This window comes from Bradyrhizobium canariense, from assembly GCF_019402665.1.
Lineage (GTDB): Bacteria > Pseudomonadota > Alphaproteobacteria > Rhizobiales > Xanthobacteraceae > Bradyrhizobium > Bradyrhizobium canariense.
The window spans coordinates 1-57,671 of record NZ_VSST01000037.1; the positions used below are offsets into that span (position 1 = coordinate 1).

General features: G+C 59.3%; 39 protein-coding genes, 10 pseudogenes and 1 riboswitch (1 of these 50 running past the window's edge). Of the genes and pseudogenes, 16 read left to right on the forward strand and 33 right to left on the reverse strand.

Annotated elements, in window-relative coordinates; genetic code table 11:
* The 3 genes and pseudogenes from FXB41_RS19090 to istA all read right to left on the reverse strand — a co-directional run.
* Nucleotides 1–143: pseudogene (locus FXB41_RS19090) on the reverse strand (aspartate-semialdehyde dehydrogenase); the annotation flags it as partial.
* A 754-nt stretch (nucleotides 144–897) separates the two neighbouring features.
* Nucleotides 898–2,058 carry a TlpA disulfide reductase family protein gene (locus tag FXB41_RS19095; RefSeq protein ID WP_219682838.1) on the reverse strand — a complete coding sequence of 387 codons (1,161 nt, stop codon included), beginning with the start codon at nucleotides 2,056–2,058 and terminating at the stop codon, nucleotides 898–900.
* 691 nt (nucleotides 2,059–2,749) lie between these two features.
* Nucleotides 2,750–3,849 (reverse strand): annotated as a pseudogene (istA, locus tag FXB41_RS19100) (IS21 family transposase); the annotation flags it as partial.
* 375 nt (nucleotides 3,850–4,224) lie between these two features.
* Between istA and FXB41_RS19105 the strand changes: the two are divergent.
* A pseudogene (locus FXB41_RS19105) lies at nucleotides 4,225–5,227 on the forward strand (IS256 family transposase); the annotation flags it as partial.
* A 347-nt stretch (nucleotides 5,228–5,574) separates the two neighbouring features.
* Here FXB41_RS19105 and FXB41_RS19110 read toward each other — a convergent pair.
* Nucleotides 5,575–6,774, reverse strand: a pseudogene (locus FXB41_RS19110) (IS110 family RNA-guided transposase); the annotation flags it as partial.
* 241 nt (nucleotides 6,775–7,015) lie between these two features.
* On the opposite strand from FXB41_RS19110, the pseudogene FXB41_RS19115 reads away from it, so the two are divergent.
* Nucleotides 7,016–7,235: pseudogene (locus tag FXB41_RS19115) on the forward strand (transposase); the annotation flags it as partial.
* 1,043 nt (nucleotides 7,236–8,278) lie between these two features.
* Here the strand turns inward: FXB41_RS19115 and FXB41_RS19120 are convergent.
* The 11 genes and pseudogenes from FXB41_RS19120 to nifD form a co-directional block, all read right to left on the reverse strand.
* Nucleotides 8,279–9,031: a 4Fe4S-binding leucine-rich repeat protein gene (locus FXB41_RS19120; protein ID WP_219682839.1), complete on the reverse strand. Its 753-nt coding sequence runs from the start codon at nucleotides 9,029–9,031 to the stop codon at nucleotides 8,279–8,281.
* Nucleotides 9,024–9,293, reverse strand: a complete 270-nt coding sequence (locus FXB41_RS41760; RefSeq protein WP_219682840.1) for a type 2 periplasmic-binding domain-containing protein — start codon at nucleotides 9,291–9,293, stop codon at nucleotides 9,024–9,026. Before FXB41_RS41760 ends, FXB41_RS19120 begins: the two co-directional genes overlap by 8 nt.
* A gap of 151 nt (nucleotides 9,294–9,444) precedes the next feature.
* A pseudogene (locus FXB41_RS19130) lies at nucleotides 9,445–9,911 on the reverse strand (ABC transporter permease); the annotation flags it as partial.
* 164 nt (nucleotides 9,912–10,075) lie between these two features.
* Nucleotides 10,076–10,360: a ferredoxin III, nif-specific gene (gene fdxB / locus FXB41_RS19135; protein ID WP_219682841.1), complete on the reverse strand. Its 285-nt coding sequence runs from the start codon at nucleotides 10,358–10,360 to the stop codon at nucleotides 10,076–10,078.
* A gap of 13 nt (nucleotides 10,361–10,373) precedes the next feature.
* Nucleotides 10,374–10,574, reverse strand: a complete 201-nt coding sequence (locus FXB41_RS19140) for a CCE_0567 family metalloprotein (RefSeq protein ID WP_219682842.1) — start codon at nucleotides 10,572–10,574, stop codon at nucleotides 10,374–10,376.
* Nucleotides 10,575–10,581: 7 nt separating this feature from the next.
* A complete protein-coding gene (locus FXB41_RS19145) occupies nucleotides 10,582–11,049 on the reverse strand; it encodes a NifX-associated nitrogen fixation protein (RefSeq protein WP_219682843.1) in 468 nt (155 codons plus the stop codon).
* 10 nt (nucleotides 11,050–11,059) lie between these two features.
* A complete protein-coding gene (gene nifX, locus FXB41_RS19150) occupies nucleotides 11,060–11,455 on the reverse strand; it encodes a nitrogen fixation protein NifX (protein WP_219682979.1) in 396 nt (131 codons plus the stop codon).
* Between the two features lie 22 nt (nucleotides 11,456–11,477).
* A complete protein-coding gene (gene nifN, locus FXB41_RS19155; protein WP_219682844.1) occupies nucleotides 11,478–12,860 on the reverse strand; it encodes a nitrogenase iron-molybdenum cofactor biosynthesis protein NifN in 1,383 nt (460 codons plus the stop codon).
* 9 nt (nucleotides 12,861–12,869) lie between these two features.
* Entirely contained in the window at nucleotides 12,870–14,513 is a 1,644-nt protein-coding gene (gene nifE, locus FXB41_RS19160; RefSeq protein WP_219682980.1) for a nitrogenase iron-molybdenum cofactor biosynthesis protein NifE, read from the reverse strand.
* Between the two features lie 115 nt (nucleotides 14,514–14,628).
* Nucleotides 14,629–16,188 carry a nitrogenase molybdenum-iron protein subunit beta gene (gene nifK, locus FXB41_RS19165; RefSeq protein WP_219682981.1) on the reverse strand — a complete coding sequence of 520 codons (1,560 nt, stop codon included), beginning with the start codon at nucleotides 16,186–16,188 and terminating at the stop codon, nucleotides 14,629–14,631.
* Between the two features lie 81 nt (nucleotides 16,189–16,269).
* Complete coding sequence (gene nifD / locus FXB41_RS19170; RefSeq protein ID WP_007600010.1) at nucleotides 16,270–17,772, reverse strand: nitrogenase molybdenum-iron protein alpha chain; 1,503 nt, start codon at nucleotides 17,770–17,772, stop codon at nucleotides 16,270–16,272.
* Nucleotides 17,773–19,083: 1,311 nt separating this feature from the next.
* Between nifD and FXB41_RS19175 the strand changes: the two genes are divergently transcribed.
* Entirely contained in the window at nucleotides 19,084–19,395 is a 312-nt protein-coding gene (locus tag FXB41_RS19175; RefSeq protein ID WP_219682845.1) for a hypothetical protein, read from the forward strand.
* A 14-nt stretch (nucleotides 19,396–19,409) separates the two neighbouring features.
* Here the strand turns inward: FXB41_RS19175 and FXB41_RS19180 are convergent, their stop codons facing one another.
* From FXB41_RS19180 to FXB41_RS19195, 4 genes are all read right to left on the reverse strand, one after another.
* Nucleotides 19,410–19,763, reverse strand: coding sequence for a hypothetical protein (locus FXB41_RS19180; RefSeq protein WP_219682846.1), 354 nt, complete (start codon nucleotides 19,761–19,763; stop codon nucleotides 19,410–19,412).
* Between the two features lie 345 nt (nucleotides 19,764–20,108).
* Complete coding sequence (locus FXB41_RS19185; RefSeq protein ID WP_219682847.1) at nucleotides 20,109–20,246, reverse strand: hypothetical protein; 138 nt, start codon at nucleotides 20,244–20,246, stop codon at nucleotides 20,109–20,111.
* 97 nt (nucleotides 20,247–20,343) lie between these two features.
* Nucleotides 20,344–20,742, reverse strand: coding sequence for a helix-turn-helix domain-containing protein (locus FXB41_RS19190; protein WP_246648982.1), 399 nt, complete (start codon nucleotides 20,740–20,742; stop codon nucleotides 20,344–20,346).
* 202 nt (nucleotides 20,743–20,944) lie between these two features.
* Nucleotides 20,945–21,391, reverse strand: a complete 447-nt coding sequence (locus tag FXB41_RS19195) for a hypothetical protein (protein WP_157158625.1) — start codon at nucleotides 21,389–21,391, stop codon at nucleotides 20,945–20,947.
* Nucleotides 21,392–23,189: 1,798 nt separating this feature from the next.
* Here FXB41_RS19195 and FXB41_RS19200 point away from each other — a divergent pair.
* Nucleotides 23,190–24,257 (forward strand): cytochrome-c peroxidase, encoded by a 1,068-nt coding sequence (locus tag FXB41_RS19200; RefSeq protein ID WP_219682848.1) that lies wholly within the window; start codon nucleotides 23,190–23,192, stop codon nucleotides 24,255–24,257.
* A gap of 820 nt (nucleotides 24,258–25,077) precedes the next feature.
* Here FXB41_RS19200 and metE read toward each other — a convergent pair.
* From metE to FXB41_RS19215, 3 genes are all read right to left on the reverse strand, one after another.
* The gene (gene metE, locus FXB41_RS19205; RefSeq protein WP_219682849.1) at nucleotides 25,078–27,393 is read right to left on the reverse strand and encodes a 5-methyltetrahydropteroyltriglutamate--homocysteine S-methyltransferase; all 2,316 of its coding nucleotides are present in this window, start codon (nucleotides 27,391–27,393) and stop codon (nucleotides 25,078–25,080) included.
* A gap of 99 nt (nucleotides 27,394–27,492) precedes the next feature.
* A riboswitch (cobalamin riboswitch) is annotated at nucleotides 27,493–27,692 on the reverse strand.
* Between the two features lie 795 nt (nucleotides 27,693–28,487).
* Nucleotides 28,488–28,691 carry a 4Fe-4S binding protein gene (locus FXB41_RS19210; protein ID WP_007600001.1) on the reverse strand — a complete coding sequence of 68 codons (204 nt, stop codon included), beginning with the start codon at nucleotides 28,689–28,691 and terminating at the stop codon, nucleotides 28,488–28,490.
* 576 nt (nucleotides 28,692–29,267) lie between these two features.
* On the reverse strand, nucleotides 29,268–30,482 hold the full coding sequence (locus FXB41_RS19215) for an EAL domain-containing response regulator (protein WP_219682850.1): 1,215 nt from the start codon (nucleotides 30,480–30,482) through the stop codon (nucleotides 29,268–29,270).
* Nucleotides 30,483–31,108: 626 nt separating this feature from the next.
* Here FXB41_RS19215 and FXB41_RS19220 point away from each other — a divergent pair.
* Both FXB41_RS19220 and FXB41_RS41765 read left to right on the forward strand, forming a co-directional pair.
* A complete protein-coding gene (locus tag FXB41_RS19220; RefSeq protein ID WP_246648983.1) occupies nucleotides 31,109–31,567 on the forward strand; it encodes a GNAT family N-acetyltransferase in 459 nt (152 codons plus the stop codon).
* Nucleotides 31,568–32,155: 588 nt separating this feature from the next.
* Nucleotides 32,156–32,353 carry a hypothetical protein gene (locus FXB41_RS41765; RefSeq protein ID WP_311985861.1) on the forward strand — a complete coding sequence of 66 codons (198 nt, stop codon included), beginning with the start codon at nucleotides 32,156–32,158 and terminating at the stop codon, nucleotides 32,351–32,353.
* A 7-nt stretch (nucleotides 32,354–32,360) separates the two neighbouring features.
* On the opposite strand, the pseudogene FXB41_RS41980 reads toward FXB41_RS41765, so the two are convergent.
* The 7 genes and pseudogenes from FXB41_RS41980 to FXB41_RS19250 form a co-directional block, all read right to left on the reverse strand.
* A pseudogene (locus FXB41_RS41980) lies at nucleotides 32,361–32,420 on the reverse strand (hypothetical protein); the annotation flags it as partial.
* Between the two features lie 65 nt (nucleotides 32,421–32,485).
* Entirely contained in the window at nucleotides 32,486–32,824 is a 339-nt protein-coding gene (locus FXB41_RS41770; protein WP_311985862.1) for an SMP-30/gluconolactonase/LRE family protein, read from the reverse strand.
* Nucleotides 32,825–32,991: 167 nt separating this feature from the next.
* Nucleotides 32,992–33,819, reverse strand: a complete 828-nt coding sequence (locus FXB41_RS19230; protein WP_219682852.1) for a citryl-CoA lyase — start codon at nucleotides 33,817–33,819, stop codon at nucleotides 32,992–32,994.
* 55 nt (nucleotides 33,820–33,874) lie between these two features.
* On the reverse strand, nucleotides 33,875–35,140 hold the full coding sequence (locus FXB41_RS19235; protein WP_219682853.1) for a CaiB/BaiF CoA transferase family protein: 1,266 nt from the start codon (nucleotides 35,138–35,140) through the stop codon (nucleotides 33,875–33,877).
* 50 nt (nucleotides 35,141–35,190) lie between these two features.
* Nucleotides 35,191–36,213, reverse strand: a complete 1,023-nt coding sequence (locus FXB41_RS19240; RefSeq protein ID WP_219682854.1) for an ABC transporter substrate-binding protein — start codon at nucleotides 36,211–36,213, stop codon at nucleotides 35,191–35,193.
* Between the two features lie 33 nt (nucleotides 36,214–36,246).
* Nucleotides 36,247–37,020, reverse strand: a complete 774-nt coding sequence (locus FXB41_RS19245; protein ID WP_219682982.1) for an ABC transporter permease — start codon at nucleotides 37,018–37,020, stop codon at nucleotides 36,247–36,249.
* On the reverse strand, nucleotides 37,004–37,795 hold the full coding sequence (locus tag FXB41_RS19250; RefSeq protein ID WP_007599991.1) for an ABC transporter ATP-binding protein: 792 nt from the start codon (nucleotides 37,793–37,795) through the stop codon (nucleotides 37,004–37,006). The genes FXB41_RS19245 and FXB41_RS19250 overlap by 17 nt, the downstream gene beginning before the upstream one ends.
* Before the next feature lie 164 nt (nucleotides 37,796–37,959).
* Between FXB41_RS19250 and FXB41_RS19255 the strand changes: the two genes are divergently transcribed.
* The 3 genes and pseudogenes from FXB41_RS19255 to FXB41_RS19265 all read left to right on the forward strand — a co-directional run bounded on the left by FXB41_RS19255 (nucleotide 37,960) and on the right by FXB41_RS19265 (nucleotide 41,185).
* Nucleotides 37,960–38,649 carry an IclR family transcriptional regulator gene (locus tag FXB41_RS19255; RefSeq protein ID WP_219682855.1) on the forward strand — a complete coding sequence of 230 codons (690 nt, stop codon included), beginning with the start codon at nucleotides 37,960–37,962 and terminating at the stop codon, nucleotides 38,647–38,649.
* Between the two features lie 428 nt (nucleotides 38,650–39,077).
* Nucleotides 39,078–39,941 carry a site-specific integrase gene (locus FXB41_RS19260; RefSeq protein WP_219682856.1) on the forward strand — a complete coding sequence of 288 codons (864 nt, stop codon included), beginning with the start codon at nucleotides 39,078–39,080 and terminating at the stop codon, nucleotides 39,939–39,941.
* 22 nt (nucleotides 39,942–39,963) lie between these two features.
* Nucleotides 39,964–41,185 (forward strand): annotated as a pseudogene (locus tag FXB41_RS19265) (IS91 family transposase).
* Nucleotides 41,186–41,799: 614 nt separating this feature from the next.
* Here FXB41_RS19265 and FXB41_RS19270 read toward each other — a convergent pair.
* Nucleotides 41,800–42,105 carry a hypothetical protein gene (locus tag FXB41_RS19270; RefSeq protein ID WP_085351784.1) on the reverse strand — a complete coding sequence of 102 codons (306 nt, stop codon included), beginning with the start codon at nucleotides 42,103–42,105 and terminating at the stop codon, nucleotides 41,800–41,802.
* A gap of 414 nt (nucleotides 42,106–42,519) precedes the next feature.
* Between FXB41_RS19270 and FXB41_RS19275 the strand changes: the two genes are divergently transcribed.
* The 5 genes and pseudogenes from FXB41_RS19275 to FXB41_RS19295 all read left to right on the forward strand — a co-directional run bounded on the left by FXB41_RS19275 (nucleotide 42,520) and on the right by FXB41_RS19295 (nucleotide 49,928).
* Nucleotides 42,520–42,726, forward strand: coding sequence for a cold-shock protein (locus tag FXB41_RS19275; protein WP_219682983.1), 207 nt, complete (start codon nucleotides 42,520–42,522; stop codon nucleotides 42,724–42,726).
* 1,199 nt (nucleotides 42,727–43,925) lie between these two features.
* Nucleotides 43,926–44,233: pseudogene (locus FXB41_RS19280) on the forward strand (transposase); the annotation flags it as partial.
* Between the two features lie 879 nt (nucleotides 44,234–45,112).
* Nucleotides 45,113–46,318, forward strand: a complete 1,206-nt coding sequence (locus FXB41_RS19285; RefSeq protein ID WP_219682857.1) for an MFS transporter — start codon at nucleotides 45,113–45,115, stop codon at nucleotides 46,316–46,318.
* A gap of 1,054 nt (nucleotides 46,319–47,372) precedes the next feature.
* Entirely contained in the window at nucleotides 47,373–48,428 is a 1,056-nt protein-coding gene (locus FXB41_RS19290; RefSeq protein WP_219682858.1) for a LysR family transcriptional regulator, read from the forward strand.
* Between the two features lie 99 nt (nucleotides 48,429–48,527).
* Nucleotides 48,528–49,928, forward strand: a complete 1,401-nt coding sequence (locus tag FXB41_RS19295) for an aspartate ammonia-lyase (protein ID WP_219682859.1) — start codon at nucleotides 48,528–48,530, stop codon at nucleotides 49,926–49,928.
* Between the two features lie 839 nt (nucleotides 49,929–50,767).
* On the opposite strand, the gene FXB41_RS19300 is transcribed toward FXB41_RS19295, so the two are convergent.
* Nucleotides 50,768–51,037: a hypothetical protein gene (locus FXB41_RS19300; RefSeq protein WP_157233980.1), complete on the reverse strand. Its 270-nt coding sequence runs from the start codon at nucleotides 51,035–51,037 to the stop codon at nucleotides 50,768–50,770.
* Between FXB41_RS19300 and FXB41_RS19305 the strand changes: the two are divergent.
* Nucleotides 51,002–51,405: pseudogene (locus FXB41_RS19305) on the forward strand (IS630 family transposase); the annotation flags it as partial. The gene FXB41_RS19300 and the pseudogene FXB41_RS19305 overlap by 36 nt on opposite strands.
* A gap of 86 nt (nucleotides 51,406–51,491) precedes the next feature.
* Here the strand turns inward: FXB41_RS19305 and FXB41_RS19310 are convergent.
* A complete protein-coding gene (locus FXB41_RS19310; protein WP_219682860.1) occupies nucleotides 51,492–52,910 on the reverse strand; it encodes an MATE family efflux transporter in 1,419 nt (472 codons plus the stop codon).
* 707 nt (nucleotides 52,911–53,617) lie between these two features.
* On the opposite strand from FXB41_RS19310, the gene queD reads away from it, so the two are divergent.
* Nucleotides 53,618–53,980 (forward strand): 6-carboxytetrahydropterin synthase QueD, encoded by a 363-nt coding sequence (gene queD, locus FXB41_RS19315; protein WP_219682984.1) that lies wholly within the window; start codon nucleotides 53,618–53,620, stop codon nucleotides 53,978–53,980.
* A 1,368-nt stretch (nucleotides 53,981–55,348) separates the two neighbouring features.
* On the opposite strand, the gene FXB41_RS19320 is transcribed toward queD, so the two are convergent.
* A protein-coding gene (locus FXB41_RS19320; RefSeq protein WP_219682861.1) for an efflux RND transporter permease subunit crosses the window boundary here: on the reverse strand, nucleotides 55,349–57,671 show its 3' portion. It continues 782 nt past the right edge of the window; 2,323 of the gene's 3,105 nt are visible here — the last part of the coding sequence; its start codon lies off the right edge, out of view; the stop codon is at nucleotides 55,349–55,351.

The following is a 57,671-nucleotide window of genomic DNA, read 5'->3' on the forward strand; positions in this document are numbered from 1 at the left end:
CCGGCCGAGCGGGCGCTGGCCAGCGCCTTGAGCTTGCCGACGCGAAAGCCGCGCTTGTCCATGGTGGCGATGAATTCGGCGCCCACCGCACCGGTGACGCCGACAATCGCGACGACGGGATCGTTACTCACATTCTCCTCCATTCAAGTTGAGCATGATCTTGTCGGAAAACCGGATTCCACTTTTCCGGATCATGCTGTGAGCTGAAGACAACAAAAACGCCCCGGACCAACGAGGGCGGGGCTTCGGTAGAGTGGATTGCGTTCTAGTCGACGACTACACGCGCACGCCTCCCCGAGCCCCGAAGGCCGTGGTGGTTTTGGTCATGCGTTTGGTGGTCGCGAACATGGCGGCGACTTATGCGGGAGAGTTGTCCCAAAACTTGATGTTGAAGAGCCACGGATGGTTTGAAGCATTCGAGATCGGACATTCTCAAGTCGCCTTCAGCATTGTCTGAACCCGGCCACCTTCTTTAAGGGACAACAAGTTCTGTTCAGGTCTATCGTAGCCTAACTGGATCAACATCTGCGGCGGCGCAACCGCAAGAAGACTGTCAGATCGAACCTCGATCCTGCTTGCATTTAAGTTCTTCGGGGCTGTTTGTGCTGGCAAGGCGAACATAACTGCGTGAGTAATGCTCGATGTGAGTTGCCGATTGATAGTTTCGAGCCACCAAACCGAGCATGTAAAACGGCCAGCGACACCCCTGAATACAAGCAGTAACCAGACACCCAGCGAAGACGGGCCGCAGGGCGTCGCATCACTCGTTGTGGGCTAGGTTTTCCTTGTGACCTGCGTGTCGCAATCGCCCAAATGGTCCTAGACGTTCTGCCGGTCGCGAGCGCTTCGAAGGCGCTTAGATAGCCCCGATCGTGCACCTCCGATTAACGTCTCTCTTCATGTCTCCTCCTGCGGCTGCACTTTGGGAGCTCCAGGAGACTTTTCCTGCGAAATCGAACAAGACCCGCTGCAACAAACCTTCTCGCCCCTGTAGTTGGCCAAGGTCTGGAGCAACTGCGGCATATAATACTTTTTCGCACCTTCCCTCATATCGTCCGGCATTGCTTTCGGATGGTCTAGCCATGTCATTGCCCGCTCGATCAGCTCGATCGCGCGTTGGTTGTCACCACTCTCGTAGTAATACTGAGCGACCACCCTATAAGAAGAGAAGTTGAGGCCGCCGCTGGCTTGCGCTGAATTAAGGATATGTTCCGACACATCCCTGCCGATCGCGAAGCGTTCCGCACGCGGAAGGTGGGCCTTATCGTTCTCCGGATCAAAGAGTTGCGTCATCACGACAATCAGCCCACGCACAGCCTCTGACTGTTTCTCAATCGCATCTCGGACCAGTTGGCGTAAGACCTGGAACCCGGTCGCCGTGTCGCGCATTTTGTGAAGCAACAGATCCGCATGAATCTCGCGGAGATTGAGATTGTCCGGCATCGCGGCAATGCCCTCTTCGATCGCTGATAGCGCTGTCGGCCAATCATTTGCTTCCATCGCCGGTCGAATTGTCCGGCGCATTGACAATTCGCGCGCTAGGCGTTGGTCTTTCGCAATTCGTTTCGCATCAGCGGCTTTAGCTTGATAGCTGCCGCGCCAAGTGCCGTTGATAATTTTCGGCAAGACGTCGTCGATTTGGATCGGATGACCGATAAAGGCAATGTGGCCGTCGCGGTCGACGACGAACGATGTCGGAACCCCAAGAGAAGAGCTGGCATCCATCCAAAGCTTGTTCATTTCGCCTGTACTGTCGAACCCGATTCGATAGTTCAGATTTGAAAATTTTTCAGTCAACCATGCGTCCAACTTGGTGCGAGCCTCATCCGCCGTTGGTGCTTGTTCGCTAGCTGCGACTCCGACGACCTCAAGCCCCTCGTCTTGGTATTTTGCTTGCAGCTCTATCAGATGTGGCATCGCCCTCACACATGGGCCGCACCAACTTGCCCAAAATTCGACAATGTACACTTTCCCTGGCTGGAAGTTCGTGAGGGGCTCGCCACGCAGCCAGTTCTCGACTTTGAGCGAAGGAGCCGGGGACGCCATGCACAGCACCATGATTTTCTCCAAAGTTACTTGCTGCGCGACCTTGTCGCTTCACCTGAGTTAGCAATCACCGTGCCAGGCTGTCCGCGCCCACTGAGTACATGATAAAGCTTTGAAAAACATCCACACGACCAGTAGGGTCCCCTGTATGTAACCTGACATGCTTTGCGTCGGTGTCAGATTTCGGGCACACATCGCGCCCTTCGTGCCGCCAAAACATTGTCATGCGAATGCGCATCCGTGAGCCGCGCTGCGCCAATAGGCGGCGCGTGAGAAACCGGATGATGCCCGCTGACCGACAAATTGCAAGCGTGCGGACGTGGGGTCGCAAAGAACAACAGCGGTCAGCATCGGACACGGCACCAGCTTTCCGAACCGGGCTGCAAAGCTGCCTGTTCGGCGCGGTCCAGATGACCACGGAAGCCGATGACCTCGTGCGCGAGCTGCTCCGTCGGAATCGCAGGCGCGAAAGCCGGTGCGAGCCCTGCTTGAACATAGGAAGCCAAGTCTACCTCGCCAAAGCGGCGCAGTTACTCCCGTCGCCATGTTGATTTCCCCGCATTCCGGTTTCAACCAGTCGCGGGAGATGGTACTGACAGCCTCGGGGCCACCTCCGCACATCCGCTGCACGATTGTGTGGCCAGGACAACTTGCGAGCGACGTCCTTCGCATTGGTGTCGGCAATAGCGCTGGGGCAAAGGCGTGGCATCTTGCGATGGCGCGGCGCGATCCGTCGCTGCCTGCGGCCATCAAGGATCGGATGGGTGGCGATCAGGGTGCCGTCTTCGAAGATCTGCATCTCGTTGGCGAGCGTGTGCACCTCGACGATCCGCTTCCGGATGGCGTCGGGAACGCTATAGAGATTGCCGCCGACGCTCACCATCCCTTCATGGGAGACCCGCCGCTCCAATTTGAGCACCGAGCGGAATGATGCCAGCGGCAAGGCGCCTAGGTGTGGCTTCTCCGTCGCAAAGGCTTCGTTGACTACGCATTGGGTGGTGGCGTGCACGCGCGGATTAGCGACCGTATCGAGCCAATGCCGCAGCTAGGCGTTCAGATCGTCGAGATTGCGGAACGAGCGGGCGAGAAAGAAGTCCTCGCGGATATACCGGAACGGCCGCTCGACCTTGCCTTTGGTCTTGGCCCGGTAAGGGCGGCAGGCCCTGGGCTGGAAGCCGTAATGCCGGGCAAAATCGATGAGCGCGCGATTGTAGACAATGCTGCCACCTCCTTCGCCGATCACCGCCGTCTTCATGCGGTCGTAGAGGATCTCCTTGGGAACGCCGCGCCTCAAAGGCTGTCATGTGACAGCGCAGGACCGTCTGCATGTCCTGGTGGAGGACGAACCGGGCCCAGATCAACCGGCTATGGCCGAGCACGAAGGAGAACAACCACACGATCCGCGTCACCGAGGGCTCGTCGGTAAAGACGACCTGGAAGTGAGCAAAGTCGACCTGAGCCTGGTCTCCTGGCGGCGTCTCGAAGCGAACCTCGAATACCGGCAATGGCGTTGGCTGCAGTTCACGAAGCAAATCCGTGACGGCGGTATAACGCCGGCGTAACCGCGCTCGCGCAGCTCCCGCCACAGTCGCTGGCCGGTCAGGTCGGGGTAGGCCGTGACGCGCTCTCGCAATACGGCACGAACGGTTCAATCAGTCGCGAACGCGGCTTGCGAGGTCCGTACACTGGAGGCTCCAGGCCGCGGGCGATCGTTCGGCGAACCGTCTTCCGGTCGAGGCCCAATTCGCGGGCGATCACCGGTGATCCGGCCATCGACCCCGACGGAGCGGCATCGTCTCGCATAACGACGATGCTCATGCTGCCTTCGTGTTTAGGGAACACACTCGGCCTCCGCGAACATCCACCTTTCGAGGCTCATTCCCGCACCCCGCATGGCTCCTACATTTCAGACCCCGCGTTGCCGCGACGCCCGCAAGACTCGGTCCCGGCCTGCCTGCTTCGGTCTTGGCCGGATGGGACTTCCACCCACAAGCATTCATTAGCTTGGCATGATGTACTCCCCGGTGGTGGTGTAGCTCGGTAGAGCAAAGCCGCCCGGACGCGCGCCCCCAATAGCGCCGTAGCGGGCGGGCGGCTTTGCGGTGGTCACCGGCAGTTCTCCGGTAGGACCGGGTTGCGACACCCCAACCGAGGAACCAGTCCCGGACTTGATCCGGGATGACCGATGATATGATGAACCTGCGCACGCTCGTGGAGAAGACCCCTGATGCCGATCTGTTGCGTGAGATGATCGGCTTTGCGGCCCAGCGCCTGATGGAGCTGGAAGTCGAAAGCCAGACCGGGGCAGCTTACGGCGAGAAGAGCCCCGAGCCCCTGGCCCAGCGCAACGGTTACCGCGACCGGATTTGGGAAACCCGCGCCGGCGCGGTCGAACTGCGCATTCCCAAGCTGCGCAAGGGCTCCTACTTCCCGGGCTTCCTGGAGCCGCGCCGCGTGGCCGAGAAGGCGCTCACCGCCGTGGTGCAGGAGGCTTATGTGCAGGGCGTCTCGACCCGTTCGGTGGACGATTTGGTGCAGGCCATGGGCATGACCGGCATCTCCAAGAGCCAGGTGAGCCCGGCTCTGTGGCGAGATCGACGACAAAGTGAAGGCCTTCCGCGCCCGCCCGATCGAGGGCGACTGGCCGTATCTGTGGATCGACGCCACCTCTGTGAAGGTGCGGCAGAATGGCCGCATTGTGTCTGTCGCGGTGATTGTCGCAGTCGGCGTCAACGGCGACGGCCGGCGCGAGGTGCTCGGCATGGACATCGGGCCGTCCGAGGCCGCGACGTTCTGGACGGCGTTCCTGCGCAAGCTCGGCCGCCGCGGCCTGCGCGGCGTCAAGCTCGTCGTGTCCGATGCCCACGAGGGTATCAAGGCCAGCATGGCCAAGGTGCTCAACGCCAGCTGGCAGCGCTGCCGCGTCCACTTCATGCGCAACGCATTGGCGCATGCCGGCAACGGCGGGCGGCGCGTCGTCTCAGCCTTCATCGCCACTGCGTTTGCCCAGGACGATGCCGAGGCCGCAACTGCGCAATGGCGCAAGCTCGCCGATCAACTCCGCCCCAAGCGGCCAAAGCTTGCCGGCTTCCTCGACGAGGCTGAGACCGATGTGCTTGCCTACATGACGTTCCCGCCGCAGCATCGGACCAAGCTGCACTCCACGGATGAGATGGACAAGCGATTTTTTCCTGCCGAGCCGAGGATTGCGAAAATCCTGCAAGTCCATTCTTTTGTTCGGCCGCGCGGCGGGTCATTCTTCCGTCCCGGCCACCGATCTCGCAGCCGGCGCGCGCAGGGGCGGTCAAGGCTGGCCGCATTTGCGACCACCGCAAGGCTTGGCCTTGACCGGCCCGAGCACGGTGGCAGGCTGCGTGGAACGGGACTGGCCAGCTCGGCTGGAAGTTGCTGTCAGCCGCGATTATGTTTGTGGGGCGCGGGCGACCTCGTGGCGAAGCGTGACGTGTCGGCTGCAAGCGTCACCGGACTGCCTATTTTGTCTTGCCGAACTGAGGCGCCCGCGCCCCGGCCTTTGGCCGCCCGCGGTTTCCATTGCGACACGAATCGCTCGTAGCTTTGCTCCGCCTGGGCGGCAATCAACATCTCTTGGTCGCGCAGCGCCTTGATGTTGTAGGCATAGGCTGGTCCACGCCGGCTGCCTTTCTGTTGCGGATGTCCGGCCTGAAGTAGCATCGCGCGGGTCTTGTTGGCGACCAGCGCTGGGCGCGCCCACAGGTAATCTTCGCCCCTCGTCAACAAATGCCAGCAGAGCACAGCGAGTTTGCGAGCCACGGACACCGCGGCGATCTGATGGCCGCGCCGCGCGCGAATGCGCACGAAAAACGCATGCAGTGGACCGGCCGCCTTGGCCGCTGCCCAGGCCGCCTCGACCAGCATGGCGCGCGCGTGACTGCGGCCGATCTTGCTGATGCGGCCGTGGTGGGCCGCTCCCAGTCCCGACTGCCGCACCCGCGGGTTCAGCCCGAAATAGCTCACCAGCTTCTGCGGGCTGTCGAACCGGCTGATGTCGCCGATCGCCGCCATGATTCCGGCGGCGACCGCCAGATTGACGCCGGTGATCGTCATCAATCGGTTGACCGCGGAATCCTCGATTGCGTCCTGCGCGATCTCGCGGTCGAGCAGGGCCAGGTCTTCCGCCAGCCGGTCGAACTCACGGACGTGCCGATCGATGGCCGCGCGCTCATCGTCCGGCAGCTGTTGAGTAGCCAACTACGCCCGGCCGCGGGCGTTGAAAAGATCGGCATGCGGGCACTTCCGGATCAGGTGTGCGTGCAGGATCGAATGCACCTCGTTCTTGAGCCGCGTACGATGTCGAACGACCTGGTAGCGCCGCGCCACCAGTCTGCGCTTGCGTTCGGTCTCCGCGTCAGGCGTCCAGATCTGCGGCAGGTATCCCGCGGCCTGCAGACTGGCGAGCGTGCCGGCATCGATCTTATCGGTCTTGACGTGAGCCTGGGCGATCGCCTTCACTTGCAATGGATTGGCGATAATCACCCGCGCCGCGAATGGCGCCAGAACTCGCGACACCGCCATGCTGTTGGCGGTCGCTTCGAGCACCACCTCATCACTGGCCAGCAGGGTCTTGCCAAATCCCTCCAGCGCAGTTCGCGTCATATCAATACGGCCCCCATGGCGGAGCCTGCCGTTCTCCCAAAATACCACCTCCCCGAAGGTTCGGTGGACATCAACGCCAATCACCCGTCGCATTCGCACCTCCTGTCAGACACATGACGGGAGCTACGGGCGACACGACAACTACGGATTCGCGCTCTCGGCGCAACCGGGCGAGTCGCAGAGGCGGCCAGCTACTAACTCGAGCTCTCGGCTCATCGTATGCATCGGCCTGCCCGCACCTTCGTGCTCCCGGTGCCTCTGTCCCGATGGTCGCACCATACGCCACGGTGTAGAATACCGCAGCCGAACGTTGGCACCGAGAGATCTCATACCGGTTACCAATCCCATTGAACGCCTCAACGGCGAGATCAAGCGGCGCACCGAGGTGGTCGGCATCTTCCCCAACGAGGATGCCATCGTCCGCCTCATCGGCGCGATCCTGCTCGAACAGAACGATGAGTGGGCGGTCCAGCGCGCCCCGCTGCATGACACTGGAAACCATCGCGCCGTTGAGCGATGATCCGACCGTCAGCCTTCCGGCTATCGCCAGCTGACCTGCCCGGCTCCGGCCGGTGAACCCGGTGCCCCGCCGCCAGCTACACCACGCCACGGGACACGATCGAACGCACGACTTTCAGGGTCTCGAATCTGCTGTTTCGTGCACTGCGCTCGGGAGCCACAACGTGTCGGATGGAAGCACGTCGACGCCGCTCATTCCCAGACGACTACAACCGGCAAACCGTCGATCTGGTCGCATCGAGCGGCCGCTCGATCGCATCGGAGGAGGGAACTTGGCCTGCGCGATTCCGCGCTACGGCGCTGGGTGGAACGACGTGGGCCGGGCTGGAGCTGACCGCGGCGGCGCGGTGCCCCACAACGCAGGCGACGCTGCCGTCGACAGACCACGCAGCGGAGATTGCTTGTTTGCAGCGAGAGACCGAGCGGTTGCGCATGGAGCGCGACATTTTAACAGGTCAATGTGCTGGGCGCCGAGCGTCGACGGCGATGAAGTTACGATGAGAAGGCTCGCCTTGTCGAAGAGACCTTGCAGGCTGGCCAGACGGTCTGCGGCATCGCGCGCTGGCACGGGTGGCTCACAGCCTGTTGTTCACTTGAAGCCGACAAGCGCGCCAGGGTCGGCTGGACGGCGATTCCGTGCCAGCTCTCGTTCCCTTCGAGATCACGCCGGTGGCGGCTCCGATCTCGATCGACGCGCCACAATCGGCCTCTTCCCTGCCTGCGCAGCGTGCAAGAGCTGGAATCATCGAGATCGAGCTTGGCGGCGGCTGTCGCGTCGCGTTGCCCGTGACGGGGACGTTGAGGCGCTGTAGTGAGTTCTTGAGCTGCTGCGGCGACGATGATCCAGATTCCGAGCCGCGTCAGGGTTTGGATCGCCACTAGCCACACCGACATGCGTCCCAGCATGCGAAGTCTGACTCTTACAGTTCAGGAGAATCTAAGCGCGATCCGCACGCTGGCGATCTCAACATCTTCCGGGAACGCCGCGGCGATCTGGTCAAGATCCTCTAGCATGACGCAATAGGCATATCGCGGCAAGTTCATCTGGCCCTCCGCGTCGGCCGGCGCGGTATCGATCTCAGCGGCGGTCTCCTGTAATCCGCGAGCTCGCGACTTCGCGCACGAGACTATGCGGGTCATCGAGGAGGCTAAGGATCTCAGTCACTGGCGCACGGCTTGCGACCTCGTAGCGGATGCGCCAGTCAGGATCGTGCCGCAGCAGCGGCACAAGCTGCACAGATAGTCGTCGGGCGATCTCCAGTCTTACCGACGCCTCACGATCGTCGATCATGCGGAGCAACCATTCATTTGGAATGCGCTGTGCCACAACACGGCGGACCTCGGCTTCCTCGTCGTCCACCATTCGGCGGAGCAGCATAGGCTCGATCCGGCTCGCGACGACAAGGCGAACATAGTAATATTCGTCTGAGGCCATGGGTAGCAATTCTTCACCGTCGAACAGGGTCGCGACCCGCCTCCTCAGCTCGGGATGCGGATGCTTCCGCAATTGCAACGCGTAGCGTCTAGGCAGGCGAACCATCGCATTCCATTGCACTTTTTCATTGGGATCATCGATCAGCCGCAGCAGCAGAAAGACATTGGCAGACTTCGCCGCGATTGCCCTTACCTCAGAATGCGGATGGCTGAGATAGCCGTCGGCGAGATCCGGATTCCATTCGAAGAACCTCTCGATGCTGGGGGGACAACGGTCGTTGACGCAGGCGTGCTTGAGTCGACACCCGCCGGTTTCGCTCAGTGGGAGATGCTCGCACGATGCGCAGTCAAGCCGGTTGCCTTCCCAGTCAAGAGCCTCGTCAATATTATCAACCATAGTCCTGCCCACTTAGGTCAGGCACGCGCAGCAACGACTTGGGTCCAAATTTTGTCGCAGGTAGCGAGCTCCAGAAGTTTTCCGAGCGCCAGCTCCGCGCCTGCATCTGAATGGTCTGATCGTAGAAGCCGACCGTCCCGTCGATAGAGCCGCCGACCAGCCCCCGCAGAGTCTTTGAGCCACCGGCTTGGAAGTTCTCAACGATAACGTTGAGACCATCGTCCCTAAAGGACCCAAGCTTCACGCCAAGCTCGACAGGCATATACTGAGCATCCGGAACTCCACCTCGATCGCTAATTGGGCCACCTCGGGCTCGGCGGCATGCTCCGAAATGACCGGCAAGCGGTAGCGCTATGACCAGCATCAGTCGTGTCAAAACGTGCATCCGAGCTTCCGTGACTGTTCAGAGAGCGTTACGAACAGGCTTCATGGGCAGGCGCGGGCCGCCAGACCAGGAGCCGCTTTCCGCGCGGTCCACGATGGCGTCGAGGACAACAACAAAGGCGGAAAGGACGATGATTCCTGCGAACACTCCGGTCGCATCGAGGATACCCTCGGCCTGCGCAGTCAGATGCCCCAATTCTGCGGACGAGCCGGAGATACTCGGCAACCACCGCTCCATGACGGCCATGCCGACGGACACCCGCAGGCTCGACAGAATCCATGTGGTTGCGGACGGCAGGTGCACGTGGCGCAGCAGGGAGGACTTCGATGCGCGCAGCAGGCGTTCATTCGCTAGCACGACCGGACTAACCTCGCGCACGCCCTGAAACGTGTTGAAGAATGCTACGAAAAGAACCAGCGTCGCGCCGAGCGCGACTTTGGAGGTGAGCCCCAATCCGAACCATATGACGAAAATGCGTCCGAGCACAATCCGCGGATCTCATACGAGGACAGCCTGGCTAAAATGGAGCCGGTGAAAACCCGCCGGCTGGGCTTCGATATTGAAGATCGCGCCGTACAGGTCGTTCGGCTCGATGCCAGATCTCCCGAGCTACCTTTGTCTCTGACAAACCAACCCTGTTCGTAGCGAAGAAAGTCGGTTTAAGCAGCTGGCACGTGGGTCTGACAGTTTGTCGGGCAGACCCGGGCGCAGGCGCTGCAGCCGATGCAGGCCCCCTCGTCCTTCATCACCATGACCTTCTTTTCGATCTCATCGTCATCCTCATCGAGATCGATCATCTCGCCGTCCTCGCTCAGGCCCTTCAGCGTCATGACCTCACGGCCGCAAACCTTATAGCAGCGGCCGCAGCCGATGCACTTCTTGGGATCGATAGAAACCAGGTAGTCCGGCCTCCAATTGCGACCATCGCGGGTTCTGCATGACATGGCTTAAGATCCGTTATGTTTTGTCCAGCGCCTGGAGATATTGGCGCTTGCTTTCGAGCTCGCTGAAGGCAGCGTGGGCTTTCTGGGCTACGTTCAGGATCGAGGACCAGTTGACCGGCAGCTCCTCGGAGAGGTCGTGGAGATCCATCTTGGCTTGGGTCGCCTTGGCCGACAGCTTCTTTATTTCCGCTTTGAGGCTTTCAACATCGCTCATGCTCGCCTCAATAATTCGCCACTTCCGGGAACTTACGGATCATCTCGACGCCACTGTTGACGAATTTGTCGCCTTGATCGGCGAGATCATAGAGATGGTCGAAACCAAAGCGATGCACATCGCGCAGCTGCTTGCTCACGACAACCAGCCGGCCGCCGATCAGCACGATCCGACCGAACCCTTCGTGATGCATCTTCAGCATTGGCGAGATCATTACACCGGTCGCCTTCTCGATCGAGAGCGCAACGGCGTCAAAGAACAGCTCCAGCCGCCATGTCGTGTCGGAGTCGGGATTGCCGACGATCGGCAGCGCACGGCGCTTGCGCTTGTCGAGAACGTAGGGTTCGAGCAGCTCGAGATCCTTCTTGCCCTCCCAGGCGCCGTGGGTGTCCTGGGCGCGCCAGATCTTGATGAGCTCTTTTAGAAATGAACTCTCCGCGGCGGCGGCTGGACTGACTTCAGACGGGTCGGCCATCTTTGTTCCTTCAGGCTTCGAAATCCACCGTACGTTCCGGGTTTTTGCTGAGCAGCTTCCGCAGCCAGGGCGGCGGCGAGCCCTTCAGCACGGTTTCGAGTTTGACGCAAAGGTCGTCGATGGGCTCTGGTTGCAGCACCTTCATCGGATGGACCTTGCTCGCGACGACTCGCGCAGCACCCGAGCCGCCGATCGCCGCAACATAGAGGATTGCGCAGTTCCTGATCGCCTCGATCTTCGGCGCGAGCTTATCCTCATTACCGTCTTCCGTGAGGTCACCGTCGAACTGGATCGCCTCAATAAACTGATGCCCGTCCGGGCCGACCTCGTAGATCGCGATGTTCTTGGCCCAGCCGAAGTGCGCATCGACATGCTTCAAGTCCTGAGTGGCGAATGCAACTTTCATCCGTGTTGTTTTCTCTCCTTGCTCAATGCAACTGTGGCGGATCGACCTGCAGGTCACCGCTGGTGGATCGCCAGGTGTCGGGCGTCGGCCCATGGTTGGTTTCGCGGTCGGTGATGATCAGATTGGCGATGTCAAAGATCAGATCTCGCGTGCCGCGATAGCCAACCGTCGTGAGGTGCGCAGCGCCAAGCCGATCGAACAGCGGAAAGCCCACCCGGAAGAACGGAACATTGAGTCGCGAAGCGGCCTGGCGACCATGTGAATGCGACATCAAGAGGCCGCAGTCACGCGACCTGGCAAGCTCTTCAAGATCCTCCAGATCGCCGATCAGGACGTCCTCGCTCCTGACCCGCTGGAGCACCGGTGAGTTCGTCGTCGTCACCGCAGCCGTTACCTGCGCCCCCATCTCGTGGAGGAAGCTGGAGAGATCGAATAACAAGTCCGGCTCGGCGCCGATCGCGAGCTTGCGGGCGCCGATATGGAAATGGGCATCCAGCATGGCGTCTGCCAGCTGTCCACGCTGCCGGCGATATTTCGAGGGCACCGACCGGCCGCTGATCTGGCTCAGGAACGCGATGAATTCGTCGTTTGGAATAAGACCGCAGAGCCGCTCGAACAGACGGAAAGGCGTGCCTGTCTGCGCCTGCATGGTCTCGGCCGCACGGCGCATTTGCGCGCCGATCGCGATCGTCCAGGCCGCCTGCCCCATGGTCGCGATCTCGTCCACCGCAATGCCGCCGATCGTGGTCGGCGTGAATTCGTCGGGGATGTGGCCGTCCAGCGAACCGGCAAGATCCGGCAGGAAGGAGGGCTTGAGCCCAAAATCCTCAATGATCGTGCGAAGCTCGTCGAGGTCGCCGGGCGTGAGGTGGCAACCAGGTAGCACGTTAACGCGGGAGGCATCGCGCGGTCTCGCTGCGTCGACGGGAGCCACAAGCACCTCGATCATCCGCGCCACTGTCTTGCCCCAGCCATCCTGAAAGGCATCCTTGAAATCCGGGGTCGAGACGTAGACAAGGGGGAGCTTTTCGAGCTGCGGATGCTTCTGTCGGATCAACCGGATGAAGGCTTCGACGTCATCGCCGTTGGTCTCGGTGACGCCAGTCGAATTGATGCCGATGATCTCGGGCTCGACGCGATTGTAGATGTTGAGGATCGCCTGTTCGAGGTTCTCGTGGCCGCCGAGCACGGTGGCAACTTCGCTCATGGCAGTGGTCTGCATCGGCACAGGTTCGTTGAAATGGCGCACGAAGAGTGTCAGCCCGAAGGAGGTGCAACCTTGCGGGCCGTGCAAAAGCGGCATGGCGCCGCGCAGGCCCATGAAGGCAAATGAGCCGCCGATCGGCTGGCTCATCTTGAGCGGATTGACCGAACAGGCTTTCTTCGAGGTAGTGACGATCGCCATGTCGTTCCCCTACTCCGCCGCCTGCAGTGCCGGGGGCTGGAGATCGGAACGAATGTCCTTACAAGCAACGCACAGTCCGCTGGAATTGGTGCACGGCTTGGCGGGCTCGTCGAGGTTCGGGCCATGCGCCGCAATCGCGCTTTCACAATTGCTGGCCTCACTTTGATTGGAGAAACTTATCGCATTGACGCCGTTCTTGCTCACGTCCCGAATTGGATCAGCGGTTTGCGCATGCATCTGCGCAACCGTCCTTGCCTGACGCTTCCGGTCGAACTCATCCCATGGCGCGGCTTGGCGGAGCTGATCCCATATCGGATTGTAGAGCGCTTTCTCGATCTCCTCCATGAGCTTGATAATGCCGACATAGCCCATATAGGCGTGGCAGCGCTCCTGGTTGATATCGAGCCATGGCATCGCCGCCTTTAGTGCGACGAATTGCGACTTGCCGCCGGAGAGCATGATGTCGGCTTTTGCGTCCTTGAGCATCTTATAGATCTCGCGAGGGGACATGTCCTCGATCATATGGGCGTGCTGGCCCATTAATTCCTTGATACGTTCCTTGTCCTTCTTGGTGGATTTCTTCACGGACGTGCCGACCATCTCGAGCCCGGCCTCCTGCAAAGCGGCCACCATCGACCAGGATTTCACACCGCCGGTGATGAGAACAACCCTCTTGCCGGCAAAGCGCGGCTTGAAACGTTCAATCGCAGCCCAGGCCTTGGTCTCTTCGCGTGCGATCAGGGCTTGCGTGCGTTCCATCAGCTCAGCCGGCGCGCCACTTTCGATCAGCATGCGCGCGATCTGGCGGAGTGAATCGCTGGTATCCTCAACACCGTAGAAGGAGCCTTCAAAAAACGGGATGCCGTAGCGCTGCCTCATCTTGCGTGCGACGTTGATCATTGCCCTTGAGCAAACCATCATCGCGGCTTTGGCCCGGTGCGAATAAGCGACCTCGCGATACTTGCCGTTCCCCGAGATGCAGGACAGGATCCGGATTCCGAGCTCATCGAGCAGGGGCTTGATCTGCCAAAGCTCGCCGGACAGATTGTATTCACCGATGATGTTGATATCATACGATGTCGTGTAATCCGGCTCTCCGGTACCGATGACGTGCTCCAGCAGTGCTTCGCCAGCAAGCTTGTTACCAAGGTTCTTCGACCCGACAAATCCCGGTGAATTGATGGGAATGACCGGCTTGCCGAATTTGGCGGAGGCCGCCTTGCAGACCATATCGATGTCGTCACCGATCATTGCGGGCACGCATGTCTGGTAGACGAAGATGGCCTGCGGGTTGTATTTCTCTGTGATCTCCTTCACTGCCCTGTACAGCCGCTTCTCGCCGCCGAAGACGATATCGGTCTCGCTCATATCTGTGGTGAAGCTTCTGCGCCACAGATCGGAGCCGGACGAGACCGAACCACGATTGTCCCAGGAATTGCCCTCACAGGCGATTGGACCATGCACAAGATGGGCGACATCGGTGAAGGGCTGCAGCGCGACTTTGGCGCCATCGAAGGCACATCCGCCGGCGGCGCCGCCCGGCTTGAGCTGCTTGGTGCAACCATTCTTACGCTCGACCTTCGACTTGCTCGCGTTCCTGGCGCAGCCCGGTTCGTTAAAGACGTCCTGTATGGTCGTGGGAAGCGAAGTCATGGTGTCTCTCTCGGGGCTGTTAACACACCGCAGACCACAAGGATGACCGGCGGAGAACCTGTGATCCCCGCCGCAGCGCCGCTGTTTCTGCGGACGATGAGGCGGGGAGCTCGCCTTAGCGTATGATGTCGAAGCTGTAGTCTGTCTTGCCAACCGAGCTGGTCTTTCGATCGATCTCATCAAAGATCTTGTCGAGAATCTTGACCAGCACATTCATGCTCCCCTGATAGCCCCACACTGGATAACGATGGTGATGATGGCGATCGAAGATGGGAAAGCCGATGCGGATTAGCGGCGTTCCGGTGTCACGCTCGAGATACTTGCCGTAGGTGTTACCGATCAGGAAATCGACCGGCTCTGTGAACAGGAGCGATCGCATGTGCCAGAGATCCTTGCCTGGGAAGGCGCGGCAGTTTTTACCGAAGGGCGAGCTCGCGAACAGCGCCTGCATCTTCAGCTCCCACGCCTTACTCGCGTTCGTCGACAGCACGTGGGTCGGCTCAGCGCCGAGCTCCAGCAGGAATGCGGCCAAACCATAGCAGAGGTCTGGATCGCCGTAGATCGCGAACTTCTTGCCGTGAACATGCGCGCTGGAATCAGCCATTGCGTCTACCAGACGCCCGCGCTCCTGCTCCAGCGCATTTGGAATTGCCTTGTTGGTGATACGCGACAGTGTCATCAGGAAATCGTCCGTGGCGCTGATGCCCAGCGGGTGATTGAAAGCGACGACCTCCTGATCGTGCCCTTTGATGAAGGACAACGTCTTCTCCGTGCAATATTGCTGCATGGAAATGGTTGCCTTGGCGTGGACGGCGTTCGCGGCATCCTTTAATGTAGTGCCCCCATCATACATGCGGAACTCGCCGTCCGTGGGGGTATCGAACACGTCACTGTTATCCGCGAGGATGGTGTAGCCGATGCCCATCAGCTCGAAGATACGCTTTATCTCACGGACATTCCCGACAGTGTAGCCGTCGAAGCCACCGATGAAGTTGATCGTGTTGTTCGCTTTGCGCTCGAGTTTTGGGGCCGTGCCGGCTTTGCCATCCCAGAAATGCTCGAGGATGCCCTTGAGCGTGTTGTCGTAGCCAGTAACGTGGCTGCCGACGAACGCAGGAGTGTGAGCGAATGGTACGTCGTAGTCCGCTGGGACTGAACCTTTTTCCTTTGATGTTTTGATGAAGGCATTGAGATCGTCGCCGATGACTTCCGCCATGCAGGTCGTGGCGACCGCGATCATCTTCGGCTTGTACATGTTATAGCTGTTGGCAAGCCCATCGGTAAGATTGTTAAGCCCGCCGAACACGGCCGCGTCTTCCGTCATGGACGAGGAGACGCACGAGGTCGGCTCCTTGAAGTGCCGTGACAGATGGCTGCGATAATACGCGACGCAGCCCTGTGAGCCGTGGACGAACGGCAGTGTGCGCTCGAACCCGAGGGCGGCGAACACCGCACCCAGCGGCTGGCAAGCCTTCGCCGGATTAACGGTTAGCGCCTCGCGGGCGAAGTTCTTCTCGCGGTACTCGGATGTCTTGGACCATTCTTTGATGCGATCGACGTCGGCGGGATCATGCGGATTCTCAAATAGCGCCTTCTTCTTGGCCAGCATCTGCTGGTATTCGTCTCCCCGGAAAAGCTCAGAGTGGTCGAGTATGTGTTCGGCGTTCTGTGTCATCATGGCACTCTTTGGGTTCTTGCGTTCGTTCTCCTGCCCTTCCCCTCCTCTGCGGAAAGAAACGGCCCGGGGTCGGCCTTCCTATTCCGCTGCCATGAGGCTCGGCTGCGGAGCGTCCTTCCAAGGCGCGGTGGTCTTCCCCCAGATCGGGGAGTTAATCGCCATGTCCATGTCGCGGGCGAAGATCGCGAAGCCGTCATAGCCGTGGTAAGGACCCGAGTAGTCCCAGGAATGCATTTGGCGGAACGGCACGCCCATTTTTTGGAAGACGTATTTTTCCTTGATACCGGAGCCGACCAGGTCTGGCCGGATCTTTTCGACGAAGCGCTCGAATTCGTAGCCGGTGACATCGTCGTAGATCAGCGTGCCATCTTTGACGTAGTGCTGGGCGGTGCGTTGGTAGTCATCGTTATGCCCGAACTCATAGCCCGTGCCGACAACATCCATGCCGAGGTCCTCATAGGCGCCGATGACGTGGCGAGGACGTAAGCCGCCGACGAACAGCATTACCGTCTTTCCTTCAAGCCGCGGCCGGTATTTCGCGGTCACAGCATCGACAAGCGGTTGATATTTCGCGATGACGCGTTCGGCGCCTTGCTTGATCTTGTCATCGAAGAAGCTTGCAATTTTTCGCAGCGACTCCGCGATTTTGGAAGGACCGAAGAAGTTGTACTCGCACCAGGGAATCCCGAATTTTTCCTCCATGTGCCGTGAGATGTAGTTCATCGAGCGATAGCAATGCAGTATGTTGAGCTTTGCCTTCGGCGTCGCCTCCAATTCAGCGAGAGATCCATCCCCGGACCACTGGGCGATTACGCGTAGGCCCATTTCTTCCAGCAGGATTCGTGACGACCATGCGTCGCCGCCGATGTTGTAGTCGCCGATGATCGCAACATCATATGGCGTCGGTTCAAATTTAGGGCTGGTCTCTGGGGCGCTCTTGTCAAAGATCCAATCCCGAACGGCGTCGTTCGCGATGTGATGGCCGAGCGATTGCGACACGCCACGGAAGCCCTCGCACCGCACAGGCACAATGGTTTTGCCGCCATATTCCTTCGACTTTTCTCGGGAGACCGCCTCGATATCGTCACCGATCAAGCCAATCGGACATTCGGACTGAATGGTGATGCCCCTGTTGAGAGGAAATAGCTCCTGGAGCTCATCGATGAGTTTCGTGACCTTTTTATCGCCGCCGAACACGATGTCCTTCTCCTGAAAATCGGAGGTGAACTGCAGTGTCACGAACGTGTCGATGCCGGTCGTCCCGACGTAGTAGTTGCGCCGCGAGCCCCACGAGTACTGACCGCAGCCGACCGGACCGTGGCTGATGTGGATCATGTCCTTGATGGGTCCCCAGACCACGCCCTTGGAGCCCGCATAGGCGCAGCCGCGGATGGTCATCACGCCGGGAATGGACTTGATATTCGACTTGACGCCACAATCCGACTTCCCCGCCTCGTGAACACTGAGATGCTTGGCGCGCCTTTTGGCGGTCTTCTCGGGGTAGACCGTCAACACCTCATCGATTAGCTGCTTGTTGCGCGCCTTGATCTCTGCAACGCTTTGGGTAGGTGCTCGGCTCATACAGGTTTCCTTTTCGATTGTGGTCTCAACAAGAAGCGACGCTTTTGCGGTCGACCGACGGATTTCCGATCCGGCGTTCAGGTAAGCGTGCAATCTGCGTGGGCGGTCCTACCAATCGCAACTTCGCGACGTTCATGCCGCAGCGGTCGTTCACGATCATGTAGCTCATCTCGGCTGAGCGGTTAGGAGCGTCATGTGTGACGCTGTCTATCGATGACCAAGACGCTTCTCGGTGAAGTCATGCCTGCTCTCCAGCGGTTGGTCATATCGGCTTCTTTATTTACTCGCGTGCGATCACGGGGCATGTCCCTGTGCATGGGATGCAAAGGACTAACAGCCGCCTCCTGCGCAGGGGTCTGCAACGAGTGTGCCAGCGCCGGTTGAATAAAAAAAGCAACGTTTATAGAGCTAGATAGCTGCCGGGTGCGGATTGTTATAAACCTGACCCTGTCTGCCACCAACAAGCGTAGCCGCAACGCCCTGTCTGAAACAAAACAATCGGATACGCTCTGCACCAGCGGCGTGGCTGGAGTCTGGCCGCGCCGACGTCACTCCAATGCGCAGCCTTGCTTCGTACGCGCCGATCCAACGATCGCAAACACCATCCGTTCGAAGCGGATTTCAGCGCGGTTAGATGTGCCCATCGTGCTCGCGATCCCACCCCCAGCAAGAATCGCATCGAGCGCTCCACCACCTGCTGCAGATGTCTCCACAAGAACTCAGTTGCCCAGCAGCAGTCCTCTCCCATTTCCGCATGGTCTCTCGCTCCGACGTTCTTTTATTTGATACTGCGGAGAGGCGCGCTCGGAGGGGCGAACAGCTGGCGCCGTGGAGAGCACGTAAGCTGATCAATTCCCAAGCAGCGCGGTAGCTTAAACTCCGCAAACGGTCACCCTGGGCTTGCCCGGATTTGAACTTGCCGGCTACGACACAGGGCGCTTCCGCATCAAACAATCTGCAGCTTTTGCGTTCGGCGTAGTTCGACAAAGGGGAACATCGGATTCTGACGCGTCAGACAGTTTGAGCGAATTCACGGAAAGGCCGGCAGCTTCGCAAGTGTCGGCAGTCGAGATAAGGCAGGTCGAATGCGGACCACTGGTCGATTTATCCTTTCTCGTTCCAGGACAGGATCGAAATTCCTTACGCTTACCTCCGTTGCGTGGTGTATCAATCGCCATTGAAACCAGTTTTGCTAACGCGCTCCGCCAGCCTTTTTGCAGAACAGCGCGCCGATGGTCCACTTGAACGGTATTTTTCTTGCCCAGGTAATTTATGGTAAAAAGGGCCAAGACCTCGGACCGAAGTGCTCAGGTGCGGATTTCACGCATTGCAACGTTCGTAAATTGGTGCATCACCACTGTTCCGGCGGTAACAGCGCTTGGGTTCATGGGACTTGCGCTCAAGGACATACCCATCACGGCGCTGTCGAATGCAAATCCTGAGATTATCCAGGTTGCCATTCTGAGCGTTTATATTTCGTGCTGGGCTTACGGGACCAGCATCGACACGAAAATCCAGGGTGGAATCTATGCGGACGACCCACAGGGAGGACGTGTCCGGACCGGATCAATTGCTGCTGTCGCCTTTCTCGCGGTTGTTTCAGTCATTTTGCGTCCTGAATGAGATGGAGGAGAAGTTCACGTTAGAACCGGCCATCGGGCGTGAGGGATCCCGAAAGCCCAGGGGTCGGCGCCGGCGTTCTTCAAGATGATCAGCTTCGGCTTCCGTGACGGACCCTGTTCGTCGATGCCGCGCTTCGCGAGGAATATGAACGGCTCCACTTCGAAAATCGACGCCGCCACAGATCGGTTACTTGCCGCATTGAAGCTCGAGGGAGGGACGAAGAAAGTATCGCCCAATCGCTCATCTTGAACATCACCGAGCACCGGCAGTTCGGGATCGGACTCATCGCTGCCATCGTCGCGCTTTCCGCTTTGATCCGCATGTCCGTTGGACTGGTTGGAATGATTCCACTTGGTACCTTCTGCCAACCATCATCGCCTTCTAGGTTCGGCATCACTACGCCTGGGGCCATCCTGAACCTCGTCTTTGGCTTGACCGCGCTCAGCTAAATTGATTCTCCGTGTCAGTGCCAATTGTCCTCGAAATCCGCATTGGACGCCATGTCACGGCATTCGGTACTTGGGCTGGCGAAGACTCCAGCCGGGATCCCGCTCTAACGATGTCTGCCCTCTGGATGGAAGATGCCCGTCATGCAAGCGGAGATCATCTCCTCCGAATCGATCGCTCTGCCTCGCGCGCCTTTCGCTTCTGTAGGGACGAGTTGGCTGCTGCACTAAGCCGCCGCGTCGGTTCACGACCTAGCGTTAGACCCGTTAATCTTCCCTTTTGAGCTTCTCGCGCTCCTGCTGAAGCGCTTCGGTCTCTCGGGCGACCTCGCGTCCTTCGCCCAGTTGTTCCTGGAAACGCTGGCGGGCCTCGGCGAGAACAGCGGGGGCGAAGGATTCAGTCAACCGAATCTCGATTGCAGATTGGGCACTGCAGGGTGAGTTCATGGGCCCTTTTGCCGCCGTCGGGTTAGGTGTCATGAACCCTCCATTTCGGCAGCTCTTAGGCCCGAATAAACGTGATCCGGCCCCCTTCGCCACGCTTCCGATGTGGCTTTATCTTTATTTCGACGTCCTGATCGAACGCCGCCAGCATGCGCAGCAGCTTCTCCACGGAAACCAACTTGAACTGCCCTTGAAGCAGCTTGGAGATGTTGGGCTGCTTCACGCCGACGAGCTTCGCGGCTTCGGTCTGAGTGATCTCCCGCTCCGCCATCAACCGCTTCAGTGTACAATGAGGGCTGCCTTGAGTTGGTACTCGTCCGCGTTCGGGAGGCGGTTGGCGGGCAACTTCTTCCTCGTGCTCATGATCGGGCTGCGTTTGTTCCGTGTTGATAGCTTCCGCGTCGCGCAGGCGCTGCCATGCGAGGCCAGATCGTCCCATATGCGGATCGGCGGCCAAAAGAGCTGCTGATCGGACCGCGTGAAGGTCAATTTGAACGCTCTACCGCGCTCGAGTGCCTTCGGAGTTTTGGCTTAACCTGTTGCGGGTGTGCTCGTCTTGGGGGACGGCATATATCGGCCGGGGACCACATATGTGTGTGCTTAAGAGTATGGACAGTATTCGTGTGCACGCGCCTGCGGAATTCAGCGTAAGACACGCGTCACTTCCATAGAAGAGATTCTGGCCAGTCTGTGAACTCCAACTCGAAGCTACGTAGGCCGGTGGGTTTTGTCGTGAATTTAAGAGTCTTCCCTGAAAGGTCGGCCAATGAACCAGATGCGAATGTGAAAACTGTCGTGCCGGAAGTTGCGACCCCAATGCCTTGCTCGCCTTCCATGCTAGAGAAGTCGGTCGCCTCGGAGAGTTGCCCAAGTGCAACTCCCTCCAGCGCGTGGTGAAATTCCATGGAGGCCAAGTATGTCCCTTTGTCAGCAGCCCACTCGCTGACCGACACTGCTGTGATCCCCGCGTCGGTCAAGAGACCACCTTCGATCCGGCAGCCATATTGAACGGTGAGAATAATCCGCTCATTCCGAACTCCGGCCGGCTCTCGATCGGCGGCAGTGATCGTGCACGCGTACCGCCTTGTTTCCGCAACCGCCCCCATGCCTAGCCCGATCCACTCGAGAGCGGAACATAGTACAAAAGCGAGAGCGGGTCTTATCATTCGACTGCACCTGATCTGAAAAATCGTTCCCTGCTCTGTACAATCTGACGCTACGGGCGATTCAAGCTCCTTCGATCGCTCTGCCGGATCAACGTTACTCAGGTGACTGCGGTGTCGCAGAAGCGAGGCGAGCGGTATCCCCCGGCAGTGCCATTGGATGGGGCCGGAACGATTTCAATGTCGGTGCGCAGCGGGCAGCACGTCGGTGAACCAAGGCTATGGGCCGAGCTTTTCAGGTCGGCGGCGGCCATGAGAGGCGCGACGGCCCGCGGCGCCGGGGCGCTACATTCCTGACCCAGGCGCAGGCGCTCTGTGAGCGGACGCTATTTAACGCGGAATGCTCCCGCGGCACAGGTCCCAAAATTTTGCTTCACAATCTCAATGTAAAAGGAAACGTGGCCGAGACGAGCCGTTCAAAGGCAGACTGCCGCTCAAGCAGACGCTCTTCGAGCATCTTACGCTGGAGATCATCTAGCTCGCTTTGAAGCCTTCTGCGACAACGCCAAATGTCATTCCGTACGGATCTGATCTCATTCAAGCGATCGTCAATCGAAGCCATCACGGATACCGTATCCAACTTGAACCAGCCATGGACAAGTGCTCAATCACGTCCTTCCTCGCTAAGCCGCCGATAGATCTCAGGACTTGGGCCATCTGCGGACATGATGTCACGATCTCCTCCCAGCGTGTCCTCTTGTATCGGCGTCTTTCAACGCAAGAGCACGAAGTAGCGGTTGCTCCTGCAGAAGTTCAGCTTATTCTGCCCTCACCGCGCAGGATTTCAAAAGCTAGCAGCAGCCCGTGAGTGGGCCGACTAGGTAATCCAACCAACACCCGCCGGATCACGGGGTCACACTCTGGGCAGCCGCGCCTTTCAGACTTGAGCACGGCAATTGCCATGCCAGCGAACCTCAGGTGGAATTGAAACAAGCCATGTTCGGTTCGGAGGCTCGTCCTTTACGAACGAGCCGGGCTTCGCGGCGGCGGCGCGCCAGAGCGGCCCGGATATGAGTCGGAGAGGCTTCAGTCGGCAGGGCTCGGCGAAATCGTGAACGATGCGCACCGCCGGGCGCCTCGGCTCAGTGTCTCGGCCAGCTGCGTAGGTCTTGTTACCGCCGTTCCCGCGTGCGGCCGGCAAGCTGGCAAGCGAACTTCACCACAAGCATCTGCGATCACCTCTAGCCGGGCCTGGCGCCTTGTAGCATCTGTGACACTGAATGTAGTGATCAAACCAAGACATCCGCCTTTGTTTGTTCCTCCGGACCCGTTCTACAACTAAATCAGCAACTTGCATCTCGGACGCAACTGGCATCGCAGTTGCTAATTGTCCAACCACACCGTGAGCGCTGAGCGCGGCCAGCGGTGCAAGACGGATACATCAACTTTGCGGGAGCGTATTGGCCACCCAATCGCTCGATGGAGCACCGATGCGGCCACCGGACAGCTTACTGCTTGCGGCACACTTGTTGTTGTCAGATCGACCTTCACGCCGAACGTTGAGGCGCTAGTCTGATCGACCAACAGAAAGGCCGCGATCTAAGCTCAAAGCGAACTCGCGAATCACATAAGCCCCTCAAGCCCGTGCGTGAACGCCGGCGGCGAGCTCCTCAGAGTCGTACATTTTTGATGCAGCCTCGCTTCAGAGGATCCGCTGCATGCTGCGCCGGACCCTCGAGGAGCGCGTGGCATCGCTTTCGACTGTTTCCTTTTCTAACAATCAGAACTAATGAGGCGGTGTATGAACATGTCGATCCCGGAGCTTCGGGTTGTCGCTGAAGCATCTATTTTAGCTATTGGGCTGCTGATGTCGTCAGGAGCTAACGCCGACGATGATCTGATGAGAAACGCCAAGCAGATCTTCCATCCAATCCCCTCGGTCATTCCTGCGGTAAAAAACAATCCGGTGACGCATGGAAAGGTGGAGCTTGGGAAGATGCTGTTCTTCGATCCGCGGCTATCGGCGAGCGGGGTCATTAGCTGCAATACGTGCCACAATCTCGGCACCGGCGGAGTCGATGCCGGTCCGACCTCCGTTGGTCACGGCTGGAAGGTCGGCCTGCGCCGGGCCCCAACTGTCTACAACGCAGTGTTCAATGCGGCGCAATTTTGGGACGGACGCGCCGCGGACCTCAAGGCGCAGGCCACCGGCCCGGTGCAGGCGAGTGCCGAAATGAATGCGACTCCAGATCATGTGCTCGGTATCTTGAACTCAATGCCCGGCTATGTCGTCTTGTTCAAGAACGCTTTTCCGAACGAAGCGAGGCCGGTCACCTTTGAAAATTTTGCGAAGGCGATCGAGGCTTTTGAAGCGACTCTCATTACACCTGCGGCTCCATTCGATCAGTATCTGGAGGGCAATACACATGCCCTCGATGATCAGCAGAAGTCAGGGTTGGCACTGTTTATGGCGAAGGGATGTTCCTCTTGCCACAATGGTATCAATCTCGGTGGACAGGCCTACTTCCCGTTCGGCGTGATGAAAAAGCCGGACGCAAGCGTGCTTCCGGACGCCGATAAGGGCCGGTTTGCGGTCACCAGGGCGGTCGGCGACGAATATGTCTTCCGCGCGGCGCCATTGCGAAACGTCGCGTTGCGAGCCCCTTACTTTCATTCGGGACAGGTTTGGAGCCTGAAGCAAGCTGTTGCCCTGATGAGTGAAATCCAGCTCGGCACCAAGCTTAGCGATAGAGAGGAAAACGACATTATCTCATTTCTGAATTCGCTGACCGGTCGGCTGCCTAAGATCGAATATCCGATACTGCCGACGCGCACCAACACGACACCAAAGCCTTCAATAGACAGATAGCCTTAGCAGCACCGGCCTCATGCCCTGCCGAATAGCAACAGATGCGCTCCAAGAACCCGGGGTCCCGCAATGACGCCAAAATGAATGATCCCCTGCTGTCACTGATAAGCAGGCACATAAAAAGCCGCCCGGCCTCAATGCGAGGCCGGGCGAAAGTCACGCGGGAGCGACGCTGCTTTCCGCATCGTTCCAGCTTTCGTCGGTAGGGAGGACTACCGGCGATCGACTTACGACGAGGGCACTCGCCGTCAAACAACAAGAAGCGGATATCGCTCTGCACAACTTAGCGAGCCGCTTGCCTTCCGCTCCTGTCGTAAACTTCAGGACTTGCTCACCACTTGCCAGCTGTCCGGTTGGCACGGGCAGCGCCTTGACGGAGCTGGGATCCATCGCGCAGGCGGTTTGACTGCCGAGCCCTGAAACTCAACCGTCAGTTTGCCGTCACGCGCCAGTATTTTGGCACCGCCGAATACCAGCAAATCTTCCCGAAGACCGCGCGAAGGCGCAAATTAGGTATGAAATTCCGCGAGGGCGGTAAAATAGATTGTTGTGATGGGACTCATCCATGGGATGGATAAATGAAGCGATAGGATCGTGGTTCGCGTCGAGCGCAAGTGACTGGGAATATGTCACCTAATCGGTATGGCCGGCATGCGGTCGTCCGCCGGATTCGAGCTTGTCGCCGCTGTATGCGATCGCCTCCGCCGGGGCAAACCGGCATTCGTAGGCGCTGGAAACTTTGGAAGCTCGCAAGGTTATCGCGAGCTCCCAAAGCGCGTTCATCTTATTCACAGATAGGTTGGCGACACGCTCCGTACGATCATGCCTCGGCCCGCAACTCGCGTGCGGCGGCCACCATATTGACGAGCGCGGGACGCACCTCCTCCCATCTTCGAGTTTTCAGTCCGCAGTCGGGATTGATCCAGAGCTGCCGATCGGAAACCCGCTGCCGCGCCAACACAATCAGCTGCTTGATCTCGGCTGCTGCGGGAATGCGCGGTGAATGAATGTCATAGACGCCCGGCCCGATTTCATTAGGATATTTGTAGCTCTTGAAAGCGTCGAGCAATTCCATTTTGGAGCGCGACGCCTCGATTGAAATGACGTCGGCATCCATTGCTGCGATCGCATCGATGATTTCGTTGAACTCGGAATAGCACATGTGCGTATGGATCTGAGTTCCGTCAGCGACAGCGGAGGAGCAAACACGGAAACTGTCCACTGCCCAATCTAGATAGTCCTTCCACTGCGATTTGCGCAGTGGCAATCCCTCCCGCAACGCAGCCTCGTCGATCTGGATCATGGTCGCTCCAGCCGCCTCAAGGTCGATGACCTCGTCTCGGATCGCGAGAGCGATCTGTCGGCATGTCTCGCTCCGCGGGATGTCGTCACGGACAAACGACCAGTTCAGGATCGTCACCGGTCCGGTCAGCATAGCCTTGACGGGTTTTTTGGTCAGAGACTGCGCATGTCGCCACCATTTAACGGTCATGGGCTTCGGGCGGGAGACATCTCCAAACAGGATAGGAGGACGAACGCACCGCGAGCCATAAGACTGAACCCAGCCGTGCTTGGTGAATGCGAAACCCAACAGCTGCTCGCCAAAGTATTGAACCATGTCATTGCGCTCGAACTCACCGTGTACGAGCACGTCCAGGCCGATATCTTCCTGCCAATGCACGGTATGGGCTGTCTCCGCTTTCAGAAGCTGCTCGTACTGCGTGTCATTCAGCGCTCCCCGCGCATGAGCTGCACGCGCATTGCGGACGTCCGCCGTTTGCGGAAAGGATCCGATGGTTGTGGTTGGAAACATCGGCAATGCGAAGGCGACGCGCTGGACGTCGGCGCGCTGGGTGAACGCACTGCGACGGCGACGCATGCTATCGTCGATCGCGGCCATTCGTCCGGCGACGTTCGCACTGTGGATCTTCGGCGATGTTTCGCGGGTGACGGATGCATCCTCTGAGAGCGTGAGTTCATCGGCCACGTCGGCAGCATAGCCAGCCAGCGCTTTGCCCAATATCGAAAGTTCCTTGATCTTCTGCACTGAGAACGCCAACCACGTCTTCAGTTCGGGATCGAGATCGAGCTCTAGCTCAATGTCGGTCGGAACATGGAGCAGCGAGCAGGAGGGGGCAATCTGAACACGGTCCCTGCCCAGTTTTTTGACTATAGGAGCAAGTTGGTCGAGTAGTGCCGGCAGATTAGAGCGCCACACGTTGCGACCATCAACGACACCGAGCGAGACCACGAGATCTCTACGGGCTCTGGCGACAATCGCGTCCAACTGGTCAGGTGCACGAACCAGGTCGACATGAAGCCCGGCAACGGGCAAGGCCAAGACTGTTTCAAGATTGTCGCCGACAGCCCCGAAGTATGTGGCCAGCATGATTTTAAGGGCCGGCACGGCCTTAGCGAAATGAGCATAGGCCCGGCGGACAGCCGCCCGAGATGCTTCGTCGACGTCCATCACTAGGCATGGCTCGTCGAGCTGAACCCATTCAGCGCCGCGCGAGGCTAGTTCGCGGAGAACATCGACATAGACGGGGAGGAGGCGATCAAGCAGCGACAGCGGATTGAATGCGGGATTCACGCTTTTGCCGAGCTTCAGGAAAGTGACTGGGCCCACTAGGACGGGCCGCGTCTGATAGCCGAGGCTTCTTGCCTCCTCATATTCCTCGATCGGCTTCCGAGAGGCATACGTAAAGATCTGATCCTGGTGAAATTCCGGCACCATGTAGTGGTAGTTCGTATCGAACCACTTCGTCATCTCCTGTGCGGCTACGCCGGGCCCATGCTGAGCGTGACCACCGTCCTGAGCGCCACGCGCCATGGTGAAGTAGGTGTTGAGCGACACAGGACCTTCGTTCCAGCCGTAAACGTCGGGAATGGCGCCGACCATTAGGCTGGTATCGAGCACATGGTCGTAGAGCGAGAAGTCATTCGAAGGAATGACGGTCGCACCGCGGGATTTCTGCCGTGCCCAATTAGCGGCACGAAGTCCACTCCCCGCCTCGAGGAGCTCGGCTTCGCTGGAATTTCCCGCCCAGTAGCTCTCGATCGCGAATTTGAGTTCGCGTCGTGGGCCGATGCGTGACGTCCCCAGTGTGGCAACGGGAAGCGAAAGGATTGACATAGCTTAGACCCCATGTTGGGGCAAAGGCCATGGCGGACGCAGACAGCGAACATCGCGTGAGCGACAACTGCTTGGCGCACACCGGGACGCCCCGCCCGTGGACGATATCTTGTCGAGGCAGGTCTCCTGGCTCACGGATCGTCGCTGCTGTCCGGCCTTCCCGAAGCCGCATGGCTTCAGTGACTTCGTTGGACAGCGGCTCGCCGCTTACAGTTGCGGGGGCAGCGCCGGCATTGCACCGGCTTCCCTCTTAGCTCCGGATGAAACGACATCCGGAGACCGCGACGGCTTGAATTATGCGCACGAGGATCGATGCGTCAACCTACCGATTCTCGCTGCGATATTGCCCAAGCGATTACGAGCGCACTAGGCGGGTACGACGGTCTTGCTCGCGGCCTGGTGAACACGCCCGGATCTGTGGAGGCTCCGCTTGTGAAATGCATTCGCTTTCAACACCCTGCTCGCGTAACGGTTGAGCTCCACGACCGGAACGAACCCGGGCCGCTTTCGGTATCTGTGTGATCGCGAGGAGGCGGCCTTTTCCGTCAGCAGCTTTTCGAACCTGCGCGTCAGGAAGGTGCGATCATCCTCGGCCGGCATCCGTTTGGTCACAGCCCACGAGGCTCCCTAGACATTTCGAAAGCCGGATTGCTCCAGGACCGCACGGATGATCAGGTCGGCTCCTTGGTGTTCGGCGGGCCCGCGACCAGGCACGAGGTCGTCCGCCTCCGTGAGGTTGGCCAAGATGATCTTTCTCGGTGCACTAGGTGTTCACGTGCTGAGCGACTTTTGCGCCGGCTTCGATGCGTCCGTGGCCGCTCGACGCCGGTCTGCCTCGCCTCGACTCGCGGCCAGCGACGATAGGCCTTAACGCGGCCACTGAGCATCGAGGGCCTTGTCCTTGTTCGTGACAAATTCGACGGTGTCCTCCGACAGAGCCCTTTGAGGGGGTCCTCGGAGTCGCTCAGCGTCTTAAGCTCATAACGATGTTAATCGACCTCGATGCGCCCCATGCGGTCGTGGTCTCCTCAAGGTCCCACATCTACAACTTCGTTCGCGAAATCGAGCGATGAGGCCTTTTGGTCGCGGGCTGCCTATCCTGTCTTGGACGGGACACAGGTGTCAGGGACCGGACAGACCACCGCGCATTGCGGCGTGTCGCAATGGCCCTCGCACTCCGTACATTTTTTGGCATCGATAACGTAAATGTCGCGCTTCAGACTGATCGCCGCGTTGGGACACTCGAACTCACATGCGCCACAAACGGTGCATTGCGAAGCGACGATCTTGTAAGCCATGCCTTCCGACTCCTTAGGCGAGCGATGTCATGCGCGATCCCTTTCAAATGCCGTGCCAAACGCAGACGCGCTCAATGTTGGGCAATTTGCCCAATTCGGCTGTCCCGGGTCTGAGACCATGTTGCATCTGCGACAGCAACAGGTCGCTTCAATTTCAGGCTACGAGCCCTCGGGCCCTCTTGCGAGAGTCAGTCGCGACTTGACGCTGGAAGCGTCCGTCGGTTTGTTTGGCACGTCAGCGCGGGGGCAAGCGAGGCTGACGCTTCCTCAACCGGCGGCGGCAAAAACCGCCAACGGACGCAGGTCTACGTTGGATCTCGGCAAACCTCCGGTCACACACCCCGACTGGAGGTTTGTGCAAGCCTCGCTCATGGCTGCAACGCTAGCTGCGCGGAGGACTCGCTGGAGGCTTGCCAAAACGGGCTTGTGGTATAACAAGCTTCGGAGGGAAATGAAGTGGCGGCGGGACGAGCGACACTGGCCTTTCAGACCGAATTGCACTCAGCCTCATGCCTGGTGCCGAGTAGGCATGGCGGTGCTCGTGAGCGTCGCTTGGCCGCACTCAGCCACTCGCAACTATTTTAGACGAGCTGGAGCAGGGTTGAAAGATGACTGTGCAAATTGCTTCAGTGGCATGGCTTTTCCGAACAGATGGCCCTGCGCAAGGTCGAAGCCGAGTTCGGCCACAGCGATTAGGTCAGCCTGGCTCTCCACACCTTCGGCGACGGTGCGCACATTGTACTCTTTGGCTAGATCGACGATATGGCGGCACACCGTTCGCTTGAGGGGCCCATTCGCGCAGCCGCCGACGAACTGACGATCCACTTTCAATTTCATGAACGGGAATTTTGTCATCCCCATCAGCTGCGGCCAATTGGCACCGACATTGTCGATTGCAAGGCCAATGTTGTGAAAGCGAACCTCACGCGCAACCTCGACCAGGAGATCTAGGTTCTGGATCGCGTCCACGCTCTCGATTTCAATCGTCAAACCGCCGAAAGCGGCGTGCGACGGCATGCGCCGACAGAGATCGCGTACCGCCTGCGGGTCAATCAGGAATGCTGCCGGGAGATTGATGGAGAGATCGATCGAAGTTTGCTGCTCCAGAAGATACTGCCAATCCTTGATCGCGCGGTCGATCACGAACTGCGACAAGTTCCTAAAATGCGGATCGTGAGGTTCCGGGATGAAATAGGCCGGTGGAACAACGCCCCAGGTCGGGTGCCGCATTCGCACATGCGCCTCGGCGCCGCGGCGGCTAAGGGTACACGCGTCAAACTTCGGCTCATACCAGAGCTCAAGCCAGCCAGCGTGTAAGGCTTCTCCGACATGGACCGCGGGACGGGGCGCCGGCTCTCTTGGCAAGAGCATGCCGATCCGATCGCGCAATGTCTCGGCTGCAAACGGCGCCTTGAGCGGCGGCAGCATAGCAAGTCCATATTCACTGCCGACCTGCTGCACTGCCGCCATGATGATCGACTCGCGCGCTCCGAACGCCAGCACTCGGCCTGCAAATTCTTCGCGTACCAGTATCTCGAGCAATCGTCCAGGCTCGATGCGGTCCGAGCCAATGCCGAGCAGGATCAGATCAGGGAACTCCGTGCGGAGTACGTGCGGCAACTCGTCAGCAGTCCTGCATTCGCTGATAACAAATCCCATATCCTCCAGCACATCCCGTAGAAAGGCGCGCAGATGCCGCTTGCCGACGGCCAGGCATGCCCGCGGCCGCACCTTACGTTGCCCGAAGATTACAGGTTTCCCTCCGACCAGTTCGGCCTGCCCATGTTCCATCGCAACCACTCCCGTTCCGTGACGGTGCCTTAAACGAGGAGCGAAGGTCCAAACAAGCTGTGCTTCCCGATATCTTTTCGATTGTTCGAGATAAGCTTAAGATAGTGCATTAGTGTGCAAAATCTTTCCCAATGTTGCTCAGACGATTTTATCGGGCGCACGCGTATGATACCTGTCGCGCTTCGCGCAACTTTGTACGATGTCGCACGCGAGGTGGGAATCTCTCGTTGGGACGCACCGAGCTGACACTCTATGGCGCTGCGATCATCGTGGTGCACGATTTATTGAATCGAGTAGTTCGTGAGCGACGATCGGCAATCACTCTTACGAACGTTTGATCGGCATGACCGGCGTGTGCCGTTTGGTGATATGTTTTCCAATCGAAGGCAGTCCATCATGAGTTCGCAGCTGCTCAAGCCGCAGTCGATTCTGAGAACGGCAATGGCTTGCAATTACCTCAGCTCTGTTGCCTATAGCGAGTGTGGACGTGCTGCTTCTTACCGAGCCAGATAGTTGCTCTCAATCGCGTTTTCTGTATCCTCCTGAGCATGAATTTCCTCCAGAGGGCCAGGTCAGGTGTTCGTGTTGGCGCTGAAGGGCAAGGCACGTCCAGCGCGGGCACGGCTTTGCGCAAGAGCGTGCCAGGAGATGAGAACGCGGTCGCAAAAGCGGTCGAAGAGCTACTTTCCGAGTTAGGTGGCCCCGGACCGGAGTTCAGCCTTCAAGGCGCGAAGCAGGCGGCGTTGCGCCTGATTCAGGATCCCGAACAGGGCTTCATTTTTGTCGTCGAGGAACAAGGCACCGGGCAGATTGTAGGGGTAGCTAGCATCTCGGCCGTACAGGCCGTGAGAGCAGCCGGAGCGTACGGCGTGCTTCAGGAGCTATGGATTTCTCGTGACTTCCGGAGCTCTGACTGCGGTCGGCATCTGCTCGAGGCGGTAGATTCGGAGGCGAAGCGACGCGGCTGGCAGATGATTGAGGTTGCGTTGCCTCCGGATGGCTATCCGGCCCTAGAACGGGTACGCCACTTCTACGAGGAGAGGGGGTATCGGATTGGAGGATTGCGCGCGCGCAAGAGGCTCTGACAGTGGTACGACCTCTGCGCCACACACTTAAAGCGCTCTGGGCTAGCGTGCTATCAGTAAACTCTTCAAGCAGTAAATCCTGGGCTTGTTGCTTCTCAAAACGAACGCTTCACGCGTGCGTCGCGGCCGAGCATGATCGGGAACCTTGACGCTGATGCGGTGCTGACTCCCACCGCGAGCGGTTACCTCTTCGGCCTTCTTGGCGAGAACGTTCGAAGATATCAGGATCAATCATTCTGCATTGTGGGAAGCGATACCGCGCCCCGCCCAATCAAAAGGCGACAGGTCGGCGGCGGCCCGTTCCGGGCGGAGCCCGACCCAGCCTTACGAATCCTTCTTTTGCGCTTCCCATGCAGTGCGATTTACTGGCTCTGGTTTGAGATCACCGCACACAATCGCCATCCATTCGTCACCAATTACATTCTCTCGGCAACTGGCTAGCCAGTCGTCTACCAGACTCATTCCTGCATCTTGATGCGGCGGACCGGCGCGTGAAAGGATTCCGCACCACCTTGCCATTCCTGCTGGCGAATTTCGAGGAAGGTGCGCGAGATCAGCCATCACACTGATCCGGTAGAGGATTCCGTAATGAGCAATGTGCCGAGTGCCGCGTCCAATACGACATTCGTGCAGCTCCCCCCTGCGCAGGACTGGATGCAAGCGGACCGCTTCGCCGTTTGGCGCCAATACGAAAACGTGGCCGAGGGAATCATGCGCGACAAAGAGCCGCCCTTTTTTGATCGGCCGTCAGTCCGTCAGGACCGCTCGTCGCGAAGAACCAGCTGAATCGTCCGACTTTCCCCACGCCATCACGCATCAGCGGTACGCGCCAGATGCTATTGTCGCGCGTCATTGCAACGAACAATACGGTCTCGTCCGGACTGAGCACCAGGCCATTCGGGCCCGGGCCATTAGAAATCAAGCAATGATCCGGCCGTCAGGGCACGGTCGAAATGCCCGGCCGGTCCGATCGTGCAATCCAGTCTGGCCCTGATCGGTGAAATAGATGTCGCCTTTGGTCGCGATATGCAGGTCGTTGCAGCCTCTGAAGGACTCGGAATTGCGGTGGCCCAGCAACGGTCGGATGGTCCCTCTCTGTGGATCGAGCTCCAGGAGACCGTTGATATAGTCGGACACGAGCACCCGGCGGTCCGGAGCAACCTTCAGACGTTCGGCCAGCCGTCGTATTCGATGATCAAAGACCAGACGCCCTCCGGTGAAATCCGGAAATGCGGCCGAAGGGGATGTCGACGACATAGAGATTCCCGGACTGGTCGAACGACGGTCCCTCGATGAAACAATCCACTGGATATGCCCCGCGGTTCGCGTCTGCCCCTTCCGAAGAAACAGCCGGGCGACGAAACTCCGCCGGCATCGACGAGAACACGCTGGCCTCCATCAGCTTGGGCGGGTTTTCGAGATGCTCATGATGCGCCTTCGAGCCTGCGACGCGGCTGGCCCTCGTATTTGTAGCCGAACTGCTTGGGCATCGGGCCCTTGTTGCGATCGTTGCGCCCAGTTTGCTCCCAGGCGTGAGCCAGGATTCCGACCGCGCGCGACAAGCAGAAGACCCCCCGCGCGAGCGGAGAGGCGAAGCCCAGTTCGCCGTAAATGACCGCGGTCGCGCCATCGATGTTCATCGGAATGAGCTTGCTCTTGCGCTGTTGCATCACCCGCTCGATCGCGCGAGCGGCCTTGGCATAATCGCCGCCGACACTGCCCTCGTCAGCTGCGGCATCCACCAGCGCCAATAGCGGGGCCGCGCGCGGGTCGACTGGATGAAACCGGTGGCCGAAGCCCGGCAGATATTTGCTGCGGGTTGCGGTGAAATGGTCGATTGCAGCGCCAGCGGCCTGCTCGATCTCTCGCCCTTGGCGCCGTCGCAGCACATCCTCGTAGAGTTCGATAGCCTGCTCCCCTGCTCCGCCATGCACGTCATCGAGCGTGTTGATTGCCGAGGCCATTGCGCCATTCAGGGGCAGGCCGCAGCTCACCGCCATTTGGGCAATTGCAATGGAGGGCGCGTGCGGACCGTGGTCAACGGATCCAACCAGCGCAGCTTGCAGCAGCTGCTCCTGTGCTGGCGTCGGCAGATTGCCACGTAACATCAGCCAAATCATGGCGGGAAAAGAAACGCGGCCTATCAAATCTTCAATTGGATAACCCTGATAGGCGATGCGACCTGGCGCGATATCGCAAATGGAGGTTCGCCACCAACTGGCCGCTTGCTGTCTCAGTTCTTCTTCGCTCATTCCCGGTTCCGTCCTTTCAACCTGCCGATTGCCAACCGACGCAAGCCGTCGGATGTCATGATATCGGTCCGTCCGTGGCTGCGCGGACGGGCAGGAAATCAGCCTCTCCTTGCTTTGGCGTCCCGACGGCTCGGCTTGAGACTAGTTGCTCAACCTCCGCATACGAATAGCCGAGCCGCTGCAGCCATCGCTCAGTGTCTGCTCCGAGCGTCGCAGGTGGTGAAGGCACCGAAAACTCCTCATCCAGCCGGAACCCCGGCCGCGTGATTCGTAACGGCTGCGCATCGTCTTGTTCTGGCGCCAAAGTCTCGACGAATCCGCGCTCAACGACCTGTGGCTGCTGCAACACTTGCGAGACCGTCAGCACACGGCCGGCAGGGACACCAGCCAGGTTCATTTGGGCCTCCCATTCCTCAGCGGGCTTGCAACTCAATGCCTTGTTCAACTCCGCGCTCAGCGCAGCGCGGTTCACCTTGCGCATCTCGCGTCCAGCAAAGCGTGGATCCGCCTTCAGGTCCGGTCGGTCGATCAGGTCGCATAGGGTTTGGTACTGGTTCTGCTCGTTGGCGGAAATGTTCAGCGGGCCCGTTGCGGTGCGGAACGTGCCGGAGGGAGCCGCGGTAAAGTTCTCGTTGCCGATGGGCTGCGGCTCGATCCCGGCGTTCAGGTGGTTGGAGACGACCCATCCCATCGCCGCAATGGTGGCCTCGAGCAGGGACACGTCGATGAACCGACCCCGTTGCCTATGCCGCTGGTCGACCAGAGCCGCGGCGATAGCAAACGCAGCAGTCAGTCCCGCAATCGTGTCCGAGATCGGAAAGCCCGTGCGCAGGGGAGCCGAGGCTATATCGCCGGTGACGCTCATGGCTCCGGAGAGACCCTGGACGATCTGGTCATAGGCCGGACGGGCGGACCACGGTCCGCTCTGCCCAAAGCCGGAGATCGCGCAGTAGACCAGACGCGGGTTCAGCCTGACAAGCACATCAAAGCCGAGGCCAAGGCGTTCCATCACCTTCGGCCGGAAGTTTTCGAGCACCACGTCGGCTTCCTTGACCAGTCGCAAGAACACCTCGCGGCCCGCTTCCGATTTCAGGTCCAGTGCAATCGATTGCTTGCCGGCGTTCACAGCGACAAACGAGAGTCCCTGCAGGCGCTCCGCTCTTTGCGGATCCGCGCCGAGGCGCCGCGCCAGGTCGCCGCCGTTCGGATTTTCCACCTTAATGACCTCCGCGCCAAGGCGCGCAAGATGGTAACCGCAGAACGGACCCGCCAACACGTTTGACAGGTCGAGAACGCGGATACCGGTTAGCGGCAGAGACATCTGAAGAGCCTTCTTGTAGGTGATCCGATAGCGAGCGCTTAGTACGCAACTTATTTCAGTTGCTGCGCAGCACGTTCCGCGAATCGATTCGTGAAGGTCTTGATCAGGTCGATCTTTGCGGCTGCGATCTTCGGATCAAAGTCGCCTAGGACAGCCAGCGGGACCTTGGCCGCGTCGATGTCCATCTGACCGGTTGGCGAGAACAGCGCTTTCGACGCGTTGATGATCTCGATGTTCACCTCGCGATTGTCGGTCTTGTATGCAGGAGGCATCGCGTCGACGAGCTGCTCCGCCGAAACCGTGTTGATCCAGCGATGAGTTTTGAACAAGGCGTTGACGAGGCGCTGGACCGTTTCCGGATTTTTGTCGATGAAGGACTGCTGAAGGTAAAGGCACGCGGTCGGATAGATTCCGCCAAAGGCCTGCCTTGAGCCTTCGACCGTGCGCGCGTCGAACAGCGGTGTCGCACTCTTCTTGCGCGCGAGAAGGGTCGCAATCGGATCGAAATAGACGAGCGCGTCGATATTCTTGGCCTCGAGCGCCACCATGCCGGGTGCACCACTGCCAACCGCGATGATGCTTACATCGCGCGAGCCCAATCCCGATTTCTTGATGTAGTAGCGCGCCATGGTATCGGTCGAGGACCCCGGCGCCGTGATCCCGAGCTTCAGGCCCTTCAGACCGGCACCCGTCTTGACCTTGTCAGCGAGGTCGCCGCGGACACCGAGCAACACGCCGGGAATGTCATTGAGCAGGAACACGCAGGAAATTTGCTTGCCTTGGGCCTGCATCTGAATGGTGTGATCATAAAAGCCGACGGTCCCGTCCACCGAGCCGCCGATCAACGCCTGCAAAGCCTTCGAGCCACCGGCCTGGAAGTTCTCGACGGTCACGTCAACCCCTTCTTCCTTGAAGGCGCCCAGCTTCACGCCAAGTTCGAGAGGCATATAGTTGAGGATCTGTGACCCCACTGCGATCTTCAATTTTGTCTTCTCGGGCTCGGCGGCATAAGTCGAGATGACCGGGAATGCGGCTATCGCGATGACGAGCATCAGTCGTGGAAAAGCGTGCATGGGAAACTCCATGAGAATGGGAGAGCGGTACGATCAGGCTTCGTGGGCAGGTGCGGGCCGCCAGACCAGGAGCCGTTTTTCCGCGCGGTCGACAATGGCATCGAGAGCAACGACGAAGGCGGAGAGGACGATGATTCCTGCGAACACTCCGGTCGCGTCGAGGACGCCCTCGGCCTGCGCAATCAGGTGCCCCAATCCCGCGGACGAACCGAGATATTCGGCGACCACTGCTCCCATCACAGCCATGCCGACCGACACCCGCAGGCTCGACAGGATCCACGTGGTGGCGGACGGTAGGTAGACATGGCGCAGCAGGGAGGACTTCGATGCACGTAGCAGGCGCGCATTCGCGAGCACGACCGGATTGACCTCGCGAACGCCCTGAAAGGTGTTGAAAAAAGCGACGAAGAGAACCAGCGTCACGCCCAGCGCGACCTTGGAGGTGAGGCCCAATCCGAACCAGATGACAAAAATGGGCCCCAGCAAGATGCGCGGGATCGCATTGAACATCTTGATGAAGGGCTGAAGGACCTCGGCCGCAAACGGGCTTAAGCCCAACCAGATACCAAGCGCCGTGCCGATCCCGATACCAGCCAGGAAAGACAGGACCGTCTCCAGCAGTGTTATGCTGACATCGGTCCAGAAGTCGGCCGTTGACATCCACTCTCCGATCCTTGCGATGAGTGTCGACGGGGCCGGAAAGAAGAACGGGTCGATCAACCCTGCCCGCACGCCCAATTCCCAGATCAGGATCAGCCCAAGCACGATGGCGAACTGCGTGAGAGCGACCTTACCCCTGCGTGGCATAGCTTTTCTCCACTTCGGCGCCGAGCAGCGACCAGATTTCACGGTAAAGCGCGACGAACTCGTCGGTGGTCTGTAGCGCCGAGAGGTCGCGGGGACGAGGCAGCGTGATCCTGACATCGCCAACCATGCGGCTCGCGGGACCGGCAGACATCACAACGACGCGGTCCGCCAGCGTGATCGCCTCATCGAGGTCATGGGTGATGAAAACCAGTGAGCGCCGGTCCGCCTGCCAGAGGTCGAGCAGGATACGGTGCATGAGGCGACGGGTGTGAACGTCCAGCGCTGAGAAAGGCTCATCCATCAGGACGATCTTCGGCTGCATGATCAGGGTCTGCGTCATGGCGACCCGCTTGCGCTGGCCGCCGGACAATTGGTGCGGATAGCGCTCCTCGAACCCTTTCAAGCCAACCTTGGCGAGCCAGGGCCGCGCCTGCTCGCGAGCTTTCGCGATCGAGCTTCCCTGAAACACCAGCCCGAGGCCGACATTGTCCTGGGCTGTTTTCCAGGGCAGCAGCCCTTCCTGTTGCAGCATGTAGCCGGACTGACCGTTCAGGCCCCTAAGCGATTTGCCGAAAATGCGAACCTCGCCGGCGGCCGGCTTCAGCAGTCCGGTGACAGTATTGAGAATGGTCGATTTTCCGCAGCCGGTCGGCCCGACCACTGCAACGAATTCGGTTTCGCCGACCTGGAGGTTCATGCTTTTCACGGCGGTGAAGTCGCCGAAGCGAATCATCACGTCGCGCAGGTCGACGGCAAGTGCCGGCTGCCCTTCCATTGTTTCGCTCCGCAGAACCTGTTCTAAGCCTCAAAACAGGTAACCGGCGCTACATCCGGAGTCAATTGCATTCTGCAACATAGAACCAAGATGAGCATTGAATACTGGACTTTTCATCCATTCTGGATATCTGTTCTGCACTACAGAACACGAGGACTGTATCAATGGCAAAGACAGGGGTTGATGCGGTCGGGCGCGCCCTGGCGATCCTCAAGGCCTTCGGCGCTGAGCGCGCAGCCATGACGCTGACCGAGATTGCCGAGGCGACCGACTTCTACAAGAGCACGGTCCTTCGCCTTGCCGCATCCCTGGAAGCGGACGGATTCCTGGTGCGGGGGACCGACCGGCTATTTCGACCGGGACCGGAGCTATGGCGCCTTGGGGCGCTCTATCAGCGTGGGCTGGACCTCGGTGACCTGATCAGACCCTCGCTCCATCGTCTGGTCGAAGCAACCGGAGAGACCGCATCCTTCTACATCGCGGAGGGCGACGAGCGCATTTGCCTTTATCGCGTTAATTCTCCGCGTTCCGTCCGGCATCACCTCGAAGAAGGACAACGATTGCCGATTGATCGCGGCGCTGCGGGCCGCGTTCTTACCGCTTACCGCGATTTTGCATTAGCTGATGGAAAGAAGATCAGAGATCGTGGCTTCTACGTCTCGATCGGCGAGCGTGATCCTGAGGTTGCGGCCGCAGCGGTGCCCGTAATCGATGTCTATGGCAAATTGCGGGGCGCGCTCTCAGTCTCCGCCATTCGCACTCGCTTTGATGCAGATGCTCGGAAATCTGCCGTTGAAGTGCTGAAGTCCGAGGCTAAAGCGCTGATTGGTTTGCTGCCTGCAACTGAGCGCTGAGCTACAATGGCAGCGTTCTGTTCATAACGCGCAGCTCAGCGGGTGCCGCAATGGTCTCTCCTGAGCGTAGCGCGCATTTCTCGCATTGTTGAGGCCTGCAGATCATCCTCGACCTCGACGCCACCCATCCCTACACGGACATCAGGAGGGAGGCTTCTTCAAGGCTATTACGCTGCTCGTGTGATGTGTGCTGGTGCGCGTGTTCTGGAGCCGTCATGGCCTGACGGCCAAGCTGCGGCGCGCCGACATCGATGCAAGCGCGGTTAGGACGTTTCGCGGATTGTGCGGCCTAAAGCCGGATGGGGTTAGACCGAATCGATTTGGGATTGAACGAAGCCGCTGTCGCGGCGTGCGTGGCGAGGTGGCGTAGATCGCCTCCTGGCGGAGAGGATGTGGGTGTTGGAGCCCCCCTCAGACAGGGTATTGAGATGGCCGATTTGAGCCCTCTTCGCCGCCGCATGATCGAGGATATGACAGTCCGCAATCTGTCGCCGGCGACGCAGCGATCCTACATCAGCGCGGTTTCGAAGTTCAGCCGCTATTTCGGCCGATCGCCTGAGCGGTTGGAGCTGGAAGACGTCCGGGCCTTCCAGGTGCATCTGGTCTCGACCGACATCTCATGGCCGGCGCTGAACCAGATCATCGTCTGTGCGCTACGGTTTTTCTACGGCGTCACGCTCGGCGAGGCGCTCATCCCGGAGCGCATTCCCTATGCGCGAGAGCCCCGCAAGCTGCCGGTCGTTCTCAGCGCCGACGAAGTGGTGCAGTTCCTCGAGGCGGTGTCGAGCCTGAAGAGCCGCGCCGCGCTCACCACCGCCTATGCGGCCGGCCCCAGGGCCTCCGAGGTCGCGGGACTGCGGATCGAAGACATCGACAGCACCCGCGGTGTCATCCAGGTGCGCCACGGCAAAGGCGCGAAGGATCGCAACGTGATGCTGTCGTCCCAACTGCTCGGCATCCTGCGCACCTACTGGCGGCTCGCCCGGCCGCGGCTTTATCTGTTCCCTGGGCGTGACGAAGGTCACCCGATTGATCCGACCGTGTTGCATGCCGCCTGCCGCTCGGCGGTCAAGGCTGCGGGCCTGACCAAGCGCGTCACGCTGCACACGCTGCGCCACAGCTTCGCGACACATCTTCTGGAGAACGGAATCGACATCCGGATCATCCAGGTTCTGCTCGGGCAAAATAATCCGTCGTCGACGGCGCGCTACACGCAGGTCGCCACCCATACGATCCGGGCGCCCCAGAGCCCGCTCGACCGCCTGTCGCTGGAGGTGACGCCACCGGCATGACAACGGCTCCGGGATCCGGCTTATGACCCCCGACGTCCGCCCGCACCGACCCGCCATCGACATTGCCGATATCTTGCGCCGGCATGGCGACGCCTATCGTCGTGACCATGCCGGTCATCACGGTCGCGTCGAGCGGCGGGTGATGAGCGCCATTGTTGGGTGCCGAACCGAGGCGCTCGGCGGCCACCTCGAGGCCCGCAATGACTGCGGCATGACGCGGATCGCCTATAATTCCTGCCGGAATCGGCATTGTCCGAAGTGTCAGGGGCCAGCCCGAGCCGCGTGCCTTGCCGCGCGAGAAGCCGACCTGCTGCCGGTTCCCTACTTCCACGTCGTCTTTACGCTTCCTGCACCGATCGCCGCGATTGCTTTCCAAAACAAGGCGGTCGTCTATGCCATCCTGTTTAAGGCCGCCGCCGAGGCGATGACCGACGCTTGCTGCCAATCCGCGCCGGCTCGGCGCGGAGATCGGCGGCGTCGCGGTCCTGCACACCTGTGGACAAGCGCTAACGCATCATCCCCACATTCATTGTGTCGTGCCGGGCGGCGGCCCGTCACCTGATGGAACACGCTGGATCGCCAGCCGACCGAACTTCTTCCTGGCCGTCAAACCGCTGTCCCGGCTCTTTCGCTGGCTTTTTCTCAAACGCCTGATCGGGGTCTTCAACGCCGGCGCCTTGCGCTTCTTCGGCGATCTTGCTTCTCTTGCCGAACTCGACGCTTTCGCTGGTCGCATCAAAGCCATGCAGCGCGTCAACTGGGTTGCTTACGCCAAGCGGCCCTTCGGCGGACCCGCACAGGTGCTGGCCTATCTCGGCCGCTATACCCATCGCGTCGCGATCGCCAACAGCCGGCTCGTCGCACCCGACAACGATCATGTTGCCTTCACATGGAAGGATTACCGCCAGGACGGCGCGACAAAGATCATGAAGCTCAAGCCCGACGAGTTCATTCGCCGCTTCCTGCTTCATACGCTGCCCGACGGTTTCCATCGCATCCGCCACTTCGGCTTCATGGCCAACCGCCATCGCGCTGCCAAGCTCGCCTTTTGCCGCGAACTTCTCGATCATGAGACAGCCCCAAACGACAGCCAGCCGCCGCCTGTGGATTTGGAAGCTTAAACCTGGGCCGAAGTTCCTGCCTGGCCCGATTGTGGTGGCGTCATGCGCATCATTGAGCGCTTTCGACACAGCTTCAGATGCTCCAGCCCTCGAACATCACCGTTCCGATGCGACACATCGTGAGCCAAGTCATGCCGTGCACGACGATCATCATTCGTCATTTCGCTCCCAGCGTCTCGATCATCGCGGACGATGTCGACTCCGTGCTTTCACACTCCGCGACAACAACGGTCCGATGCAGCAAAATGCCTATCGCGATCTCCAGTGAAGCGCGTCTGATCTCAACTCTTCCCCGACGCGCACATCTCGTGTCTCTGCCTCACGCGCCGAGCCAGCAGATCGGGCCTTCCGATCTCGAACGTGCTGCATGCTCTGGTCCTCGTCTTCGGCCAGAACGAACGTCAAACTGGATTAAGCCCGAGGGGTAGGGTCAACACCCACGCCTTCCTCGGCGGTGCAAAATCCATGCGCCAGATTCGTGTGGGCGTCGGCGGCGCCACTACAACGATCGCGTGGTTGCCCCCAGCGCATCCAGTACGAGGGCAACCTATGGCGTGAGGACACGACGCGGCAATCCTCAGCGCGCGGCAATCCTCAGATGGGCTGTGACGGGCATCTTTTGGAGACTCGTACGACTCTCACGGCTACTCGCCGTTCCCAGCCGGTGGTCGGCCGCAGTCGACTCTTCTGGCGCGATTTGGCGGATTGTTAGCAAAGTTGCGCGACTGTCCGACCGCCTACATCTGTTCGTCGGAGCCGTGGCCTCTCGCGAGATCCCGTGTCCGTTGCATCGTGCGGGAAAAATATTCGTCGCGCTCGCGGCGCACGCGCTCTTGATGCGCTCTGAAATTCGCAACTCGTTTGCTGATGTGCTCTCGCTCGGAGGTGTCCCAGCTCAACCGCCGGGGAGAATCGGGCGGGGAAGCTTTTGCGATTGGCGCGATGGGTGCTACCAGCTTTGGAATAGGCGCTACGCTCCGTGCGCGTTCTACGAGTGCCGCGGATTGTTGAACCAGCGCCTCCAGTTCCTTCTTCCAGTTCATCTTCCATGTCCTCCGAACAGTCATGGGAGCATGCTAATTTGGTGCGGTACGCTCGTCCAGCTACCCCTTTTGGTAGTTGCGAGGCCGCTGCTTCTCCGCAAAATAGTGGCCGATGAGCCATCTGGGCCGATGAAATTCGCGGCTTCCCTGCTAGGAGAACCCACCAACGTAACCTTCGTCACCCAAGTGACGCAACAGGATGGAAGATCAGAACGATGCGACCTGGGTCAAACCCGTCGGCTGTGCCTGGTCTCTGGCATGAAAGCATGATCGCCCAGGCTCGCCATGCTCGAACTCCTCAAGCGACTACGCTGACGCCGAAGCAGCGGAGATTGTGCGTCAATGGGCGAATCGGCGCCGCCCGAATGGTCCGACCAGAACTACTCTACAGTATTGCTCAAATGGGAGATGGGAGTGGCGAGGGGTGTTGTGAAATGGTTTAACGCGACGAAGGGTTTCGGCTTCATTCAGCCGGATGGGGGCGGCCAAGATGTTTTTGTACACATAAGCGCCCTGGAGCGCGCTGGCCTCTCTGACCTGCGGGAAGGGCAGGCAGTCTCTTACGAGCTTAAAGTCGACCCGAGGCGCGGTAAAAGCAGTGCGGAAAATCTGCGTGTCTGATTTCATGTCGTAGGCGTCTGGCCTCAGCCCCCGCCCAAGTCTGGCGCTTACCTCGGAACGACCCCAGCCTCTTTAAGCACTGGGGTCGTTTCATTTCTCGCCAATTTTCGACGTTTCGCGGGTCCGAATACAAAAGAACGTAGCTAGCGATGCTCGCTAGCGCATCGCCTCTTTGTCCCGTTTGGTAGACGGGTAACAGTCAGTCCGCCCGCTCGTCATAGCGCGATTTGAAGGCGCTCGCGAGCGGCTTATTGGTCGGAAGTTCATCCTCGCCGATCATCCTGGACCGGAGGTGGTGGCGCCGGCGCTGATCAAACCCGATACCGTGCTGCGGCGCGAGTTCAACAGTGTGGACCAACGAAGGGATGGGAAACCTAAGCAAGGACTCTCGCGCGTTCGAGAGGGCTACGATATCAGGCTATTGCTGCGCGAGCTCCCTTCGCCGGACGTTGGATCCGGTCAAGGTCGCCAGCCTCGAGGGCTCACAAGCAGGCAATTCGTAGATTGTGGGCAGGCTCCTCAACGCCCTCCATCAGGAGCCTTCGGGGATCTCGGGGAGCACGACGCCGCACCTGCGGCCGCGGTTGTGCATGCGGTCGCCGCGTTCTTTGCTCAGCCACACGCCTGGCTCGTACGCTGAAGCTGCAACCGCGTAGTCGCCCTTCAAGTGCTGGATGATCTCGCCGAGAAATGATACGCAGCGGCGATGATCGTTTACCTTCACATCAATAAGTGTCGGGGCAGGGCTGGATTGAATTTACCTTAATTGGGCGGGGCCATCTTTGGTTGAGTGCTCGTCCAGTCGCCACGCCATTATGGGATCGCTCTCCGCCCTAGAGCCTCTCGTCGTGGAGGTTGGCAATCCTCTTGGCGCAGCGAACCGGCTAGAAATGAAAATCGAATTTTGAGATGCACGAAGGCAATGCCGAACTCACCTATCGGAATTCCAAGGGGATTTTGCTGAGCCGGGACATTTCGGGCGTCCACCACCGATCCGCGCCCCTCGTAGTCTAATTTATGTAACCGCGGAACGCTTCCGTCCATCATTAGGGCTTCGCACGGACCAACATACGGCCCGTTGGCATCGCGCGTTGAAGCCCACTTGAGGATTCAAAGCCGGAGCGGCTGCTAGCATCAATGCTAAAGCTCGATCCGTCCTCCTAATGAACCAGCGCATGCGACGGCACCTTGAAACATCGCGCTTCCGATCGGCATCAAGCGTCGGCGCCTATCTGGGTCTTACGCCTCGACGCAACCACTGGCGAAACTGGGCAAGATATCACGATGGGGCGACCGTCTTCTCCCAACCTACCTGTACGAGGCGGCGATCGTCCTGCTTCATCGAACGAAGAAATGGTCCTCTCTTAGGGCTTGGGGCATGAAGCTCGCTAAGCGGATTGGCATGCGAAAGGCAAAGGTCGCCATCGCGCGCAAACTCGCCATCCTTCTTCACTGTATCTGGGTCTACGGCACATCGTTCGACTGGGGCCAGAGGAAGGAAGCCTGATCCGATCTTGTAGAGTTCCTGGTCCGGTCTGCCGGACTGGCGATGTCTCGCTGGGACGGTGTTGTGGCGGCCTCGGTCAATCAGGCGGTGGCGGCTCGTCCGCACTCCGCTGCAAACGTTGAGGCGCCCGACCCCGACATCATCATGAGGCGCTGCGCGACTTGGAAAGGACCATGATCCAGCGAAGACCTCAACCAGCCCCGGCGATCTAATGCACGTATCAGCCGGCCCGCGCCGTCTCCGCAATCCGGACCAGCTCCGACGGCGCGAGCACTACCACCGTGCCGTGGGCGAGTTCAGAAATGTAAGTTTTGACAACAAACCGCAATTAAAGGGCCGATTGACACCCAGCGCGCGCGTACGCAGGCGAGGCAATCGCGGCTCCCCGGAGATCATGATCCGCGAGCGCCCTGCTAAAGCTGCCGAAGCAGTGCCGGGACATCGTGAGTGAGACCTCCTCCTCGGTGTTGGCAGCTCGGCAATCTGCAGGCCGTGCGAACGCACGAAAGGCATCACGATGCTATTGCACCGTTCGTTTGGCGGGGTTGGCGAAGCGCAGCGCCTGGTGGCGAGCGACGCAGCTCTTCGAGTAAGGTCAGGCCCTCTTTCACGACGCCGGCCGGAACGACAGTCCCACTCAGGACGCCAGTCGAGGACACCGAGTGCCGTTTGTCGTGTGTCAACTATCAACTCTCGCAGTTGATGGAGAGAACGACCCATGCAACCGTAACGATCGGATACCACCGATGCAGGTCGATTAACATCCGGAGAGACGCCCGTGCCATGCGGCGCCACGTCCATGGATGAAAAATGCGTACAAGCAGCGGCTGATCATCGACAAATCAAACGGGCGGATCCTTCGTACAGTGATGTTTAATAATGACGAGTGACGGCACAGAATCTTCGCTCCGCATCTGGCTCGCCGTCATCGTGCTAGGCATCGCCTCGTTTCACATCGTCTTGGCAGAGATAGCACCTATCGGGCTGTTGTCTCAGATTGCTCGCGACCTCGGACGAGATCAGGCAGCGGTCGGGCTCACGGTGGCCCTCTATGCCTGGATCGGTGCTGCCAGCGGTCTGTTGTCACCCGTTCTGCTTCAGAAGTTTCCTCGCAAGCCGCTACTCATCGCCTTGACTCTTATCCTTTCCGCAACAACGTTTGCGGCGACGATGTCTCACACTTTCGAAGGGTTGTTGCTGGCACGCACGGTGGGCGCTGTCGTTCACGGTTTCTATTGGGCCATGGCGACTGCGGTTGCGTCTAAGATTGCGCCGTCCCGCAGTATGGGTGTTGCGATGGCAATCGTATTCGGCGGGATCTCGATGGCGACCGTTGTTGGCGTGCCGCTCGCGAACTTCGTCGGTCAGGTGAGCGGATGGCGTGCAGCGTTCAGATTAATTGGCGCCATCGGACTGATCACCTCAGCCCTGATGGTGGCAGTTCTTCCGAAAATGCAGGCCGGGACGCCAGCGGGATGGAGAGAGCTTGGATCAGTCTGCCGCAGGCATGACCTGTTGGGGATCTATGCCGTAACGACATTCATGGCGGCGGCGCATTTCGGGGCGTACACATTTATAGAACCATTCCTCAGCGAGATTCCAAACGTTGCCCAAGTCATGATCGGCGCGCTGTTGTTCGGCTTTGGCGGAGCAGGATTCCTGGGGAACATCCTGGCGGGCGTCCTCATCGACCGCTTCATGAAGCCCATCATCACTGCGGGGCTGCTTGCTCTGTGTCTGGCGCTCGTTGGCCTTGGATGGTTTGGTCCCCACTTGGGGACAGGCCGGGTCCTTGTCTTGCTGGTCATCTGGGGCGCTGCCGTCGCGGCGCTGTTCGCGGGACTCCAGACCTGGATCCTGCGCGCCGCCGGTTCGACAGTGATGACTGCTGCCGCGATGCACTCGGCGGTCATCAATTCGGCCATCGGCTTCGGAGCCGTCCTTGGCGCCCAGATGTTGACTGTAGCCGGCCCATCAGGAGTGATGCTGGCAGCTGGTATGGTCGTCATCATCCCTCTGCTGATAGTTCTCCCGCAAGCAGCCCCAGAGGGTGATCTAAAAAAGGGGGCGTTGCTTGATGGATAACGCCGCAGCCGTGCGCACCGCGCGGATCGCCGCGTGCCCTACCACGAATGTCGCACGAAACCTTCCGCTGGTACGCGAGCGTTGGACCAAAATGTTCGTGCAGCCAAGCGGACCGGTCGAAGGGGGTGAAACACCACGCCAGGCCTTGCCCGAGAACTCGTTGAGGAACTCGGCATCGAGGTTTCTGGCGATGTACGCGAACATTTCGGGCGATTGCGCCGTTGCGGCATTGCGAGGAGCATTCGGTCGAGCGGTCTACCGCACTGCGGAACACTTTTGCATTCTTTCCACACAACAATGTCTCTGTCCTGAGATTACCCGGCATTCTAGCATCATAATTGGCGCTACCCGACAGACGGGCAAGCTCGCCTTCTTCATCCCGTGAGCGTCCTCACGCTGGCGTGTGACGCGCTTCTCGATGATCGGTCCTATCGCGCTCAACCGAAGGCGCTCTTTGCTGGCTCTTCTGAGGCGCTGCCGAGCAGCTGAGCCATCATCGCCTTCCTGCGCGAAATGAGCAAGCTGATGACCTATTTGCGTGCCTTCCTGATTGAGCGCTCACCAGCATCACAATGGCATTCCAAGCAGCGACTTTGATCAATTGCGTCCTTAGACCCACTGGGATCTCAAAGCCATGGTCTAGAACTGGGCTGTCAATGAACGCGCATGATGGTGCCTTAAGACGAGACGCAAGATCGGCGCGGCCTCTAGATCAAGTTTACGCGCTAGACACGTCCGACCAACGGCCGATGATCCAATGCGACGGCCATCCCGAAACGAGTGAAGCGACCTGCCACAATGCGCTCGGAAATGTTGTCATCTGGCGCGGACTCTCCAGACACACCGGATCGAACTCTGCGCCGAAATTGGAGCGGTTGGAAATGTGGGTAAATGAAGTCTCATCGAACAGTTCCACCGCTGCGGCTTTGGAGCGGCTGTTTCCGCGGTCAGCGTGAGTTTCCGGTGCGCCAACCTGTCGAGCAGATTGACTCGCCGCAACTGCAAAATCGGACTAGTGGCACACCCGATAAAAATCCATTAGCGTAAGCTTCCTATGTTTAGCTTGCCTGATTTGCGTGTACTGGAAGTCGCGGCTGTCGTCATCGAAGAGGGCAGCATGAGCGCGGCCGGCCTCAGACTTGGCATCACTCAATCGGCCGTTTCACAAGCGATGAAGCGCGCGCAGGCGCATATTGGCGCGTCCCTCGTCCGTCGCGATCGTCGTCCTCTTGGGCCCACGGAGGCGGGGCAAGCTCTGCTCACCCACATGCGCGAGATAACCCTGCGCGTCGGACGAGCTGTCGAGGAAATGCGGGCCGCCGCAGCGCGTCCCGAACGCGAGGACCTTCGGCTCGGGATGATCGACACGTTCGCGTCCACAGTTGGACCACTGTTGGTCCGCAGCCTCATGGCGGGTTCAATCGCGCTTCGCGTGAGCGCGTATTCGGGGCTGGTACCCGCGCACGCCGAGGCATTGATGCGCAACGAGATCGATGCAGCTGTCACATCGGATCCAATGGAGGGCGTTGACGAAGTTACCCCATTACCCCTATTGCGCGAGCCATTCCTCCTGGTAGCACCGATTGCCTGGGCGGATACTCTTCGCGATCGTCCACTGGACGACCTACTCCTCGAGCACCGACTTATCCGCTACACTGCGCGTTCGCACATGGGAACGCAAATTGAACGTCATCTCCGGCGTCTAAGGATAGAGCATCCGCAGACGATGTCGTTCGACACGTCGGACTCGCTGCTCTCGATGGTCGCCAATGGCATGGGCGTGGCGATTACAACACCCCTGTGCATATTGCAGGCTGCCGTCCATCGACCGGCGCTCGAAGTCATGCCATTGCCGGCGACCGGCCTCTCGCGCACGATCGCGTTGGTGACTAAGCAAGGCGGATTAGACACGTTGGCTGCGCGAATAGCGGATGATATTCGTGTGCTCCTGCGGAACTGGACCTTGCCCCAGATCGCTGCTCAAATTCCCTGGATGGCTCGTTCCGTCGGCAGCATCGTGTTGGATCCGCTCGCTCACGAGAACGCCGCCTGCCGGTGCGTTGCGGGTGGCTCCACCCGGACCCTCGACGAACAGTATAACCCTAATTAATCATACTTATTAGCCTCCATAACATCTCCGATCTCAGCTTTAACTCTCGCCCGTCTTCGGAGAGAGTTGTTTGCGTAGCGTCCGAACCCGGGATCAGAGATGTCAGCGACTCGCACCGAAATAGACAGTCTAGGAACGCGCGAGCTGCCGCTGCGCGCCCTGTACGGCTTGGCCTCCCTGCGTGGGAGCGAGAATTTCGACATCTCACTCCAGAAGCTCGGTGATCAGCCGGCACTTCTTCGGGCACTAGCGCGCATCAAGCGCGCTGCCGCGGCGGCGAACCGTGAGCTCGGAGCCCTCGACGCCAAAGTAGCAGGAGCACTAATCGCGGCTGCGGACGAGGTCATTGCTGGTAAACACGATCGGCAGTTTATCATCGATTTGCTCGAAGGCTCCGGCGGCACATCGATCAACATGAACATGAATGAGGTTCTGGCGAACCGGGCCCTGCAAATTGTCGGTGAAACGCCCGGCCGGTACGACGTGATCCACCCAAATGATCACGTGAACCTTTGCCAGTCGACGAACGATGTGCTGCCCTCGGCGCTCAAGTTGGCGGCGCACGAAAAGTCCGGCGATCTGGTGGGTGCGCTGGAACAGGTGGCGGCCGCTCTTTCGGAGCGGGTCATTGTATTCGCTGACGTATTGCGCGTCGGCCGCACATGCATGCAGGCCGCCCAGCCGATGACGCTCGGTCAGGCATTCGGCGGTTACGCATCAGCGATCAAGCGGCTCTCCTTGAAGCTGTCCGTGGCGCGCCAGGAATTGATGGTGCTTCCCCTCGGAGGCACTGCGATTGGCACCGGGCTCGGAGCAGTGCCGGGCTATCGCCGTGCCGTCTATGGACATCTTGCGGCGATCTTGGGCGCCGCGGTACGCCCAGGCGACGACATGTTCGATGCCATGCAGAACGCCGACGCCTTCGCACGCGTGTCGTCGGAAATCCGCATCGCAGCAGAGGTATTGGCGAAAATTGCCTCTGACCTGATCATCCTTTCCTCTGGGCCAAATACGGGGCTTGGCGAGTTGCGGTTGCCCGCTCTCCAGCCCGGTTCTTCGATCATGCCAGGTAAACTCAATCCAGTTCTGCCGATGATGATCCAGCAAATTGCGTTCGCTATCGTCGGCAACGACGCCGCAGTATCTCTCTCTGCGTTGAGCGGCCAACTCGAAATCAATCGCTTCGAGCCAGTCATCGCCTCGCGCCTGTTCGATTCGATCGAGCTTTTGACGCGATCGGCCAGAATATTTGCCGACCATTGCATCTCGGGGATCCGGGCAAATCGGGAACGGTCGCTCAGCAACTTGATGCAATCTTCGGCTCTTGCGACCGTGTTCGTACCGCGCCTGGGTTATGAACAGGTATCGACACTTGTCCTTGCAGCCGCTGAGCAAATGCGGCCCTTCGTCGAAATCGCGATCGACCGCGGACTTCTGAACCGTAGCGCGGTTTTGCAGATGCTGCACGAGAGCACCCGTTATCGCGAGAATGGCGCATGAGCCGCGATTCTGCACCTGCCCTTGTACGGGAAGGGCTCACGAGCATGCCGCGAGTCGATGCACAACACCGCAGGATCAACCTACGAAGGTCATACCACAGCCAACTCGCCATCGCCCTGTCTCAACCCGATGCGGCGGATGAGACGATGCGCCGCGATCGAGAGGCCGCTTGTTCATGGGTCAGTGCTCCGGCCTCTCTTCAAGTCGTGCTTATACGGACGCGCCTGGCCGAAGTGCCAGGGGCAGTGATCGGCAAATCAGCAAACACGTAAGAAATTGTCGATAACGTATTCTAACCATTCGCGTGGGGCCGTCCTGGCCTCCGCCAATCTTCACATCCTGTTCGGCCGGTAGCCCGATCAAGATGTGCAAGTTCTCCGATAGCTGGTTACGGCCTGATTCACCTGATGATACATTCACGAGGCGTGATCGAGTCCCGCAGGTTCGAACACGGGCCCAACATTTTTTCGTTCGTTCGCTGCCGTATTCAAGACGGCACTGAGGCACGCGAAATCCATCCGATGCCGAGAGGCAGCTGCGCGCGTCAGAATCTCATCCGTCGTCTCGACTGGGGCCCAGCTGAAGTTTCCCCACTCCCAGCCGTTGTTTATGTCGTATGCGACATTCGGTTTGAGTATAAGGTAAGGTCAATCAAGATGCTCTGGCTATAGGCCTTGTCGATGACCGTGCCAGTGTTTACCTGGTTTGTAGCAAAAGTTAGCATCACCTTTTGTATTGGCGGCATTGCATTTAGCTGCTTGCCATAGAGTGGCAAAGCGCAAAGCGGTTCGCATTTCCATTCACCAATTCGGAAACGCCGCATGTTACTGGTGTGACAGTCAGTTCTCGATTGAGATCACCCCCGCTTCACGGCCGACCACATTGCCGCTGCCTTGGGCCGTTTCGACTTCCAGCCTTTGGCCGATATCAATGCCGTAAGAGCTGACGCCCTTAATTTGGCCGGTAGGGCGCGCAATCGGGCCGCCAAGCAGTTTGGAGTGGCGATCAGCACGACGATCGGCTGGATGAAGCGGGTCGATGAGACCGGCAGCGTTGCTCGGGGCCAGATGGGTTGGAAAACCATTACCTTTCTGGCGGCCCTGCGCCATGACCGGATCGATGCGCCATGGTTCATCGAGGGACCAATCATGGCGTGAGCTTCCGGATCTATGTGGAGAAGGTTCTCCTGCCGACCCTTCGGCCCGGCGACATCGTCGTCCCGGACAATCTCGGCAGCCACAAAAGCAAAGCCGTGCGCCAGCTCATCCGCTTCGCCGGAGCAAAGCTCTTCTTCCTGCCAAAATACTCACCCGACCTGAACCCCATCGAACAAGTCTTTGCCAAACTCAAGCATCTGCTCCGCAAGGCAGCCGCACGAACCGTCGATGCGGTCTGCGCCGCCATCGGCCAACTCCTTTATGCATTTACACCCGAAGAATGCGCCAACTACCTCAAAAACTCAGGCTATCGAAGCTAGTCCCATCACGCTTTAAGGGCGAGCCTCCCAGGAGGCTGGCGCCCAATGCTCTGTGCCTCGATCATATCCGTTCTCAGCTCAACCCGCTATCCCGATCGCTCTTGAGGACCGTGCCGGAGCGCTCGTCTGAGCTCGCCGAACTGGTTGAACATGACGATAAGAGCGATTATTCCGGCGCCAAGCTCTGCGAGAGCTTGACTGGCTAACAGTCCGTTAAAACCCGCTACCAGCGGGAATAACAGTACGGCCGGTATGAAGAGATACCCCTGCCTGGCCAAGGACACAATTGCACTGAGGCGCGCTCTCCCAAATGACTGAAGCATTGCCGTCACGAAACTCTGCACCCCAAACAGTCCAAAGAAGAGATGGAACACGATGCAGGTCGAGACGGCAATTTCGGTGACGTACTCGTTATCGCTAAATAGGCTCACCAAAGGCCTCGCAAAAATCACAACGGCCGCAGAATACAGCACCGAGAATGCGATCGTCACGAAGAGCATGAACTTCGCAGCTCTCAATATATGAGCATAGTCGCGTGCGCCCCAACCGAAACCCAGGATAGCTTGAGCGCCAATACAGAACCCGGTGATCGGCAGTGCGCCGACCATCAAGATACGCACAGCTATTCCAACCGCGGCGATGGAATCGTCGCCGAACGGCGCAGCAGCTCCGTACAAGAGCATAACGGCAAGAGCAGATAAGATACTCGTCATTGTCGCCGGCGCGCCTACCAACGCGAGCTGTCTGATGCGATCTGCTCGCAATGATATGTGAGATATCCTGACGAGAACCGTCCCGCCAAACTTCGTAAAATACACGATATACAGTCCGACAGCAGAGATCTGAGACACCAGCGTTGCGAGGGCTGCGCCTCGCACGCCGAGGTCAAGTGAAAATATGAAGACGGGATCAAGCACAGCGTTCAGGATAAACGCGGTCATCATCACCCACATGCTAAATCGTGTATAGCCTTCGGCTCTTACAATGAACCCGCTGACGGTATTTAGTAGCATCGGGGTGTACCCCAACAAAACCGTTCCCGCGTAGTCGAGCGCCACGGGCATGATGGTTGGGGTTGCTCCGAGCGTTGCAAATATCCCTGGCAGATTTGGAAGCAGAGTGAGGGTGACTATGATACCGATCGGAGCGGCGAGCGCGAGTGCCGTGCTTGCGCCTCGACTCGCTTCTAGGTACTCACGAGCGCCCAGATGACGAGATATGAACGACGCTGCTCCAACACCGATCCCCTGTCCGGCTGCGGCGAGCAGGACCACGATCGGCAAGGTCATGCTAACAGCTGCGATCGCCTGCGCGCCTAGGGCGCCAACAAAGATCGCATTGACGACCTGCTGCAGCGCATGGATCGATAATCCAACAACAGACGGAATGGCGAGCCGCAGGATAAGACTCAAGAGATTCTGGTCCGATAGATCGACGTGCTGTTTTTTCTTTGGCATCACATTGCGCTTGCTGTCGAGGGCGAATTCTGTATTCGGTCCATTCACGGACGAGTGAACTTTTCCAAATTCGACGATGGCGTACTCAGCGCAATCCTCTCCGGATCTGCTCTGGCAGGCCGTGATCGCCTGGATAGGTTGACGTTTTCAAAGCTGATTTTTGCCTGGGCATACGCCTCCCGTCAGTTGTAGCGAATACTGACTGAGGTGTTCGAGGGTAGCCCCAAGGTTCTGCTAGTCATATTGTGCCGTTCCGCCCTTTGGTTGAGCATCGTGCCGGGTTGCGTTCACTTCTCGGGATGATGATCGGCGGGGAAACGCGGCCAGACCCTAGAGCCTCAAGTTGGTTTTGGCATCTACCGGATCTTGTAGTAGACGCTCCATCTTCGGCATGGCACAAGCAATGAACGTGCTCAGAATCACTGTGGTGGTTCGATGATGTCCTGCAATCTGTACACGATATCGGGTTCCTCAGCGCGATCGAGACGAACGGCAGGCTGCCGGCCCCGGCCAGCGTGGTGACTGGATTTGCGTCAGTAAATCGCGCCGCGCTGGCCGTCACTCGCGGACACGAACTGAAAATTCGTGTGGCCGCAACCGGCAGCCTGCCAGACCGGTTCGATGAGCGTGGCTTGGACAATTTCTGCTTCGATCGAAAGACCGCCCTGACGCCGTCGAGCGGCGGGCTATCTCGTACTGCCTGGCTCAGCCGAAATGGCGGCTCAGCGTGCCCTCCCACAAACACTCGGCATCACATGAAGATATCCCAAGCATTTAAGTTCGAGGCAGCGCACCGACTTCCAAACGTCCCGCAGACACATCGCTGTCATTGGGTGCATGGTCATTCCTATCGCGTCGAGGTCGTGCTGAACGGGGCAGTCGATCCGCACACCGGATTCGTAATGGATTTCTTCAACATGGAGGAAGCGTTTGGCCTTCTTATAAAGAAGCTCGATCACCATTGCCTGAACGACGTCCCGGGACTGGAAAATCCGACGGCGGAAAATATCGCCATCTGGATCTGGGAGCACGCGAAACCGCGCCTCGCCCAACTCTCGAGCGTGAGGGTGTACGAGACGACGGATAGTTGGGCGGAATATGAGGGGCCCGATCGCTGAATTCAGCGCTCATTTGGGACTGTGTCGATGCGGCGCGCCTGTCGTTCTTCGGCTCAGAAGCGGACTTGCTCGATCTGCGATTCGGCTCTTCATCCGCCACGCCCGCGGCCAGATTTCCGCGCTCACAGAAGAGCCCTTGGATCCGACCGGAGCGCCCGGTTTGGCTATGAGGACACCCATCACGTGACCGCATTCGAAAAGCTTCCGGCCAAACGATTCGGAATCCCGCGTTGTGCTAACCGCGGAACGATCTGAGGGATTCGTCCTCAGGAGCGAATTCGATGCTGATTGTACCGGCGAGACGACCCGCCATCCCGGACGCTGCGGCTGGGCGACTTGGTGCTGCAGCAGGTCGGCGCTAGCCGCCAATGCGAGGAGCACGGGTGGATGCAAGATCGCGCAAGCCCGCATGTGAGCGAGCGTGCCATAGACATCGCCGTCAATACCCCCCGTTCGAACTTCGACGGGCGAAGCCTCAATTGAAGCTGGCGAGGTGCCGGACTCGAGCGTCCGCGCTGACTGGTCACGGATGCATCCCTTGGCCGACTGGTTATTTCCACCCAACCAATAGCTGCGGACGTAAACCGGGCGAACAGCTGTCCACAGGAACCGATGCCTCGCCCCGCCGCATCCGATAGAGTGCAGTCAGGCCCGCACCGACCACGGGTTCATCCCGGGAACCTCCGATCCCCAAACCTTAGCCGAATGGCGGCCGCGCTCGAGTAATCGCCGGACTATCGCGTCTTGGCCGGCTCGTTTCGCGCCCAAAATTGGCGGGGATTGAATTTCTTGGCAACTATCTAAGCCTGCAGCAAATCAGCGGTCTCTTTTCAGACAGCAGCAGCGCGGTCAGGAAGTGAATAATTCTCCACCAAGAACCAATTGAAAAATGGGTACGCCACCCATTCGGGGAACATGGATTCTGTCCCTGTCCCGGGCGACGTCAATCTTGCGAGTTATGCTGCCGTGATGTCCGGCAAATCACGTGGCGGTGGCCTGCTCGGTCAGGTAACAACAGCATCCGCCTGTCGGAGCAGAAACGGATCCGCGACGCGCTCTTCGCCGAACACATGATTCCCCCTAAGCTTCGCACCACCGGCTTGAAGCTCCGGACGCGCAAGGGACCGTGAAACCCTCCCAGGCATCCGTCGCTCACCACATCTGCACAATGAAGCGGCCGTATTTGGTCGCGATGTAGTCCTTCACCTCGGGCAAGCAGTAGATCGAGACGAAGCGCAGCAGCCGCGGATCATCCTTCCTGTCCGCCGCCATGAACTGCAGGCACCCAGTGCGATCAAGTTACCGCGGTCGGCGAGCAGCGCCGCTACGCTAGCGGCGCGATCGAGCAACCCGAGTTGATCGTTAGGATCATCGCTTGGCCAGGTGGGCATCGGATGCTCTGATGAAGGCGAGCTCGGCGGCGTTCTGGACGTGATCGGAACTCGCGTCGGCGCGGTGATCCGACGCGATCGCGACATAGAGCGCCGGCAGCACGAAAAGCGTGAACAGCGTGCCGATGGACATGCCCGCGACGACCACGAGCCCGATCGAGAAGCGGCTCGCGGCGCCAGCACCCGTTGCGGTCAACAAAGGTAAGAGGCCCGTGACCATCGCCGCGGTGGTCATCAAGATTGGGCGGAGGCGGACGCGCGCCGCCATCTCGATGGCCGAGCGGGAATCGAGTCTCTCCTTGAGCTGCAGCTGATTGGCGAACTGGACCATCAGAATACCGTGCTTGGATATCAGCCCAGCCAATGTCAACAGTCCGATTTGGGTGTAGATGTTCATCGTCGCCAAGCCAAAGAATAGCGGGATTAAGGCGCCGGCGATTGCCATGGGAACGCTGAACATGATGATGAGGGGATCGCGCAGACTTTCGAACTGCGCCGCGAGCACCAAGAAAATGACGATGAGTGCAAACGCAAAGGTGATGACTAGTTTGTTACCCTCCTGCACATATTGACGGGCGTCCCCGAGGAAGTCGTGGCTGAACTCTGCGGGCAGTTTCATTGCCTCGAGGTCGAGGAAGTCCACAGCCTGACCGATCGTGACGCCGGGCATCGGTACGGCTTGGAAGGTCGCGGAGTTGAGCTGGTTGTAGTGGGTGAGTGCGTTCGGATTGGTCGCAGTCTCGATGGAGACCACGGTCGATAGCGGCAGCATCGAGCCCGCCGCTGTCTTGACATAATAGCTCCCAAGTGATTCCGGCGTCAGGCGTTTCTCGCGCGGCACCTGCGGGATCACTTCGTAAGAGCGGCCCTGCAGGTTGAAGCGATTGACGTAGTTTCCGCCAAGGAGGGTCGCGAGCGCGCTACCGACGTTCTGCATGGTGATGCCAAGGTCGCTCGCCTTGGATCGATCGACCTTGATTCGCACCCCCGGCTGGTTGAACTCAAGGTCAGAGTCGCTGACCATGAACAGACCGCTCTTGCGCGCGGCATCCTTCAGCTCCGACATCTGCTCGTAGATGTACTGGAAACCGAGCGTCGACTTGATCACCATCTGCACTGGTAAGCCGCCCGAACCGCCCGGAAGCGGCGGCAAGCTAAAGGCAAATGCGTTGATGCCTTCCAGTTTGGACAGCTCGGCCTGGACCAGCGATTTCAGCGCGATCGATGAGCGCTTGCGCTCGGCCCAGGGCTTAAGCAACATCCCGGCCATGCCGCCCTGCGGACCGCTGATGCCGTTGAGCACGAAGCGAAAATCCGTCTCGGGAAACTTCTGGAGTGCCTTGTCGAGCTTGGCGCCGTAATAATCCAGGTAATCAATATTGGCGTATTTCGGCGCTTTTGTCAGTGCGAATACGATGCCCTGATCCTCCTCGGGTGCGAGTTCCTTGGAAGTGTGCATATACAGAAAGGCGACGAGGCCCAGCATGGTCAGCGCAAACAGCCCGGTAATCGGGCGATAGTCGAGCGAGCGGTCGAGCTTGCGGCCGTACCAGCGCGTCATGGCGCTGAACACACGATTCACAAACTTTGCAAACCGCCCCTCTTCAGCGCTCTTCAGGAAGACCGCGCACATCATGGGCGACAGCGTCAACGCGATCACGCCCGACACGATCACCGAACCCGCCAGTGTAAACGCGAATTCGCGGAACAGCGCGCCGGTGAGGCCGCCGAGAAAGCCGATGGGCGCGTACACGGCGGCCAACGTAATCGTCATGGAGAGGACGGGGCCGACGATCTCGCCCGCGCCATTCGTAGCGGCCTGCGCGGGCGACGCACCTTCTTCCATATGGCGATGAACGTTCTCCACCACGATAATTGCGTCATCAACCACAAGACCGATCGCAAGCACCATCGCAAGGAGGGTCAGCAGATTGAATGAGAACCCCAGCGCCAGCATCATACTGCAGACGCCAATAATGGACAGCGGAATGGTGACGACCGGAATGATGACAGACCGCAGGGAGGCCAGGAACAGGAAGATCACCAACACCACGATCGCGACCGCCTCAAGGAGCGTCTTCTCCACCTCGTCTATCGATGATTGGATGAACTTGGTGGAGTCGTAGGCCACTTCCATCTTCAGCGATGGCGGCAGGCTGCGCTTCATTTCTGGAAGCAGTGCCCGAACGCCTCGCGCTATGTTCAGTGGATTACCTTCTGGGCTCGCCTGCACGGCGACGAAGATCGCGTGTTCGCCGTTCATCGCGACGCTGGCGTTTGTGCTCTGCGCCGCAAGCTCG

What these genes read in the sequence shown, in the direction of transcription:
- FXB41_RS41770 (WP_311985862.1), bottom strand. Translation starts at nt 32,824, where the DNA reads ATGTCGTCGACATCCCCTTCGGCCGCATTTCCGGATTTCACCGGAGGG.
- metE (WP_219682849.1), bottom strand. Translation starts at nt 27,393, where the DNA reads ATGTCAATCCTTTCGCTTCCCGTTGCCACACTGGGGACGTCACGCATC.
- FXB41_RS19295 (WP_219682859.1), top strand. Translation starts at nt 48,528, where the DNA reads ATGTCAGCGACTCGCACCGAAATAGACAGTCTAGGAACGCGCGAGCTG.
- FXB41_RS19240 (WP_219682854.1), bottom strand. Translation starts at nt 36,213, where the DNA reads ATGCACGCTTTTCCACGACTGATGCTCGTCATCGCGATAGCCGCATTC.
- FXB41_RS19290 (WP_219682858.1), top strand. Translation starts at nt 47,373, where the DNA reads ATGTTTAGCTTGCCTGATTTGCGTGTACTGGAAGTCGCGGCTGTCGTC.
- nifX (WP_219682979.1), bottom strand. Translation starts at nt 11,455, where the DNA reads ATGAAAGTTGCATTCGCCACTCAGGACTTGAAGCATGTCGATGCGCAC.
- fdxB (WP_219682841.1), bottom strand. Translation starts at nt 10,360, where the DNA reads ATGTCATGCAGAACCCGCGATGGTCGCAATTGGAGGCCGGACTACCTG.
- FXB41_RS19250 (WP_007599991.1), bottom strand. Translation starts at nt 37,795, where the DNA reads ATGGAAGGGCAGCCGGCACTTGCCGTCGACCTGCGCGACGTGATGATT.
- FXB41_RS19215 (WP_219682850.1), bottom strand. Translation starts at nt 30,482, where the DNA reads ATGGAACATGGGCAGGCCGAACTGGTCGGAGGGAAACCTGTAATCTTC.
- FXB41_RS19230 (WP_219682852.1), bottom strand. Translation starts at nt 33,819, where the DNA reads ATGAGCGAAGAAGAACTGAGACAGCAAGCGGCCAGTTGGTGGCGAACC.
- nifE (WP_219682980.1), bottom strand. Translation starts at nt 14,513, where the DNA reads ATGACTTCGCTTCCCACGACCATACAGGACGTCTTTAACGAACCGGGC.
- FXB41_RS19285 (WP_219682857.1), top strand. Translation starts at nt 45,113, where the DNA reads ATGACGAGTGACGGCACAGAATCTTCGCTCCGCATCTGGCTCGCCGTC.
- nifK (WP_219682981.1), bottom strand. Translation starts at nt 16,188, where the DNA reads ATGACACAGAACGCCGAACACATACTCGACCACTCTGAGCTTTTCCGG.
- FXB41_RS19200 (WP_219682848.1), top strand. Translation starts at nt 23,190, where the DNA reads ATGAACATGTCGATCCCGGAGCTTCGGGTTGTCGCTGAAGCATCTATT.
- FXB41_RS41760 (WP_219682840.1), bottom strand. Translation starts at nt 9,293, where the DNA reads ATGCCTGTCGAGCTTGGCGTGAAGCTTGGGTCCTTTAGGGACGATGGT.
- FXB41_RS19210 (WP_007600001.1), bottom strand. Translation starts at nt 28,691, where the DNA reads ATGGCTTACAAGATCGTCGCTTCGCAATGCACCGTTTGTGGCGCATGT.
- FXB41_RS19255 (WP_219682855.1), top strand. Translation starts at nt 37,960, where the DNA reads ATGGCAAAGACAGGGGTTGATGCGGTCGGGCGCGCCCTGGCGATCCTC.
- FXB41_RS19145 (WP_219682843.1), bottom strand. Translation starts at nt 11,049, where the DNA reads ATGGCCGACCCGTCTGAAGTCAGTCCAGCCGCCGCCGCGGAGAGTTCA.
- FXB41_RS41765 (WP_311985861.1), top strand. Translation starts at nt 32,156, where the DNA reads ATGAGCAATGTGCCGAGTGCCGCGTCCAATACGACATTCGTGCAGCTC.
- nifN (WP_219682844.1), bottom strand. Translation starts at nt 12,860, where the DNA reads ATGGCGATCGTCACTACCTCGAAGAAAGCCTGTTCGGTCAATCCGCTC.
- FXB41_RS19270 (WP_085351784.1), bottom strand. Translation starts at nt 42,105, where the DNA reads ATGAACTGGAAGAAGGAACTGGAGGCGCTGGTTCAACAATCCGCGGCA.
- FXB41_RS19235 (WP_219682853.1), bottom strand. Translation starts at nt 35,140, where the DNA reads ATGTCTCTGCCGCTAACCGGTATCCGCGTTCTCGACCTGTCAAACGTG.
- FXB41_RS19260 (WP_219682856.1), top strand. Translation starts at nt 39,078, where the DNA reads ATGGCCGATTTGAGCCCTCTTCGCCGCCGCATGATCGAGGATATGACA.
- FXB41_RS19245 (WP_219682982.1), bottom strand. Translation starts at nt 37,020, where the DNA reads ATGCCACGCAGGGGTAAGGTCGCTCTCACGCAGTTCGCCATCGTGCTT.
- FXB41_RS19120 (WP_219682839.1), bottom strand. Translation starts at nt 9,031, where the DNA reads ATGGTTGATAATATTGACGAGGCTCTTGACTGGGAAGGCAACCGGCTT.
- FXB41_RS19195 (WP_157158625.1), bottom strand. Translation starts at nt 21,391, where the DNA reads ATGGGGGCGGTTGCGGAAACAAGGCGGTACGCGTGCACGATCACTGCC.
- nifD (WP_007600010.1), bottom strand. Translation starts at nt 17,772, where the DNA reads ATGAGCCGAGCACCTACCCAAAGCGTTGCAGAGATCAAGGCGCGCAAC.
- queD (WP_219682984.1), top strand. Translation starts at nt 53,618, where the DNA reads ATGAAGATATCCCAAGCATTTAAGTTCGAGGCAGCGCACCGACTTCCA.
- FXB41_RS19095 (WP_219682838.1), bottom strand. Translation starts at nt 2,058, where the DNA reads ATGGTGCTGTGCATGGCGTCCCCGGCTCCTTCGCTCAAAGTCGAGAAC.
- FXB41_RS19300 (WP_157233980.1), bottom strand. Translation starts at nt 51,037, where the DNA reads ATGGCGCAGGGCCGCCAGAAAGGTAATGGTTTTCCAACCCATCTGGCC.
- FXB41_RS19140 (WP_219682842.1), bottom strand. Translation starts at nt 10,574, where the DNA reads ATGAGCGATGTTGAAAGCCTCAAAGCGGAAATAAAGAAGCTGTCGGCC.